A 53,769-nucleotide genomic window follows, 5' to 3' on the forward strand; every position below is an offset into this window, starting at 1 on the left:
TCGGCGTGGTGCTGATCTATGTACGCTCGAGGTTGAAAGATCCGAAGAAACCATGATCAAGCACATCGTGATGTGGAAGCTCAAGGACCCGGCCGACGCACAGCGCTTCAAGGCCGAGCTGGACAGCTGCCGCGGCATCGTGCCGGGCATGCGCGCGTTCGAGACCGCAATCCGCAGCGACGGCCTGGAGGCCAACTGCGATGTCGTGCTCAATTCCAGCTTCGACGACAAGGCTGCGCTGGACGCCTACCTCGTGCATCCGAGGCACAAAGAGGTGAGCAGCCTGCTGGGCACCTTGCGCGAATCGCGCAGCGTGCTCGACTACCAGACCCCCTGAAACGAACACCGGAGACCCCTTCGCCATGACCACCGCTCGCACCGTGCAGCAACTGTTCGACCTTCGCGGCAAGACCGCGCTCATCACCGGCGGCTCGCGCGGCCTGGGCCTGCAGATGGCCCACGCCCTGGGCGAGGCCGGCGCGCGCATCATGCTGAGCTCGCGCAAGGCAGAAGACCTGGAGCAGGCCGCGGCCGAGCTGCAGGCCGCCAACATCGACGCGCGCTGGATCGCCGCCGACTGCGCCAAGGAAGAAGACACCCGGCGCCTGGCCGACGAGACGCTGGAGCGCATGGGCGCCGTCGACATCCTGGTGAACAACGCCGGCGCCAGCTGGGGCGCCCCGGCCGAAGACCACCCGGTCCAGGCCTGGGACAAGGTGATGAACCTCAACGTGCGCGGCTACTTCATCCTGTCGCAGCAGATCGCGCGCGGCTACATGATTCCCAAGAAGTCGGGCCGCATCATCAACATCGCCTCCATCGCCGGCCTGAACGGCAACGGACCGGAGATGAAGACCATCGCCTACAACACCTCGAAGACGGCGGTGATCGGCTTCACCCACACCTTGGCAGCAGAGTGGGGCCGCTACGGCATCAACGTCAACGCCATCTGCCCGGGCTTCTTCATGACCAAGATGGCCGCCGGCCTCATCAAGTCGCTCGGCGAAGAGAAGATGGCTTCGCACGCGCCGCTGGGACGCCTGGGCGACGACGAAGACCTGAAGGGCATCGCCCTCCTGTACGCCAGCGATGCCGGCAAGCACATCACCGGCCAGTGGATGGCGGTCGACGGCGGCGTCAGCGTGGTCCTCGGCGCCTGACGATGTCCGAGGATCTCGCATTGCGGGCCTTCGCCGGCCGCATTCCCTTCGCACGCCACCTGGGCTTCGAGCTGACGAAGTTCGAGGGCGGGCAATCCGAGATGCGCTACACGGCCAAGCCGGAGCATCTCAACACCTTCGACGTGACGCACGGCGGCGCCTGCATGACGCTCTTGGACGTCACCATGGCCGCGGCTGCGCGGAGCAGGCTGCCGGAGATGGGCGTGGTCACCATCGAGATGAAGACCAGCTTCATGCATCCCTCCGTCGGTCCGCTGGTGGCCAAGGGCCGCCTGATGCATCAGACCGCCACGCTGGCCTTCACCGAGGCCACCATCTTCGACGAGCAGGGCCGTGCCTGCGCCCACTCGACCGGCACCTTCAAGTACGTGCGCAAGCGCCTTCCCGTAGGCCCGGCCAGCGCCAACGAACAGCGACCACCGTCCACCGACTGAACCCAGGAAACTTCCATGCCCGCCAACAAGCAACAACTGCTCGACAACCGCCCCGAAGGCGAAGCCGTCGCCAGCAACTTCAAGCTGGTCACCAGCCAGACCCCCGAGCTCAAGGAACACGAGGTGCTGGTGCGCCACCACTACCTGAGCCTCGATCCATACATGCGCGGGCGCATGAACGATTCCAAGAGCTATGCCCAGCCCCAGCCGCTCGGCCAGGTGATGCAGGGCGGAACGGCCGGCGAGGTGGTGGAAAGCAGGAGCCCCAAGTTTGCCGTGGGTGACAAGGTGGTGGGCTTTGGCGGCTGGCAGGAATACAGCGTGGTCGACGCTTCGCAACTGGGCGTGCTGCGCAAGGTCGACACCACCCACGTGCCGCTCTCGCACTACCTGGGCGCAGTGGGCATGCCCGGCGTCACCGCCTGGTACGGCCTGGTGAAGATCATCGCGCCCAAGGAAGGCGACACGCTGGTGATCTCGGCGGCAACCGGCGCCGTGGGCAGTGCCTTCGGCGCCCTGGCCAAGGCGCGCGGCTGCCGCGTGGTGGGCATTGCCGGCGGGCCGGACAAGTGCAAGTACGCGGTCGACGAGCTGGGCTTCGACGCCTGCATCGACTATCGCCAGCACCCGGACGCCAAGCGCATGAGCCAGGCGCTGAAGGAAGCCTGCCCCAAGGGCATCGACGGCTACTTCGAGAACGTCGGCGGCTACATCCTCGATGCCGTGCTGACCCGCGTGAATGCCTTTGCCCGCATCGCGCTGTGCGGCATGATCGCCGGCTACGACGGCCAGTCGCTGCCGCTGGCCAACCCGGCGCTGATCCTCATCAACCGCCTGAAGATCGAAGGCTTCATCGTGAGCGAGCACATGGAAGTCTGGCCCGAGGCCCTGAAGGAACTCGGCACCCTGGTGGGCACCGGCAAGCTGCGTCCGCGCGAATCGATCGCACAGGGGATCGAGTCGGCGCCCGAAGCCTTCCTGGGCCTGCTCAAGGGCAGGAACTTCGGCAAGCAGCTGGTGAAGCTGGTCTGAACACCCGCAAGAAGAGGAGAGCGCCATGGCCGACCTGATCCTGCACCACTACCCGACCTCGCCCTTTGCCGAAAAGGTGCGCCTGCTGCTGGGCTTCAAGAAGCTCGCCTGGAAGTCGGTGATCATTCCGCAGATCGCGCCCAAGCCAGATGTGGTGGCGCTCACCGGCGGCTACCGCAAGACGCCGATTCTGCAGATCGGCGCCGACATCTATTGCGACACCGCGCTGATCTGTGACGTGCTGGAACACCTGGCGCCCGCGCCCGCGCTCTATCCCGAGCAAGGCAAGGGCCTGGCGCGCACCCTGGCGCAGTGGGCCGACAGCACCCTGTTCTGGACCGCGATGGCCTACAACTTCCAGCCCAAGGGCGCGGCCGACCTGTTCGGCAACGCACCGCCCGCGCTGGGCAAGGCCTTTGCCGACGACCGCAAGGCGATGAGCGTCAACATGACGCGCCTGCGGCCGCTGGACGCCATCGCGGCCTACAAGTCCTACCTGCGCCGCATCTCCGACATGCTGGAAGGCCAGCCCTACGTGCTGGGCGAAGCGCCCACGGTGGCCGACTTCTCCCTCTACCACCCCTTGTGGTTCACCCAGGTGCGCACGCCTTCGCTGGCCGAGATCCTGACGCACACGCCGGCGGTGGTGCAGTGGATGGAGCGCATGGCCGCCATCGGCCATGGCGAGATGCAGAAGTTCGATTCGGCCAGCGCCATCCAGGTGGCCGCCGCATCGACGCCGCACAGCCTGCTGATCGACAGCACCTTCCAGGACGACCACGGCATCGCGCTGGGCACGCAGGTCAGCATCTCCGCCGAGAGCTTCGGCCCCGAGCCGACCGAAGGCGAGTTGGTGGCCGCCACCCGCACCCACTTCAGCCTGCGCCGCACCGACGAACGCGCCGGCACGGTGCATGTGCATTTCCCCCGCATCGGTTACGTACTGAAGAAAGTGGAGACACCCGCATGATTTTGGATTTCAAGGGCAAGACGGCCGTACTCACCGGCGCCGGCTCGGGCTTCGGCCTGGAATGCGCGCGCATCGGCGCGGCGCGCGGCATGAACCTGGTGCTGGCCGACGTGCAGCAGGATGCGCTCGACGCGGCCAAGGCTGAAATGGAAGCGGCCGGCGCCCAGGTGCTGGCGCGCAAGGTCGACGTGTCCGACGTCGCCCAGATGGAAGCGCTGGCGGCCGCGGTGAAGGAACGCTTCGGCGCGCCCCATTTCGTCTTCAACAACGCCGGCGTCGGCGCCGGCGGCCTGGTGTGGGAGAACACCGTGGCCGACTGGAACTGGGTGCTGGGCGTCGACCTGATGGGCGTGGTGCACGGCATCCGCCTGTTCGTGCCGATGATGCTGGAAGCCGCCGCCAAGGACCCTTCGTACCGCGGCCACGTCACCAACACCGCCAGCATGGCCGGCCTCCTGACCCCGCCCAACATGGGCATCTACAACGCCGCCAAGGCCGCGGTGGTGAGCCTCACCGAGACCCTGTACCAGGACCTGCGCCTGGTCACCGACCAGGTCGGCGCCAGCCTGTTGTGCCCGTACTTCGTGCCCACCGGCATTGCCGCCAGCGAGCGCAACCGGCCGGGCGGCCAGGGCGCTGCCGGCCAGCTCACCAAGAGCCAGCTGATCGGCAAGGCGATGAGCGAGAAGGCCGTGAGCAGCGGCAAGGTGAGCGCGGCCGACGTGGCGCAGCTGGTCTTCCACGCCATGGAGACGGACCAGTTCTACGTCTACAGCCATCCCAAGGCGCTGGGCAATGTGCGAAGCCGCATGGAAGGCATCGTGGCCGGCACCAACCCGGCCGACCCCTTCCTGGAGCGGCCGGAAATCGGCGACCAGCTGCGGGTAGCGCTGCGCGCGCACTGAGTTCCGCCGTCCGGTGCTTGCGCACCGCGCCGCCAGAATCGGTTAGGGTTCGACCTTATGCAGGAAGTCCCCGACCTCATCGCTTGCGAAGGCTGCGACGCCCTTTACAAGCGGCCCGAGCTGCGCCCGCGCGAGGTGGCGCGCTGTCCGCGCTGCGGCACCGTGCTGGAGCGCCACTGGGGGCGCATGCACGAGCGGCTGCTGCCGTTCACCGTGGCGAGCCTCATTCTTTTCGCCATCGCCAACCTGTTTCCGATCGTCGAGATCGAGGTGCAGGGCCTGCGCAGCCAGACCACGCTGGCCGGCGCGGTGCTGGCGCTGACCCGGGGCGAGATGGCCGAGGTGGCGGTGCTGGTACTGGCCACCACCATCCTTTTTCCGCTGATGCAACTGTGCATCCTGTTCTACCTGCTGTTGCCGCTCTCGGTGCGCGGCCAACGGCCGGCCGGCTTCAACATCCTGGTGCGCGCCATGCAGGTGCTGCGGCCCTGGGGAATGATCGAGGTCTTCCTTCTGGGCGTGCTGGTCGCCATCGTCAAGCTGTCGGGCATGGCCCGGGTGCTGCCTGGCGCGGCGCTGTGGGCGTTCATGGGTTTGACGGTGCTGCTGACGGCGGTGCTGGCCTTCGAGCCCAAGGCCTTCTGGCGCATCGTGTTCGACCGCGAAGCCCGCAAGGGCGTCCCTCCATGAACGGCACCGCGCCAAATGCCGGGGTCGAAACCGCCGCCTCGTGCGGCCTGCTGGGCTGCCACCATTGCGGCACGGTATGGCGCGACGCCGCGCCGGGCGAGCCCTGCGGGCGCTGCGGCACGCACCTGCACCGGCGCAAGCCCGACAGCCTGAACCGCACCTGGGCCCTGCTGATCTCGGCCGCCATCCTGTACCTGCCGGCCAACCTGCTGCCGGTGATGATCACCCGCACCATCTTCGGCGCGCAGTACGACACCATCCTGAGCGGCATCATCTACTTCTGGGTGTCGGGCGCCTGGGGACTGGCCGCCATCATCTTCATCGCCAGCTTCCTGGTGCCGCTGTTCAAGCTCGTGTCGCTGGGCCTGATGGCCGCCACCGCCGGGCGCCACAGTGCGTGGCGGCGTCAGGACCGGGCAGCGCTGTACCGAGTCATCGAGATCATCGGCCGCTGGTCGATGCTCGACGTGTTCGTGGTCTCGCTCCTGGCCGGGCTGGTGCACATCCAGGGCCTGGCCGAGATCTCCGCCGGCCTGGGCATCGCCGCCTTCGCCGGCGTGGTGGTGCTGACCATGCTGGCATCCATCAGCTTCGACCCCCGCCTGACCTGGGACGACGCACCGGTGGCCGACAATCGGCCGCCGACCATCCGCAACGACACGACGAGGCCCGGAACGACCGCATGAGCGCAGACGACGCCAACACCCCCGCCGCCCCTCCCGAGGGGGCGCTGCCCGAGCCGGCAGTGGCCCGCCGCCGCAATTGGCTGCCATCGCTGATCTGGGTGATTCCCATCGTGGCGGCCCTGGTCGGCCTGGCGCTGGTGGCCAAGATCCTGCGCGAGCGCGGCCCCGAGATCGAGATCAGCTTCCTCACCGCCGAAGGCCTGGAGGCGGGCAAGACCGCGGTCAAGTACAAGGACGTGCAGATCGGCACGGTGGAAACCATCCGCCTGGCGCGCGACCGTTCGCACGTCAGCGTGAAGGTGCAGCTCAAGAAGGAGGCCGAAGGCTTCACCGCGACCGACACCCGCTACTGGGTGGTGCGGCCGCGCCTGGACACCACCGGCTTTTCCGGCCTGAGCACCTTGCTGTCGGGCGCCTACATCGGCGCCGATGCGGGCGAATCGGAAGAGACCGAACGCGAATTCAAGGGCCTGGAGCAGCCGCCCATCATCACCCGCGGCGCGTCGGGCCGGCAGTTCGTGCTGCGCGCCAAGGACGTGGGCTCGGTCGACATCGGCTCGCCGGTGTTCTTTCGGCGCGTCAAGGTGGGGCAGGTGGCCTCTTACCAGCTTGACGGCGACGGCCGCGGCGTGACGCTGCGCGTCTTCGTCAACGCGCCCTACGACAAGTTCGTGGGCGTCAACACGCGCTTCTGGCATGCCAGCGGGATCGACCTGCAACTCAGCGCGTCGGGCGTGCAGGTGCGCACCCAGTCGCTGGCCACCATCGTGCTGGGCGGCATCGCCTTCCAGGCGCCGGACGACGAGGCCGGCCCCACGGCGGCCGAGAACACCGTCTTTGCGCTGGGCGACGACGAGGCGATCGCCATGCGCGAGCCCGATGGCGAGGCGCGCAGCGTGCTGCTGTACTTCAATCAGTCGCTGCGCGGGCTCACGCCGGGCGCGCCGGTGGACTTCCGCGGCATCGTGATCGGCGAGGTCAAGTCGATCGGCGTCGAGTTCGACCGCGAGCAGCGCGAGTTCCGCATGCCCGTGTTCGTCGAGATCTACCCCGACCGCCTGCGCCGGCGTGCCCACGAGAAGGAACAGGACAGCCGCTGGACGCCCGAGCAGCGCCTGCGCTGGCTGGTCGGCAAGGGCCTGCGGGCGCAGCTGCGCACCGGCAACCTGCTCACCGGCCAGAACTACGTGGCGCTGGACTTCTTCCCCAAGGCCGCGCCCGCGAAGGTGGAGGTCGACCAGGTGCCGATCGAGCTGCCCACCGTGCCCAACAGCCTGGACGACCTGCAGGCCCAGGTGCAGGAGATCGTGGCCAAGTTCAACAAGGTGCCCTTCGAGCAGATCGGCAAGGACGCGCGCGTCGCGCTGGTCACGCTCGACAAGACCTTGAAGAGCGCCGAGCAATTGAGCCAACGGCTCAACAACGACGTCTCGCCCGAGATCAGCGCCGCCATGAAGGACGTGCGCAAGACCCTCAACACGGCCGAACGCACCATCGCCAGCGATTCGCCGCTGCAGCAGGACATGCGCCAGACCCTGCAGGAACTCACGCGCGCGGCGGCCTCGCTGCGCATCCTGACCGACTACCTGGAACGGCATCCGGAATCGCTTTTGCGCGGCAAGCCGGATGACAAGGACAGCAAGAAATGAGGAAGAACGACAACAGGACGGGCGGCGTGCCCGCCACTTTGACGGGCTGCCTGCCCGCCACTTTGACGGGCGGCCTGCCCGCCACTTTGACGGGCGGCCTGCCCGCCACTTTCACGCTGGGCCTGCTGGTGCTGCTGCTGGCCGGCTGCTCCAGCACGCCGACGCGCTATTACACGCTGGCCGAAACCACGCCGGCAGCGGCGGCAGCGGCCGCGCCCGCGGCCGTGCCGCTGGCCATCGAGATGGCGCCGGTGGCGATGCCCGAGCGCCTTGCCCGTCCGCAACTGGTGGTGCGGCAGGCCGCATCGCCACAAAAGGACGCGCAGACCGAGCTCGAGGTGCTGGAGCAGTCGCGCTGGTCCTCGTCTTTCGAGTACGAAATGCGCGACGCGCTGGGCGCCGCCATTGCCATGCGCCTGTCGGCCTTCGATGCGACCAAGGTCGGCCGGCCGCGCGGCCTGCCGCTGTACCGCATCGCGGTGCAGCTGAACCAGTTCGACGCGCAACCGGGCAGCCGGGTCGACAGCGCCTTCGGCTGGAGCCTGCGCCGGGGCGACGAGGACGCACTGCTGACATGCCAGCTGCAGCTGAGCGAGCCATTGACCGGCGGCGTGGACGGGGTGGCGCTGGGCGCCCAGCGCATCACGGCGCGCGTGGCCGACGAGATCGCGCGCAACGTCGCGGCGCTGGCGGCCGGCCGGCCGGCGCAATGCCCGGCCCCGGTCCGAGCACCGGCCTGATCAATCCCGCTTGATCAGGGCGCCGCTTCGCCCTTGGCCCAGGGCAGGCGGCCGCCGTAGCGCTGCAGCATCTGCGCGTTGCCTTGCAGGAAGAACTCGGGCCGCACCGAAAACGCCGTGTTGCCGGCCATGTAGTCGACCGTGTAGCGATAGCTGCAGTCGAACTGGGGCGCGATCTGCTTGAGTGCGTGGCAGATCAGGCGGTCCACCGCCGGCACCCCGGGCTCGCGAAAGCGGTTGAACCACAGCGGCGCCACCTGCACCGCCAGCGGCCGCGGCAGGAAGTAGCAGTTGACGTCGATCAGAAAGTCTTCCGCGCCTAGCACGCTGGGCCAGCGCCCCAGGCTTTCGCAGTCGTCGCGGCAAATGAAGCGGTGCTCGCGGTCCACGATGTTGCGCAGCGCGTAGCTCCAGCGATTCCCCATGCGGCACACCGCGAGGCAAGTGTCGACATGCTCCGGCGCCAGCGCGTTGTCGTCGTCCAGGAAGATGAGGAATTCGCCTTCGGCGATGAAGCTGCCGGCGGCGTAGATGCGGTGGCCGTTCCAGCGGTCTTTGCCGATGGAATAGGGCAGCTGGATCAGGTCGATGCGCCGCTCTCTGCCAATCGCCTGTGCGGCGATGACGTCGCGCGCATGCACCCAGGTGTGCGGTCCGTCCGCCACCACCAGGTGCTGGATGCGGGGGTAGCGCTGCGCAGCAACCGATTCAACACAGCGCGCCAGCAGCGGGTTGCCGCCGTGCGCCGTGATCACGGTCACCAGGGGCTGGGCCTGGGGGGCTTGCGTCGGTTGCGGCGTCATGCGTCGCGCGAGTGTAGGTGAGGGCGAACAGATCCTTCGGGTCCTGCAGGCGCGGCACCAGGCCGATGCCCTGGCCCAGGCCGTGCAACTGCAGCTGCTCGTGCAAATAGCGCAGTGTCGAGAAGTCTTCCAGCGCGAAGCCCACCGAGTCGAACACGGTGAGCTGCGAGGCATGCTCGCGGCCGGGCGCCTTGCCGGCCAGCAGCTGCCAGAGCTCCACCACCGGGAAGTCGGCGGGCAATTGCTGAATCTCGCCTTCGATGCGGGTTTGCGGCTCGTACTCCACCACCACCCGGGCGGCGCGCAAGATGTCGGAATGCAGCTCGGTCTTGCCAGGGCAGTCGCCGCCCACGGCATTGATGTGCATGCCAGGCTCGATCATGCCGGGCGCGAGGATGGTGGCGCGGCGCTTGTCGGCGGTGAGCGTGCTGACGATGTCAGCGCCGCGCACCGCCTCTGCAATGGAGCCGGCCCGCGTGAGCCGCAGGGCGGGGTAGGGCGCCAGGTTTCGCATCAGCTTGTCGGTGGCGCGCGGATCCACGTCGTACAGGGCGATCTCGTCCAGCCCCAGGTGGAAGTGCAGGGCCAGGGCCTGGAACTCGGCCTGCGAACCGTTGCCGATCAGTGCCATGCGGCGCGCGCCGGGCCGCGCCAGCGCCCGCGCCGCCAGCAGCGACACGGCGCTGGTGCGCAGGGCGGTGGCCAGGGTCATCTCAGACAGCAGCAGCGGATAGCCGGTCTCCACATCCGCCAGCACGCCGAAGGCGACCACCGTCGACAGCCCGCGAGCCGGATTGCCCGGATGCCCGTTGACATACTTGAAGGCATAGCGCGAGGTATCCGCAGCCGGCATCAGCTCGATCACGCCGCCGGGCGAATGGCTGACGACGCGGGGCGACTTCTGGAACTGCGGCCAGCGCAGGAAGTCTTCCTGGATCGCATCGGCCAGTTCGCCGATGAAGCGTGCCAGGCCGACCTCGCGGATCAGGCGCGAAAGCGTGGGCAGGTCGGCAAACTGGGTCATGGCGGCTCCCCTGGCGGCGCTGTTGGAATTGCCATTTTTTGCCCCTGAGCTGCCAAAATGAAGGCTTCAACTTGACAACTTTGCCGGTGTTCTTGGCAGATCGCTGGAAACGCGTGGCAATAAGTTCAGCTCATGGACGACACCGATCGCCAACTCGTTTCCCTCTTGCGCGACAACGCCCGGCTGTCGGTGGTGGAGCTGGCGCGCAAGCTGCGGGTGGCGCGCGCCACCGTGCAGAACCGCATCGCCCGGCTGGAGCGCGAGGGCACCATCGTCGGCTACACGGTGCGCCTGCGGCCCGAAGGCGAGCAACACGGCATTCGCGCCATGATGAGCATCGCCATCGATGGCCACCACGGCGAGGCGGTGCTGCGCGCCCTGCGCGGCCATCCGCAGGTGGTGGCGCTGCACACGACCAACGGTCGCTGGGATCTGCTGGCGGAACTGCGCGCGGACACGCTGGAATCCTTCGACACCTTGCTCAATTCGGTGCGCGCGATCGAGGGCATTGCCAATACCGAGACCAGCATCCTCTTGTCGACGCACAAGATATGAGGCAGGGCCCTAATCGGCCAGCTCGATCCAGACCGGCGCATGGTCGCTCGCGCCCTCCAGAGCGCGCAAGGCGCGGTCCACGCCGGCATCGCACAGGCGCGGCTGCAAGGCGGGGCTCAGCAGCAGATGGTCGATGCGCAGCCCGGCATCGCGCGGCCAGCGATTTCGCAGGTAGCTCCAGAAGCTGTAGTGCGGCACATCGGGATGGCAGTGCCGGATGGCGTCTGTCCAGCCCTGGACCAGGAGGCGTGCATAGGCGGCGCGCACGGCGGGCTGCACCAGGGCGTTGTCGCGCCAGGAGTCCATCGAATAGATGTCGAAATCGGTCGGCACCACGTTGTAGTCGCCGGCCAAAAGCACCGGATGACCCGTGGCCAGCAGCGCCGCGGCATGCGCGTGCAGGCGCTCGAACCAGGCCAGCTTGTAGTCGTACTTGGGGCCGGGCTGCGGATTGCCGTTGGGCAGATAGAGGCAGCCCAGCACGATGCCGTTGACGGCCGCTTCCAGGTAGCGGCTTTGCCGGTCGCCCGCATCGCCCGCATCGCCCGGCAGTCCGCGCCGGGTTTCCAGCGGCGCCGCGCCCTTGGCCAGGATGGCCACGCCGTTCCAGCTTTTCTGCCCATGTACCAGCGCCTGGTAGCCGAGCTTGCGCAAGGGCGCATGCGGAAAGTCTTCGGCGCTGCACTTGAGCTCCTGCAGGCACACGGCGTCGGGCTGCGTCACTTCCAGCCAGGCGCACAGCTGCGGCAGGCGCTTTTGGACGTCGTTGACGTTGAAGGTGGCAATGCGCATGAACCTCTGGGCGTAGGCGGTTTGCAACGCCCATATTGCCTGCTGTCCCCAAAAATAACTAAAGTGCCCCTCTTACCCCCTCTTACCCCCTCTTCCCCCCGCTTGGAGGACTCACATGGCTGCACGTTCGATCGCGTCGCTCTCCCTGGGATTCGGCCTGGTCTCGATCCCGGTCCGCCTTTATTCGGCCACCGAGAGCTCGGCGACGATTCACTTCAACCTGCTCGCCAAGGATGGCGCGCGCGTCAAGCAGCAGTACATCTCCGAAAAAGACCAGTCGGTGGTGCCGCGCGCCGAGATGGTCAAGGGCTACGAGTTCGAGAAGGATCGCTACGTCATCTTCCAGCCCGAGGAGCTTAAGGCGCTGGAGAACAACGCCAGCCACCTGATCGACATCGTCTCCTTCATCCCGGTGGCCGCGGTCGACCCGATCTATTTCGACAAGGCCTACTTCCTCGCGCCCGACAAGCGCGGCGGCAAGCCCTACAACCTGCTCAAGGCCGCCATGCTGGAGAGCGGCCGCTGCGCCCTGGCGCGCTGGGCCTGGAAGGGAAAGCAGTACGTGGTGCAGGTTCGGGCCCACGCAGACGGGCTGGTGCTGCAGCAGCTGCTCTACGCCGACGAGGTGCGTTCGCTGGAGGACCTGGACATCGAACAGAGCACGCCCTCGGCGGCCGAGCTCAAGCTGGCCCTGCAGCTCATCGAGCAGATCTCCGCCGACAGCTACGAGCCCACCGAGTACGAGGACGAAGAGAAGAAGCGCATCCTGGCGGCCATCGACGCCAAGATTGCCGGCCAGGAAGTGGTGGCCATGGAACACCCCGAGGATCGCGCCGGCGGCGAGGTGATCGATCTCACCGAGATGCTGCGCGCCAGCCTGTCGCGCGCGGCCAAGGGCGGCGAGGCCAAGCGGCCGGCCGGTGCCAAGCGTGCCGCCAGCAAGACGGCGGCGCCGCGCGTGCGTGCGGCGGGTGGCGCATCGAAGAAGTAAGTGACCGACACGGCTTCGCTGGACAGCACGCATCCCTACACCCTGCGCGGCATCACGCAGATGCTGGGCCTCACGCGGCATGCCATCGGCCGGCTGGTCGAGCTGGGTTTCGTGCAGCCGGTACGCGCGCCCGGCCGCACCTTGCGCTTTTCCTTTCGCGACGTGGTGCTGCTGCGCACCGCGCACGAGCTGCGCGCCGCCGACATTCCCACGCGCCAGATCCTGCGCTCGCTGCGCCAGCTCAAGCGGGCACTGCCGCTGGACACGCCCGCCAGCGCCATCCGCATCCAGGCCGTTGGCGACCGCGTCGCGGTGCGCTGGGGCGATGTCCAGTGGGACGCGGACACCGGGCAGTTGATGATGGATTTTCGCGCGGCGAGCGCCGGTGGCGCGGTGCATGCCTTCGGCCAGTCGACGCGCGCACCGGCAAGCTCGCAGGCCGAGAACGCGCAGCTGCTGTTCGAGCAGGCCGAGGCCCTGGAGGCCAGCGACGCCGAGGCGGCGCAAGCGCTGTACCGGCGCGTCATCGAACTGGCGCCCGAGCACGAGGACGCCTATGCCAACCTGGGCTTTCTCTTGTGCGAGGCGGGCCGCTACGCGCAGGCGGCCGACCTCTATGTGCGAGCGCTGAGGCACCGTCCGCTGGCTGCGCTGCTGCACTACAACCACGGCGTCGCGCTGGAGTCGCTGGGGCGCGTGGCCGATGCCATCCATAGCTACGAGATCTGCTTGCGGCTGGCGCCGGACATGGCCGATGCACACCAGAACGCCGCGCTCTTGTACGCCAAGGCGGGCGACAAGCAGCGCGCCATCCGCCACTTCAGCGCCTATCGGCGCCTGCAGCCGCGCGGCTGAGGGGCGCGGCCGGCGTCATTGCTTCTTGCTGCCGCCCTTGCGCGGCGCGGGCGCCTTGGGCGAGGTATTGGCCTGGCGCGTCGCGCCGCCCACCTGCTTGCGTACGGCACCGCAATCGGTCGCCTCGCCGGGCCCGGTCTCGATCAGGGGAATGAGGGCCGCCAGCGGCGCCGCCACGGCCAGTGCCGCCGCGGCGCCGGCGCGGGCCGCCAGCGGGCCCTTCTTGAGCTCGAAGTTCGGATTGCTGAAAGTTCCGTAGACGCGCACCGGCGTTCGCAGCGAAAGCACGCTCGCTTCCTTCGGGCGGGGCGCGACCGTCAGCTCGAAGCGCTCGTGCTCCAGGTCGAACCAGCCGTCCCCCAGCACCTGCGTCTGCTCGGTGTCGACCACGAAGAGGGTGGTCTGGCCGCGCCCGTTCTTCACGTCGAACACGGCCCCGCCGCAATGGATGACGATGTCGCGGTCGCCGCCCACCAGCAGCGCCAGCACCTTGCCGCCGTTCAGGCCGCTGACGGCATCCAGCAGGTTGGACACGCGGCCGTTCACGATGGTGGTGGCGATGCGGCCGTTGGCCTTGGCCGCCGCATCGGCGATCGAATTGCCGACCCCCGACAGCCGCAAGGTGGCGCCGGCGCGACCGGCGCCCTTGGCGATCGGGCTGTTCTCAGGCACGAATTGCGCCAGGCGAATGCCCTGCAGGTCGATCTCCACGTCGGACTTGATGATCGGCGCGCGCGCATCCAGGGTGGCGCGCGCGGCAATGGTGCCCCCGGCAAAACCGAAGTCCACCGGATCCACCTTCATGATTGCGTTCTCGAGGTGCAGCGAGGCCTTCAGGCTTTCCAGCGGCAGTCCCTCGGGCACCTGCAGCCGGGTGGCGCGCAGCGTCACGTCGGCGTCGATCTTTTGCAGCCGGCTGCCGTCGAAGCTGCCGGACGGCAGCAGGTGGTCCGGATCGATCGTGGCCTGCTTGCCCTTGGCGGTGGGCCGGTCGCGCGTCTGTGCCTGCGTCAGCTTGGGCTTGCCGCCGCTTTCCTTGGTCTCGATGCCGATCAGCGGCCCGAGGTCGGCCAAGTCCAGGTTCTTGCTGTGGAGCTCGCCGGTCAGCAGCGGCCGCGGCGCCTTGTCGACATAGGCGCCCTTGCCGCGGACGTCGGTGGAGCCGATCCGGCCGCGCAGGTCGTCCATGGTGTAGCGATTGCCCTCGAGTACCAGGCGGCCTTCCAGCTGGTAGGGCGGCGAGGCCGGCAGCGGCAGCAGCAGGAAGGGATAGAGGTTGGCCAGGGTCTTGCCCTCGATGCGCACCTGGGTGTCGATGCCCGTGATGTTGGCGGCATCGGCGATGCTGCCTTCCAACCAGAGCCGGGTGGTGCCTGCCGCGAGCTCGCCCTTGATCGGAAAGGGCACGCCCGATTCCTGGAAGCTCAGCACCTCGCCGGTAAGCGCGGTGCCGGCGAAGCGGGCGCCCTGGAAGCTGCCGCTGAACTTGTACTGCGTTGTGTAGCTGACATTGGAGGGCTTGGCGTCGGCGTCCTTCACCTTCTCTTGGCTGGCCGGGTCGAAGGTGCTGGCTTGCACATCCAGCTCGAGCGCCTCGCCGTGGTCGATGTAGCGCAGCTGGCCCTGGTCGACCGACAAGGTGCTGATGCGCAGCTTGCTCGGCGAGGTGTCGGAAGGGTCGGACAGGATCCAGTTCTTGCGGTTGTCTGGCAGCCGCTCGAACACCAGCTCGGGCCGGGTCAGCGCCACGCGCGGCACCAGGATCTTCTCAGGCAGGTCGCGCAGCGAGACCGAGAACTCGAGCTCTTCGACCCTGGCCATGGGCTTGCCCTGCTGGGACCAGGCGGCATTGCCGAAATACACCTCGCGCAGGCGGATCGTCGGCGCGAGGCCCAGTTTCACATCCAGGTCGGCGGCACGGAACTCGCGCTGGGTCTTTTGCGAGATGTAGCGCTCGAGCGGCGGGCGCACCCAGTTCCAGTCGAACAGCAACACCAGCAGCACGATCAGCAGCAGCAATCCCGACAACACCGCCAGCAAGGGGTGGCGCTTCGGGAACCGCGCAATGCGCTGCGAAAAATGCCTGTCCATGGGGCCGACGCCGCTCTGCCGGGAGACCGCGCCAAGTACAGCATCGCAACGCGCGCCAGCTGGCTGTGTCGGCCTCGAGAACCGGCAGCTGTGGGACGGATTCGCCTGGGCGCTGCTTCAATCGTCGGACGGCGCGTGGCAGGCCACGCAAAGCAGCCCTTGCACCGGCCTCTCATCCGGAGACAATGACAACATGGACAACGACAAGGACACCCAGGCCCCGCAGCCGACGCCTGAGGACGAAGCAGCGGGCGCATCCGCGGAAAAGAACTACGCGCAGGCTTCGCGCGATGCAGCGGCCGGCGCTTTGGCTGCGGCCTCCATCCGGGACAGCGTGCGCGAAGGGCTGCGGCAAGCCAAGGAACGGGCCTATGCCCAGGACGCGGTGAATGCCAGCGGCAAGAAGATCCGGCCGCCGGGCGGCCGCTTCGGCGGCCTGCGCTGGCAGGGCGAACACTACGTCACCGATCAGCCGGTGCGTGCCGCGTTGATTGCGGCCGCTGGCGGCGCCGTCCTGACGGCGCTGTTCATCGCCTTCCTGCGCGGCGGCCGGCGCTGAAAAATCTGCGCTGAGGCGCGGCGGCCTTCAACGGTCTTCAGGAAATCTTCGATTCCTGGCGCGCGCTGTCCAGCGCGTAGATGGCTGGCTTGTCGTGCGCCACTTTCGGCGCAGGGGCAGCGGCCGATTCCTGCAGCGATTGGTGGGCCGTGCCGTAGATCTCGCGCTCGAGACGCTTGGCGCGGTCGCTGTACATGCGGGCCAGGGCAGCGTGGTGCTCAGCCGCAGCCTGGTGCTCGAGCCGGGCCATGTGCGCTTCTTCGAGCAGGGCCATGGCACGGCGAAGATGGCTGTTCCGGTTGAACTGGAATAAGTTGAACATCACACGTCCTCCTTCTGGAAGGCTCAGAAAAGGGCGTGATGCCACGCCCCCGTCCGGCACTGTTGAGGGCAACTTTCGTTTCCAGTGTAGGACGTTCGCTTGACAGTGTGTGGGCGCAGGTCAGGAAGCGCTGTTTTCGGGCCACAGCTCGTTTGGCATACCCAATTCGGCACAGATGCGCTGCAGCACGGCGCGGGTGCTGGCCAATTCCTGTTCCAGCCGCGCCACGCGTGCCTTCAAGGTCGCCACTTCGTCCAGCGTGAGGTCGGTGCCAACGGCGGGCACGGGGCCGGCAGGGTCGGCGGACAGGTCTTGTGCGGGCGCACCGCCGAGCAGATGCGTCCAGCGCTGCTCGCGCGCGCCGGGCAGGCGCGGCAGCTTCATGACCAGGGCGCCAGCCGGGCGCTCGGCCATCTCGTCCAGAAAGGCTTCCACCGATGAAATGTCGGCAAAGTTGTGCATCCGCTCGCAAGCGATGCGAAGCTCGCCACCCGTCTGCGGTCCGCGCAGCATCAGGGCGGTCAGCAGGGCGAGCGATTGCGAAGGAATCTTCAACACGCCGTCGGCGTTGTGCGCGTAGCGGTAGACGCGCCCGCCGCTGGATTCGGTCACCAGGCTGTAGCGCTTGAGGCTTTCCAAGGTGAGCTGCACCTCGGCTTCCGTCACATCCATGAGCGGCTGTCGACTGGTTTTCTGGTTGCAGCCGGCCAGCAGCGCGTTGAGGGTGAGCGGATAGCTGTCGGGCACGGTGCGCTGCTTTTCGGCAAGCACGCCCAGCACGCGGATCTCGAGCGGGGAAAGAAGGGTGGGCAGGGCAGACATGGGCGCCATTGTCGTGCGGCGCCGGCCGCGCACCGCGCTACTTGGCCGCCGGACCGGGCGCGGCGCGCAGGCGCTCGTAGCCGCTCAGCTCCATGAAGCCTTCGCCTTGCGCGCTGCCGCTCACCTTGATCGGGCCTTCCCAGTAGATGTTGGCGCTGCTGGCGCTGGCATCGAACTCGCTGTTGTCGAAGAAGGGCTGTACCCGCAGCTCGCCGCCGGGCAGCTTGAGCTTCCATTCGAGCGCATAGGCGACCTGGGTCCTGGGGCTGGTCCAGCGCCGCAGCGGCGTCAGCGCGACCTCGTCCGGCGCGAGGGGGCGTGAGTCGGCCGCGCTGCCGAGGGTGCCGGTGGTGGTGACGCTGCGTCCCTGGGCGTCGAACAGCTCGTAGACCATCACGTCCGAGCCGTCCGACAGGTGCAGTGCAAACCAGTTCCAGCCCAACCGGGTGACGTCGAAGTCGCCCCACTGGTGGTCGAACCAGACCGGCCCCTCGAGCGCCAGCGCCGGCTTGTCGCCGATACGGAGATGGCCTTGCGCCGCCATGCGCGGACGCGAGTAGTAGTAGCTGATGCCCGATTCGCCGAAGTCCAGCAGCCCCGGCGTCTGCGAGCCGGCGGCGCGGTGCGCGACCACCTGGCCGGCATCGCGCAACTTCAGATCGAGCGAGACCCCATCGAAGGACATCCGTATGGAATGGTCCGGGCCGGAGCCGGCGATCTGCCAGCCGTCCTGGCTGAAGTCGAAGCCGCTGGCCGACACGCGGGCCGGCAGGCCACCGGTGCGGCTCTGCCGGGTGTAGCGCTTGCCGCTTTGCAGATCGACCAGCGCCACGTGCATCACCGTGTGCTTTACCAGCGCGTTGGCCACGAAGACGGCCACGTGAAAGGCATAGCGGCCCCCGCCTTGCGCATTCAGGATGCCGCTGTAGTACCACCACTCCATGCCCGAGCCGTGCGCCGCGTCGTCGGCCGGCAGCTTCAAGGGGGGCAGGGCGGCAGTGCGCTCCACCGGCTCGGCGGCGGCGCGCGCGTCGGTAGGCGCCGCGGCTGCCGGACCGGGTTCGGACCAGAAGCCGAGATAGCCCAAGCCGGCGCCGGCGACTGCGACCACGGCCAGCAGCACAGCCAGATAGGTGCGCATGCCGCGCCGGTGCTTCGTTCTCATGGCGCGAGCTTAGCGTTGCGCGCCCGCCAAGACGACACCGTTCAGCCGCCAACAGCAGTTGAGGCGGCCGCGTCCTCGGCCAAAATCAGTGCCTTCCATCATTCACCTTTCGGAGAAGGCAATTGGCACCAGAAAAGAGAAGACTCATCAGCTCGGGCTCCACCTTCGAGCAGCAGATCGGCTATTCGCGCGCGGTCGTGGTGGGCGACTGGGTCTTCGTCTCGGGCACCACCGGCTTCGACTACGCGTCCATGACCATTTCCGACAGCGTGGTGGAGCAGGCCGAGCAGTGCCTGAAGAACATCGAGGCGGCGCTGAAGGAAGCCGGCGCCGGCCTGAAGGACGTGGTGCGCGTGACCTACGTGCTGCCTGACGGCGACGAGTTCGAACCTTGCTGGCCGGTGCTGCGCAAGTACTTCGGCGAGGTGCGGCCCGCGGCCATGATGATCAGCGCCGGGCTGGCCGATCCGCGCATGAAGATCGAGATCGAGGTCACGGCCCTGCGCGCTTCGTCCTGACCGGCATGGCGCGCACCACATCGCTTTCGCCCTATCTTGCCGACACGCGCCGCCTGGCCGACGTGATCGCCGCCATCCAGGTCATGGGTACCTACAAGTTCTATTGGCAGGACTTTGCCGGCTGGGCAGAACGCATTTCCGGCGACGCCCAGGTGGCCGCCTACTGGCGCAACATCTTCGAAGACCACCCGGAGTTCTTCCGGCTGGATGGCGACCGCCAGGGCGCGGCCCTGGTCTGGCGCCGCCAGTATCCCAAGCGCTTCCACGTCGACGAGGAGCGCCGCCTGTCGGTGGCCGAGTGCCTGGCGCTGACCGAAGCGGAAATGGAACGCGTCTCGCGCGAGCCCCTGTCGGCCAATGACATCCGCGCGCTGATCGACACCGCCGTCGGCCTGCATTCGCGCGCGCTCGACCAGCAGAAGGAACGCCGCTGGTGGCTGCCGCTGGTCACCGCCGTGGCGGCCTTGCTGGGCGCGGTGCTGGGCGCCTGGCTCAAGGGGCGCTGATGGACGCACCACACGGCATGGTGCTCTACGGCAGCACCGATTCCGGCCATTCCTACAAGGTTCGCTCCTTCCTGCTGCTGGCGGGCATCGCGCACGACTACCGATGGGTCGACCTGTCGCAGCCGCGGGCGCGGCGGGGCGCGGACTTCGTGGCCGCCAGCAAGTTCGGCGAGGTGCCGGTGCTGGTCGACCAAGGGCGCGCGATGTGCCAGTCCAATGCCCTGCTGATTCATCTGGCGCGCAAGTCGGGCCGCTTCGCCGGCCTTGAATCCGAGTGGCAGACGGTGCTGGAGTGGTTGTCCTGGGAGAGCAACCGCATCGGGTTTTCCGTGCCCAACCTGCGCTTCTCGCTGCGGTGGGTGAGGCAGCCGCCCGAGGTCTTGGACTATTTGCGGCGGCGCGCCGAGGCGGACCTGCAGACCCTGGACGAGTTCCTCGCGACTTCCGAGTTCCTGCTGCCGTCCGGGCCCACCGTGGCCGACATCAGTTGCTCGGCCTATCTGTTCTGGCTGGAGCAGGCCGGCTTCACGGAGGCGGCCTATCTCCATCTGCAGCGCTGGCTGCGGGCCTTGCGCGGCCTGCCGGGCTGGCGTCACCCTGATCAGGCGTTGCTGGCCAGTTCGATCGACGCCTCGCGCGCGATGTAGGGCACGTAGCGGAAATCCCGGATGCCCAGCAGGCGCTCGCCCTGCCAGCGCAGTTCGATGAAGTAGGCAAGCACGCCATCGCGCAGCACGGCCAGCACTTCGCGCCCATCGAGCCAGGCCGGCTGCGCATGGCAGTCGTGCACCTTGGCGTAGTTGGAAAAGTACTGGCCCACCGCGCCCTGGCCCGCGATGCGGTGGCGCGCCACCAGATCGAGCTTGACCTCGTCGGCCAGCAGGGCGCGCAAGGCGTCCCAGTCGCGCGCATTGAAGAGCACGGCATAGCGTTGCAGCGATGGCGAGACGGCGCGCGCCGCCGAGGCCGGCGGCAGCGGCGTCGGCTGCGCCGCCAGGGCACGCAACCGGGCCCGGCCCCGGTGCAGCGCCGCCTTGACGGCGGGCAGGCTCATCTCCAGCTCGGCCGCGATCTCCTCCAGCGAGTGCTCCAGGACGTCCTTCAGGATGACGCAGCCGCGCGGCGCCGGCGGCAATTGCAAAAAGCTGGACAGGGCGGCCTGCACCGCCTGCCGCCGGGCCAGCGCGCTGTCGGGCTGATCGGCCACGTCGCCGGCCAGCTCCAGGGCCTGGTCGAGCGGCTCGCTGCGGCGATGGGCCTCATGGCGCCAGTGGTCGATGGCGCGGTTGTGCGCGATCCGAAAAAGCCAGGGCCGCAGCGGCGGCATGGCCTGCAGATCCGACAGCTCGTAGTAGGCGCGGGCCAGGGTGTCTTGCACCACATCCTCGGCGTCGGCCACCGAGCCGGTCATGCGGGCGCAGTAGCGGTGCAGCTCGGGGCGAACGTCTTGCACCAACGCCAGAAAGCGGCGGCGCGCGTCTTCCAGCGCCGTGAACAGCGGCACTGCGCCGGTGGGTTCCTGATCAGTCGTTGTTGAAGAATCCATAGGACCCGATCTCGTGCAACTCGACCCGGGCGGGCGGTATCTCGCAGCGTTCGCGCACGCCGCTGCTGAAGGCCTTGAAGCTGGCCAGCGATGTCAGGGCCGTGTTGTCGCCGCTGCCTTCGTGCGAAACGATGTGGACGAAGCTCAGGCCATCGCCCAGCTTGAAGGTCGCGTAGCGCAGGCCGGGCGGGCGCACGCGCCGCAGTTCCTCGTACACCGCGCGGGCCAGGCGCTCGTTGTCTTCCACGCATTCAGGCTTGAGCTTGTACTGCACCATGTGCCGTGTCGTCGTCATGAACATCTCCTTGGGGGGTTGATTCATGCAAAGACGTTTAGGCGCGGCAAAAGGATGCGCGGGTGGCGCTACCGCAGCATCCAGGCCGCCATGCCGTCCAGCACCTGGTGCAGGACCTCGGCATCCTTGCGCCCGGAGCGGGCCAGCACATGGAAGGAATGGTCGGCCTCGGCGATCTCCATCAAGGTCGCCAGGGAACCCAGCTCCGCCGCAAGCGCCTGCATGCGCGGGAATTCGGCCAGCTTGTCGCGCGTGCCCTGGACGAAGAGCACGGGAATCCGAACCTCGCGCAGATGCTCGCCACGTGCGCTGGAGGGCGCGCCGTCCGGATGCAAGGGGAAGCCCAGGAACACCAGCCCCTCGACGGCCGGCAAGGGCGCCGCCGCCTGAGCCTGCGACGTCATGCGCCCGCCAAAGGACTTGCCGCCCGCGTAGAGCCGCAGCCCTTCGAAGCGCTGCGCCGCCTGGGCCACGGCAGCGCGCACCGCGGCATGCGCCACGGCCGGCGGGTCGGTGCGCTTGCTGCCGCGCTCCATGTAGGGAAACTGGTAGCGCAGGCTGGCGATGCCGCGCTGCGCCAGCCCGTCGGCCGTGGCCGCCATGAAGGAGTGCGCCATGCCGGCGCCGGCGCCATGGGCCAGCACGTAGCAGGCCTTGGCATCGGCCGGCGCTTGCACCAGGCCGGAGACAGCGGTCTCGCCATCGATCTCGATGCGGATGGGTTGCGGCGACGCAGTGGTGCTCATTGGATTGACCTTGATGCCGGGCGGGTGGCACCCTCATCCGGAGTTTCCGCTTTTTGCGCGCGGGGGTCAGAATCGGCCGCATGGACCTCAGCGAACACAGCCTGCGCGCCCTGTTCAAGCAGCTCGGCTTGTCGGACAGCGCAGCCGCGATCGACGCCTTCATCGCCGAACATCGTCCGCTTTCCGACACGGTGGCGCTGGCGGATGCGCCTTTCTGGACAGAGGCCCAGGCCCAGTTCCTGCGCGAAGAGGTCGAGGAAGACGCCGACTGGGCCGAGCTGGTGGACCAGCTGAATCTGCGCCTGCGCGCCTAGCGGCCCTGCCTAGCCCGGCGGCGAGCCCATGCCGTTGGCAATGACCATCGTGACCAGCACGTCCGAATCTTCCAGCGCAAGAAGGCCGTGCGTCACGCCTGCGCCGAGGTAGGCAAACTGCCCGGCAGAAAGCAGGCTGGTCTGGCCCGGCATCAGCAGTTCGACCTTGCCGTGCAGGCATTGGATGGTCAGCGAGCCCGGCACGCTGTGGTCCGGCACCTGCTTGCCGGCGGGCAGCACCAGGCGCATCACCTCCAGGTCGGGCGCCTTGAAGATGGCGATGGTCTTGTCGGGCGTGGTGGGCTGGCCGGGGGCCAGCAGGTCCACCACTTCTCCGGAGACAGCGTGTGCAATGGCCATGACGGGCAGTGTGGCCATGGCCGCCGCCAAAATCAAGCGGCCGCGGTGCAGGGCGCCTGTGCGGCGCGGCGGTCCAGGCCGCGGCTCGCCAAGGCGATGGCCAGGCCCGCCACGGTCAGCAGCGCCGCCGCCCAGCCCAAGGCCGGCAGGCCGGGCCCGCGGCCGATCACCACGCCGCCGACCCAGGCGCCCAGCGCATTTCCCAGGTTGAAGGCGGCGATGTTGAGGCTGGACGCCAGGTTCTGGCCGGCGCCGGAAGCCTTGTCCAGCACCCGCATCTGCAGCGGCGCCACGGTGGCAAAGCACACCACGCCCAGCAGCGCCACATACAGCATGGCGCCCATCGGCGTTGCCATCGCCAGCGGCATGGCGGCCAGCACCAGGGCCAGCGCGGCCAGGCTGCCCAGCAGGGAGGGCATCAGGGCGCGGTCGGCCAGCTTGCCGCCCAGGATGTTGCCGACCGCCAGGCCCCCGCCCATGAGCAGCAGCACCGGCGAAACGGCCGCCTCCGACAGGCCCGCCAGGCGCGTGAGCAGGGGCTGGATGTAGGTGAAGATGGCAAATACGCCGCCAAAGCCGAGCACCGTGATCGCCAGGCCCAGCAGCACCTGCGGCCGGGCCAGCACCGCCAATTCTTCGCGCAGCGGGCTGCTCGGCGCATCCTGCGCGCTGCCGCGCGGCACGAAGACCGCCAGCACGGCAAAGGCGAGCACGCCGATCAGCGCCACCGCCCAGAAGGTGGCGCGCCAGCCGAAGTGCAGACCCAGCCAGGCGCCGGCTGGCACCCCGAGCAGGGTGGCGGCGGTGAGGCCGGTGAACATGATGGCAATGGCCGATGCGCGGCGCTCGCGCGGCACCAGGCCGGTGGCGACCACCGAGCCGACGCCGAAGAAGGTGCCGTGCGCCAGCGAGGTCAGCACGCGGGCGGCCATCAGCGTCTCGTAGCTGGGGGCCAGCGCGCAGGCGATGTTGCCCAGCGTGAAGACCGCCATCAGCGCCAGCAGCACCGTCTTGCGCGGCAGCTTGCGGGTGGCGATGGTCAAGAGCGGCGCGCCGACGGCGACCCCGAGCGCATAGCCCGAGATCAAGAGGCCGGCACTGGCGATGGAGACATCGAGGTCCGCCGAGACCTGCAGCAGCAGGCCCATGATCACGAACTCGGTGGTGCCTATTCCGAAGGCACCGGCGGTGAGGGCAAGGAGAGCGATTGGCATGATGGCCCGTACTGTGAAGGCCTGGCGCCAAGATGACTAGAATGCCGCGCAGACCAGCATCTGTGAATTGAAGTCACGAATCAAATGGCGCGCAGCGACGTCAACCGCTTCGGCGAAATGGAAGCCTTCGTGCAGGTGGTGGAGCGCGGCAGCTTCTCGGCCGCCGCCGCGGTGCTGGGCATGACGCCTTCGGCCGTCAGCAAGCTCATCGCCCGGCTGGAGGCGCGGCTGGGCACGCGCCTGTTGCACCGTTCCACCCGCAAGCTGCAGCTCACGCCCGAGGGGCAGCTCTATCACGAGCGCGCCGTGCGCGTGCTGGCCGACCTGGACGAAGCCGAGCGCAGTGCCGCCTTCGACGCGCCGCCGCGCGGGCGCGTCAGCATCAACGCCAGCATTGCCGTGGGCCAGCGCCTGCTGATCCCGCTGGTGCAGCCGCTGTTGACGCTGCACCCGCAGATCCAGCTGGACATCGTGCTGACCGACCGGGTGGTGGACCTGATGGACGAGCGCGCCGACATCGCCGTCCGCTGGGGCCGGCTGCCGCCCTCCGACCTGGTGGCGCGCAAGCTGGGCGAGACCGGCCTGGCGATCCTGGCCTCGCCCGCCTACCTGGCGCAGCACGGGACCCCACGCACGCCGCAGGAGCTTTTGCTGCACAACCGGCTGGGCACGAACTACCGGCGCGCCACGCCCGACTGGCCGCTGCGGATGGACGGCCGCCAACTCGACGTTCCGATCTCTGGAAATGTGCGCGCCAGCGACGGCGAAAGCCTGCGCCAGCTGGTGCTGGCCGGCGTCGGCCTGGGCCGGCTTTCCCTCTTCCACGTACATGGCGATATCGAGCAGGGCTTGCTTGTACCCGTGCTGGAGGAGTACAACCCGCACGAGCTCGAGCCGATCCATGCCGTTTACCTTGGAAAGGGTGGACGCTTGCCGGCTCGGGTACGCGCCGTGCTCGACTTTTTGAGTGCCCATGTCGACCTTCGCGGGGCGCGGCGCAGCCCTAACCTCAAGAAGAAGTTGCCAGCAGCATGACGAACATGAACAGCCAAGGCTTCACCCTCTTCGAGACCCGATACGGCCAATGCGGCATTGCCTGGGGCGCGCGCGGCATCGTCGGGGTTCAGCTGCCTGAAAGCGATGCCGCTGCCACCCGGGCGCGCATGCGCAAGCGCTTTCCATTGCTGCGCGAACGCGTGCCGCCGCCGGACGTGCAGGCCGCCATGGCGCGCATCACCCATCTCCTGACCGGCGGCATCGACGACCTGGCCGACGTCGGCCTCGATTGGCATGGCGTGTCCGAATTCCAGCGCCGCGTGTACGAGCTGGCACGCCGCATTCCGCCGGGCGAGACCCGCACCTACGGCGACATGGCCGTGCAGCTGGGCGACAAGGGCCTGGCCCGCGCGGTGGGGCAGGCGCTGGGCCTCAACCCCTTTGCCCCGGTGGTTCCCTGCCACCGGGTGCTGGCCGCCGGCGGCAAGCCGGGCGGCTTCTCGGCGCACGGCGGCGCCCACGTCAAGCTGCGCATGCTGGCGGTGGAGGGCGCCGAGGCCGTGGCCATCAACAGCGGCAGCGCGCCGCTCTTTTCGCGCGAGGCATTGCGCCAACCCTGAGCCCTGGCTAGCACAGGCCGCACACGCGTGCCCGAGCGTGCCCATTGGCCGTTGGCGACAATCGGCTAGATGACCTCACGTCTTTTTCGTCTCGCCCTGGTGCTGGGCCTTCTCTCGGCCATCGGCCCTTTCGCCATCGACATGTACCTGCCGGCGCTGCCGGCCATCGGTGCCAGCCTGCACGCGGACATCGGCGCGGTGCAGATGAGCCTGACGGTGTTCTTCCTGGCGCTGGGCATCGGGCAGCTGCTGTACGGACCGGTGTCGGACATGGTGGGACGCAAGCCGCCGCTGTACTTCGGCCTGGCGCTGTTCGTGGCGGCCAGCATTGGCTGCGCGCTGGCGCAGAGCATCGACACGCTGGTGCTGCTGCGCTTCGTGCAGGGCCTGGGCGCGGCGGCCGGCATGGCGATTCCGCGCGCGGTGGTGCGCGACCTGCATACCGGCACGGATGCGGCGCGCCTCATGTCGCTCTTGATGCTGGTGTTCAGCGTCTCGCCGATCCTGGCGCCGCTGGTCGGCAGCGGGGTGATCGCGCTGAGCAGCTGGCGCGGCGTGTTCTGGGCGGTGGCCATCGCGGGCATCGCGGGCGCGGCGATGATGGCCTTCATGCTGCGCGAGACGCGCACGCGAGAAGAGCGGCTGGAAAGCAGCCTGGGCGGTGCGCTGCGCGCCTACGGCGTGCTGATGCGCGATCCGCACTACCTGGGGCTGGTGTTCATCGGCAGCTTCGCCATGGGCGGCTTCTTCGTCTACCTGGCCAATTCCTCCTTCGTCTTCATCGACCACTACGGCCTGACGCCCACCCAGTACAGCCTGGCCTTCGGCGTGAACGCGGCCGGCTTCATCGGCGCCTCGCAATTCACCGGCGCGCTCGGCGAGCGCTACGGCCTGGTGGCGCTGGTGCGGCGCGCGGTGCTGGCCTGCGGCATGGTGATGGTGGCGCTGATGGCCTACTACCTGGCCGGCGGCGACAACTTCTGGGTGTTGATCGTCACGTACTTCATCGCCAGTACCTTCATGGGCTTCGTGATTCCGCCCACCGGCGTGCTGGCGCTGGAAGAGCACGGCGCCATCGCCGGCACCGCTTCGGCGCTGCTGGGCACGCTGCAGATGCTCACCGGCGCACTGATGATGGGCGCCATCGCCGTCTTCACCAACGGCTCGCCGATCGCCATGGTGGCCGGCATGACGCTGGGCGCCGGCATCTCGCTGCTGCTGACGTGGCTGACCTTGGGAAGCGACCGCCTGACCGCCTACCCGGCGCGCACCTGAAATGCCGGTGCCTCCTGATGGTCTGCCCCAGCCCCAGCGCAGGCGTGCAATGACCGTCATCCTGCTGGGCATCGCGGTGGCGGTGCTCGACGGGACCATCGTCAACCTGGCGCTGCCGGGCATCGCGCAGCAGCTCAAGGCCAGCCCTTCGGCCGCCATCTGGGTGGTCAATGCCTACCAGATCGCCACCCTGGTCATGCTGCTGCCGCTGGCGGCGCTGGGCGAGCGGGTCGGCTACCGGCGCGTCTACCTGCTGGGCATGGCGCTGTTCGCGGCCGCCTCGCTGGTGGCGGCCTTCGCGGATTCGCTCGCCACGCTGATCGCGGCGAGGGCGCTGCAAGGGCTGGGCGCGGCCGGCATCATGAGCGTCAACGCCGCGCTGGTTCGGCTCACCTATCCGGCCGACCAGCTGGGCCGCGGCGTGGCCAACAACTCGCTGGTGGTGGCCACGGCCTCGGTGGCCGGGCCCTCGGTGGCGGCGGCCATCCTGTCGGTGGCTTCCTGGCCCTGGCTGTTCGCGCTCAACGTGCCGCTGGGCATCCTGGTGCTGGCGCTGGGCGTGAAGGCGCTGCCCTTCAACACGGCGAAGGCCAGCGGCGTGCGCTTCTCGCTGCTCGATGTGGGGCTCAACGTGCTGATGTTCTCGCTCTTCTTCATCGGCGCCGACGCCCTGGGCGTGCGCGGCGAAGGAGCAGGGCAGGGTGCGCCGGCCATGGCCTGGGGCCTGCTGGCGGCGGGCGTGCTGGTGGGTGTCTTCTACATCGGCCGCCAGCGCCGGCAGGCGGTGCCGCTGTTTCCGGTGGACCTGCTGCGCATTCCGGTGTTCGCCTTGTCGATGTGCACCTCGGTGATGGCTTTCTGCGCGCAGATGCTGGCCTACATCGCGCTGCCTTTTCTGCTCCTGGACATGTTCGGCCGCTCGCATGTGCAGGCGGGCCTGCTCATCACGGCCTGGCCGCTGGCCATCGTGGTGATGGCGCCGCTGGCCGGGCGGTTGATCGGCCGCTACCCGGACGGGCTGCTCGGCGGCGTGGGCCTGGGCCTGCTGGCCGCCGGCCTGCTGCTGCTGGCCCTGCTGCCGCACGATGCGTCGAACGCCGACATCGCCTGGCGCATGGCCTTGTGCGGCCTGGGCTTCGGCCTGTTCCAGTCGCCCAACAACCACACCATCGTGACGGCACCGCCGCGCGAGCGCAGCGGCGCCGCCAGCGGCATGCTGGGCACCGCACGGCTCACCGGCCAGACGCTGGGCGCGGTGGTGCTGGCGGTGCTCTTCAGCTTCTGGCCGCCGCTGGAAGGCCGCGGCCCCTTCATCGCCCTGGCGCTGGCGGCGGCCTGCGCGACATGCGCAGCGATCTTCAGTACATTGCGCCTTCGCGAGCCCGCGCTCGTCCCCGCCAGCACCCCCAAGACCTGACACCCAATGTCCCAGATCGGCAAGCCTCCCTGCGACGCCGCCGTGATCGCGCTGGGGGCCCCGGCGGCCGAGCCTTGCCCGCAGGCATCCAAGCCCTGGGTGCTGGTGGCGGCCATCATCGGATCGAGCATGGCCTTCGTCGACGGCACGGTGGTCAACGTGGCGCTGCCGGCGATCCAGCGCGAACTCGATGCCGACGCCTTCCAGGCCCAGTGGGTGGTGGAGTCCTATGCCTTGTTCCTGGCGGCGCTGCTGCTGGTGGGCGGGGCCATGGGCGACCGCTTCGGCCGGCGCCGGATCTTCGCGCTGGGCGTGGGGCTGTTTGCCGGCGCCTCGGTGGCCTGCGCGCTGGCGGCCAGCGTGCAGCAGCTGATTGCCGCACGGGCGGTGCAGGGCATCGGCGGCGCCTTGCTGGTACCGGGCAGCCTGGCGCTCATCAGCGCGAACTTCGGTGAAAAAGAGCGCGGCAAGGCGATCGGCACCTGGTCCGGCTTCAGCGGCATCACCGCCGCCGTCGGGCCGGTGATCGGCGGTTTCCTGGTCGACCACTATTCCTGGATCTGGGCCTTTCTGGTGAACGTGCCGCTGGCGCTGGTGGTGCTGGCCATCACCGCGAAACACGTGCCGGAAAGCCGTGGCGGCAATGCGGCCGCGCCGCTCGACTGGCTCGGCGCCCTGCTGGCCACCTTGTCGCTGGGCGGCGTGGTCTATGCCTTCATCGAGGCGCCGTCGCAAGGGTGGGGCGCCGGCGCCGTGCTGGCGGCGCTGGCGATCGGCATGGGCGCCGGCATCGGCTTCGTGTGGGCGCAGCTGCGGGTGCGCGCGCCCATGCTGCCGCTGTCGCTCTTTCGCAGTGGCAACTTCAGCGGGGCCAACCTGCTGACCCTGCTGCTCTACGCGGCGCTGGGCGGCGGACTCTACTTTTTCCCGCTCAACTTGATCCAGGTGCAGGGCTACACGGCCACCGCGGCCGGCGCGGCGCTGCTGCCCTTCATCCTGATCCTGTTCGCGCTCTCGCGCTGGGCCGGGCAGCTGGTGGACAAGGTGGGGGCGCGGCTGCCGCTGGTGCTGGGGCCGGCCATCGCCGGCGCCGGCTTCGCCCTGTTTGCCGTGCCGGGTACCAGCGCCAACTACTGGACCGGCTTCTTCCCGGCAGTGGTGGTGCTGGGCCTGGGCATGGCGATCACCATCGCGCCGCTGACGACCACCGTGATGAACGCGGTCGGCACCGAGGCGGCCGGCGTCGCCTCGGGCGTGAACAACGCAGTGTCGCGGGTGGCGGCGGTGCTGGCCATTGCCGTCTTTGGCCTGTTGATGGCCTGGGCCTTCGGCGCGCGGCTGGACGAGGGCCTGCGCACGCTGGCCGCGCCGCAGCAGGTGGTGGACTTCATGGCAGGGCAGCGCGCCCGCCTGGCGGAAGCAGCCTTGCCGCCGGGCATCGAAGGGGCGGCGGCCGAGGCCTTGCGCGAGCAGATCCGGGCCGCCTACGTGGCCGGCTTTCGCTGGATCATGCTGGCCAGTGCCGGCCTGGCCTTGTTGAGCGCTTTGAGCGCCTGGCTGGCCATCGGGCGCGGACAGGGCAAATAGTCCAAATTGCCTAATGTGGCTATTTTTGCCATAATGGCCGCAACTGCGAAGGAGCTGCCATGACCACCCCGCCCATCAGCATCGAGAACCTGCCGCGCCAGAACGCGTCGCAGGTCAAGAACAAGTGGGGCGACGTGGTGCGCCAGGTGCGCCAGAACGGCAGCGTGGCCATCACCAACCATTCGGCCGTCGAAATGGTGCTGCTGGACGCCGCCACCTACCAGCAACTGACCGAAAGCCTGGCCGCGCTGCAGGCGCGCGAACAGTCGGTACTTGACGAACTCTCGCAACGCTTCGACGCCCGCCTGGCCAGCCTGCACCAACCCGATGCCGGCGCGCGGCTGGGCGCCCTGTTCGACGCCAAGGGCAAGCTCGGTAGCAAGCGGCCCAAGGTCGGTGCCAGCCACTGATGCCCAAGGCTGGTGCAGCCCCGCGGCCTTTCATCTTCGTGCTGGCCGGCGTCAACGGCGCCGGCAAGAGCTCGGTCGGCGGCGCCTTGCTGGCCGAGCATGGCCTGGATTGGTACAACCCCGACAGCTATGCGCGCGAACTGGTGGCGCTGCTGGGCTTGCCCATCGGCGAGGCCAACGCCAGGGCCTGGGAACACGGCCGGGCGCAACTGGAAGCCGCCATCGCGCAGGGCCGCAACTTCGCTTTCGAGACCACCCTGGGCGCCCACACCATTCCCGACCTGCTGGCCCAGGCCGCGCGCACGCATGACGTGGTCGTGCTCTTTTGCGGGCTGGCTTCGGTGGACCTGCACATGCGGCGCGTCAAGGCGCGAGTGGCGGTGGGCGGCCACGACATCCCGCAGGCCAAGATCCGCGAGCGCTGGGACGCCTCGCGCCTGAACCTCATCCGCCTTTTGCCGGCGTTGGCGCGGCTGCAGGTTTTCGACAACAGCGCGCAGGCGGCGCTGGGCAAACCCATTCCCGACCCGGTGTTGCTGCTGGAAACGGTGCGTGGTCATGTGACCTATCCGGGCCCCAAGGACCGCGCGGCGCTCAATGCCACGCCCGACTGGGCCCGGCCGATCGTGCAGGCTGCTTTCGAACACCAGGCCGAGCTTTCCTCGCCGGCCGCCAAGACCCCTGCCGCAGCGCGTCGCAAGATGCTCCAATAGCCGTCCGCGCCGCCGCGGCGGCCGCGAGGAGAAAGGAAGACACCATGACATTCCAGGCACTCGTGATCGACAAGGACGAGAAGGCAGGCTACCGCGCCGAACTGCGCCCGCTGGGCGACACCGACTTGCCCGAGGGCGACGTGATGGTGGGCGTGCAGTACTCCACCATCAACTACAAGGACGGCCTTGCCATCACCGGCAAGGCGCCCGTGGTGCGCAAGTTTCCGCTGGTGGCGGGCATCGATTTTTCCGGCGTGGTGCAACACAGCACGCACCCCGACTGGAAGCCGGGCGACCGGGTGCTGCTCAACGGCTGGGGCGTGGGCGAGTCCCATAGCGGCGGGCTGGCACAGCTGGCCCGCGTCAAGGGCGACTGGCTGGTGCGGCTGCCCGATGACCTGAGCGCGCGCCAGGCCATGGCGATCGGCACCGCCGGCTACACCGCCATGCTGTGCGTGATGGCGCTGGACAAGCATGGCCTCACGCCCGCCGATGGCGACATCCTGGTGACCGGCGCCAATGGCGGCGTGGGCAGCATCGCCATCGCGCTCTTGAGCCGGATGGGTTTTCGGGTGGTGGCCTCGACCGGGCGGCTGGGCGAAACGGCCTTCCTGCAGCAACTGGGCGCGGCCGAAGTCATCGACCGTGCCGAGCTGGCCGCGCCCGGCAAGCCGCTGGGCAAGGAGCGCTGGGCCGGAGTGGTGGATGCGGTGGGCAGCCACACCCTGGCCAATGCCTGCGCCGGCACCCGCTACCGCGGCGCAGTCGCTGCTTGCGGGCTGGCGCAGGGGCTGGACTTTCCGGGCAGCGTCGCGCCCTTCATCCTGCGCGGCATCACCCTCTACGGCATCGACAGCGTGATGGCGCCGCAGGCCCTGCGGCGCGCGGCCTGGCAGCGCCTGGCAAGCGAGCTGGACCTGGCCAAGCTCGACGCCATCACCCACGAGATCACGCTGGGCCAGGCGGCGCAGGCCGGCCGGGACATCCTGGAAGGCCGGATCCGCGGCCGCGTGGTGGTGAACGTCGCGCGCATCTGAATCCAAAAAGTCGCGCGCTTCGTTCACGCACTTGTCATGCGCGGCGCCTAGGGTCTGTTCACACTATTTACGGGGTCGCGAAGGCATGCCAAAGCGGACAAATCAAGGCGCACGACGCCGCGTGTGCGTCGGCACACGCAAGGCGTGCAACGCGGAGTTGGCCGCTTTGGCATGCCTTCCCTCCGGGTTGGCCCGCATTGGGGCCGTCTGCGGCGTTGCCCGCGCTTGCAATGCTTCAGCATTGCTGCGCACGGGCGCCTTGCATCCAGCCCCAATGCAGGCCAACGCGATCCCCGCAAATAGTGTGAACAGGCCCTAGTCGGCCCGCGTCAATCAACCGTGATGAGGAGACGATCGTGAGCTCTGTGATGATGACCAAGAAGAAGCTGGGCCTGGCGCTGCTGGGCCTGGGACTGCTGCTGGCCGCCGCCGCCCCGGCGACCGCACGCGACGAAGAACGCGGCCGCCGCCGCGCCGACAACGCACCGCTGGTGATCGGCCACCGCGGCGGCGCCAACGGCTACCTGCCCGAGCACACGCTGGAGGCCTATGCGCTGGGGATCGAGCTGGGCGCCGACTACATCGAGCCCGACCTGGTCGCCACCAAGGACGGCCACCTGATCGCGCGCCACGAGCCCAACCTGATCGACACCACCAACGTCAAGGACCTGCAGCAGTTCGCGCCACGCCGCCGCACCGCCATGGTCGACGGCGTGCCGGTCGACGGCTTCTTCGCCAGCGACTTCACCCTGGCCGAGATCAAGCAGCTGCGTGCCGTGCAGTCCTTTCCCGAGCGCGACCAGGCCTTCAACGGCAAGTTCCAGATCCCCACCCTGGCCGAGGTGATCGAGCTGGCCAAGCGCAAGTCGCGCGAAGAGGGCCGGCGCATCGGCATCTATCCGGAAACCAAGCATCCCACCTACCACCAGCAGATCGGCCTGCCGCTGGAAGACCGGCTGCTGGCGGCGCTGACCGCGGCCGGCTGGAACCACCGCAACGCGCCAGTGTTCATCCAGTCCTTCGAGACGGCCAACCTGCGCTACCTGCGCAGCAAGACCAGCGTGCGGCTGGTGCAGCTGGTGGATGCCAACGACGTCAAGCCCGACGGCTCGATGGACCTCACGCCGCCCTTCGACAAGCCCTACGACTGGGTCATCAGCAACCGCGCCGGCACCTTTGCCGACCTGCTGACGCCCGCCGGCCTGCAGGAAGTGCGCGGCTACGCCGACGGCATCGGCCCCTGGAAGCCCTACCTGATCCCGAGCGCCTGCAAGACGGTGCAAAACGGTGCCTGCGCCGATGTGACCGGCGACGGTGCGGTCGACGAGCGCGACCGCGTGCTGCTGCCCGCCACGCCGGTGATCGCCAACGCACATCGCCTGGGCTTGCTGGTGCATCCCTACACCTTCCGCAGCGAGCAAAAGCGCCTGACCGGCAGCTTCGGCGGCAACCCGGTCAATGAATACCTGGCCTTCTACGAGGCCGGGGTCGACGGCCTGTTCAGCGACTTCGCCGACACCGCGGTGGCGGCCCGTGCGATGTTCCTGCTCAAGCACGACCCCGACTACGCGGCCTGCCTGGTCAATGCACGCAAGTGCGAGCGCAGCAACGACTGAAAGATTCGTCAGGGGCGATTGCCCCACGGGCGCCTCGGTGCTTCAATGTTGGCTCCTGCGGTGACGAAGGAGACTTCCATGGCCTACGAAGCGCGATATGTCCTGCGACCCAACCCCGGCGCCGATCTGGGAGCCGTCATCGAAGCCCTGAGGGTGGGCGCGGCGCTCTGGAAGAAGCACGGCGCGCCCGACCCGCAGCTGTGGACCGTGGCCGCGGGCGAACTGGGCAACTATGTCCTGACCGTGCGATTCGAGAATGCGACGGCCTACGCCAAGGTGACGGATCCGTTGTCAGCCGATCCCGAGTTTCACCGCTGGCAAGCGAGCAACGTCCAATCCGGCGCGTTCACGTGGGTGCGCAGCAACCTCATGCGCGAGCTCGCTCTGCCGTAGGCGCGCTGGCGCCGACAATGAGGCTCGAAGGAGTATCGAGCCACCATGCCTTGCAGTCCCGCCTCGCGCGCCCTGTTCCTCGTCGCCGCCGCCACGGCCCTGGCGATGGGTGTGTCCGCCCGTGCGCAACAGCCGAAGCCGGCGCAGGCGCAGGCGCAGGCGCAGGTGCCCAGCTTCGACTGCGCCAAGGCCAGGCCGGACAGCGTCGAACTGCTGATCTGCAAGACGCCGCTCCTGACTGCGCTGGATGCCGAGATGGCGCGCCTGTACCGGCTGGCGCGCTGGGGCGCACCGGCGCGCAATTCGCAGAAGGACTGGCTGCGCCGCCGCGATGCCTGCCACGGCGTGGCCAACGAAACCCTGTGCACGCGCGACGCCTACCTCTCGCGCATCGTCGAGCTGCGCGTGATGAGCAGGACGGCGCGCAGCGTCGAGCGCAAGAGCATCAGCCTGGGGCCGGTGGCCTACCGCTGCGAGGGGATGGAAGGGCACCTCTTCGCCACCTTCGTGAACGTGGAGCCTGCGCTGGTTCGGCTGCGCAACAAGAGCAGCGTCTGGGTGTTCGAACGCGCGCGCAGTGCCAGCGGCGCCAGGTACATCGGCCCGGCCGGCGAAGACGCGCAGCTGTTCTGGAGCAAGGGGCAAGAGGCCGTGGTGCGCCTGGGTGCGGGCAGCGCACAGACCAGCTGCAAGGAAAAAGTGAGCGGCGGCTGAGCGGCTTTCGCTACCACCTTTGCGTTAGCGCGCATGGCCAATAGCCAAGGCCAACCCCGGCGCCCAAACTTCGCCCGCATCTGAATCCCGCCGCATGCGGCAGAGAAGAGGAGTGGCAATGACCCGGTGCTCGCCGAGCCGCAAGCGGCTGCTGTTGGCCTCTTCGATGGTGCTGCTGCTCGGCAGCGTCCTCGCAGGCTGCTCGAAGAAGGACGAACCACGGCCCGGCGCCGTGCTCGACGAGGCGCGCCTGGCAGGGCGCCAGGCCGCGTCCTTTGCGCATGCCGACGAGGATTACTTCAAGGACATGGATGGCGGCGTGCAGCTCACGCCCGACGAAGTGCGCGGCCGCAACATGTGGCTGGTCTGGAGCGGCGGCAACGACCGCTTCTGGACAAAGATGACCGACTACACCTTCGGCGCCTTCGACCTCTTGAAGGTGGTGAGCTCGCACCCCAGCCAGGGCTATTCGCGCGCCAACCGTTGGGACTACTTCGGCCTGGTGAACGAGCCCTGCTTCGACAAGGCGGCGGGCCCGTCGAAGGAGCGGCGCGGCTTGTGGCTGGACGTGCGCAGCAAGGACTGCGCGCCCGATCCCTTCGAGAATGAAGCCAAGTACCCCGGCGTGGCGATCGGCTCGCGCGGCAAGCCGCTGGGCGACGGCACGACGCAGCCGCTGGGCTCGTTCTACGGCTATGGCACCGGCATCGCCGGCCTGCGGCTCTTTCCCAACCCCGACTTCGATGACAAAGCGGCCAAGGCATGGGACGCCGAGAAGTACTACACCGACCCGAGCTACTACAACCGCAAGGACCTGGTGCGGCCCTTCCGGGTGGGCATGTCCTGCGGCTTTTGCCACATCGGGCCCAGCCCGACCAAGCCGCCGGCTGACCCCGGCAACCCCAAGTTCGAGAACCTCAGTTCCTCGGTGGGCGCGCAGTACATGTGGGTGGACCGGCTCTTCATCTTCAATGCCAACAAGCCCGAGGGCCGGCGCAATTTCATGTACCAGCTGGCCCATACCTTCAGGCCGGGCTCGATGGACACCTCGCTGGTGTCCACCGATTCGATCAACAACCCGCGCACCATGAATGCGGTGTACGACTTCCCGGCGCGCATGGACCTGGCCAAGCGGCTCGGCAACGAGAAGCTGGCCGGCGGCGAGCGCGACAACAAGCAGTTTCAGGACTTCACCAACAACGGCCCGCTGCTGGACTTCTTCACCGCGCCCGACCAGGTGCGCACCCCGCATGTGCTGAAGGACGGGGCCGACTCGGTGGGCCTGCTGGGCGCGCTGAATCGCGTGTACCTCAACATCGGCCTGTTCAGCGAAGAGTGGCTGCTGCACTTCAATGCGGTGGTCGGCGGCAAGACCATCACGCCGATCAAGATCGCCGATGCGCAGAAGAACTCAAGCTACTGGCAGGCCACCGAGGCGGGCACGCCGGCCACGGCGCTGTTCTTCCTGAAGGCTGCGAAGCCCGACCGGCTGAAGGATGCGCCCGGCGGCGACAAGCATCTGCAAGCCGACAACGCCAGCCTCGACAAGGGCAAGCAGGTCTTCGCCGACACCTGCGCGCGCTGCCATTCGAGCAAGGCGCCCAAGCCGACCATCGACCTGTCGCCGGCTCGCTGCGCCGGTCCGGGCTACCTCGACTGCTTCCAGCGCTACTGGGCCTGGACCCAGACCGACGACTACAAGCAGCAGATGCGGCAGATCGTTGCAGCGGCCGACTTCCTGGAGAACAACTACCTCTCGACCGACGTGCGCATTCCCTCGACCCTGCTGCGCACCAATGTCTGCAGCCCGCTGGCCACCAACGCGCTGGGCGGCAACATCTGGAACGACTTCTCCTCCAGCAGCTACAAGTCGCTTCCCTCGGTGGGCACGGTGACGCTGGCCGACCCCTTCACCGGAGAATCCAGGCCCTACCAGATGCCGGCGGGCGGGCGCGGCTACACCCGCGTGCCCTCGCTCATCGGCCTGTGGTCCACCGGGCCTTACCTGCTCAACAACACGGTTGGCCCCTTCGACGGCAATCCTTCGGTGGATGCGCGCATGAAGGTGTTCAATGCTTCCATCGAGCAGATGCTGTGGCCCGAGAAGCGCGAGCATGATTCGGAGCTGGGCAACAAGGTCGATGGCACCATCGACCGCACCACCGAGCGCAGCGAGCTGGTGATTCCGGTGGGCTTCGTGCCCGAAGGCCTGCAGCCCCTGCAGGGCAGGCTGCACCGCTGGCTGCCGCAGCTGTTCTCCGAGGGCGGCGACGTGACCCTGGGGCCCATCCCCAAGGGCGTGCCGATCTCCCTCCTGTCGAACCTGAAGCTGCGCGCCGAGGAAGGCGACATCGCCGACAAAGCCGAGCACCTGGCCCGCATCAGTGCCCTGGCGCTGCGCCTGAAGGTCAATCTGCTCACGGCGCCCAAGGACGCCAGCGACGTCCAGTTGCGCCAGCACTTCACCGACCTGCGCGAGCCGATGCTGGCCCTGAGCAAGTGCCCGGACTTCGTGGTCAACCGCGGCCACTATTTCGGCACCGCGCAGTTCAATCGGCAGGACGGCCTGTCGGCCGACGAGAAGGCCTTCGGCAAAGAGCCGGAGCTGAGCGACGCCGACAAGCGCGCCCTGATCGCTTTCCTCAAGACCTTCTGAAACGCCGCTTTCACCCATAAGAACCGGCCCTCATGGCAGACGTGGAAACGGCGCTGGACTGGGACTACGTGATCGTGGGTTCCGGCGCCGGCGGCGGCGTGCTGGCCGCACGGTTGGCCGAGGAGGGCATGCGCGTGTTCCTGATCGAGGCCGGCAGCGACCCACAGCAAGCCGAGCGCATGCCCGACGACTACGAGGTGCCGGCCTTCCATGCCTTCGCCTGCGAGAACCCGGCGCTGGCCTGGAACTTCCACGTGCGCCACTACGGGGACGAGGCGCGCCAGGCGCGCGACCCCAAGTACCGGCCGGGGCAGGGCGTGCTGTATCCGCGTGCCGGCGCCCTGGGCGGCTGCACGGTGCACAACGCGATGATCTTCATGCCGCCGCACGATGGTGACTGGGACGAGATCGCACGCCTGACTGGCGACGTCTCCTGGCGCGCCCAGAACATGCGCCGCTATGCCCAGCGCATCGAGGACTGCGGCCACCGGCCGCTGTGGCGGCTGCTGCGCCACATCGGGCTCGACCCGACGGGGCATGGCTGGAGCGGCTGGCTGCGCACCGAAAAGTCGATGCCGCTGTCGGTGCTGCGCGATGACGGCCTGGTGCGCCTGTTGATCGGCAGCGCTGGCAGCTTCACCCGCAAGCTGCCGACGCCGCTCTTGAGCGCCTGGCGCTGGGTGCGCGGCGGCCTGGGCGACCCGAACGCGCGGCGCCTGCGCGGCGGCAGCTTCGAGGGCCTGTGCTACACGCCTTTGTCGACATCGCAGCACCGGCGCGCCGGCGTGCGCGAACGCCTGCGGGAAGTGGCCCGGCGCCACCCGGAGCGGCTGCACATCGAGCTCGATGCGCTGGCCACCCGCGTGCTGTTCGACGCCCATGGCGCGGCCAGTGGTGTCGAGTACCGCAAGGGCGCCCAGCTCTACCGTGCCCATGCCGCGCCGAACGGAGCGCCCGGCGAGCGCCGCGAGGTGCATGCGCAGCGCGAGGTGATCCTGTGCGGCGGCGCCTTCAACACGCCGCAACTGCTGATGCTCTCGGGCATCGGCCCGGTGCGCGAGCTGATGGCGCACGGCATCGAGACACGGGTCGACCTGCCCGGCGTGGGCCGCAACCTGCAGGACCGCTACGAAGTCGCGCTGACGCACCGCATGCGCCGGCCCTGGGAGGTGCTGCAGGGCGCCCGCTGGTCGCGCGGCGATGCGCTGTGGCAGCGCTGGCAGGATTTGCGCGGCGGCATGTACGGCTCGAACGGCGCCACCCTCGGCGTGGTCAGCCGATCCAGCCAGGCCGCCACAGCCGAGCCCGATCTGTTCTGCATGGCGCTGCTGGCCCAATTCGAAGGCTACTTTCCCGGCTTTTCCAAGTTGATCAGCGGCCACGACGACCGCCTCAGCTGGGCCATCCTGAAAGGCCGCACGCGCAACCGCGCCGGCACGGTGCGCCTGCGCTCGGCCGACCCGCTGGACATGCCGCTCATCAACTTCCATCACTTCGAGGAAGGCAGCCCGGGCAGCGAGGAGGACCTGCGCGCGCTGGTGGAAGCGATCCGGTCCGTGCGCGGCCTGACCGGCCCCTTGATCGAGAGCGGCTGGATTGAAGAGGAACTGCAGCCTGGTGCCGCAGTGCAGGGCGATGAGGCACTGGCCCAGTTCGTGCGCGACACCGCCTGGGGCCACCATGCCTCCTGCACCTGCCCGATCGGCCCGCGCGAGGAGGGCGGGGTGCTCGACAGCACTTTGTCGGTGCACGGCGTGGCGCGGCTTCGGGTCGTGGACGCCTCGGCCTTCCCGCACATTCCGGGCTTCTTCGTGGCGGCGGCCATCTTCATGCTGGCCGAGAAGGCAGCGGACATGGTGCTGGCCGCGGCGCGGGGCGTTCCGGCGTCGTCGCCCTAGCCTTTAGGCCAATGCCTCGCGCACGCCATTCGCCTTTAGGCAAATTGACGCTCCTTTGGGGCTGATCGACACTTTTTTCCGCGGCACTTTGCCGCCCAAGGAGATGCCCCCATGGCCTACGACGTGCAGCAGCTTCTGGCGATGACGCAGGAGCAACTCGACGATCTGTTCAAGGCCAGCCCGGCCGGCGACATTCCCGACGGCGAAGCCAAGGGCACGGCCATCGTGGCGCCGGGCACCGTCTATTCGGAGCACATTGCGACCATCGTCAATGTGTTCGGCTGGCAGGGGAAGGTGTTCGACGCGGAGAAGGGCCTCTTGAAGAACAAGGTGCTGTTCTTCGGCCTGCAGGCCATCGTGGCGCGGGTCTACAAGGGCGAGAGCTGGCTGGACGGCAAGGAATGCATCGTGCTGGACTATTCCGACACCTCGCTGATCGCCAAGTGGATCCGCGACGAGATCCGGCTGATCAGTCCCAAGCTCTACCTGGGCAAGGTGTACTGGGGCAAGGACCGGCTGATCGACTTCTGCCTCGAGTTCTGAATCCAGCGCGGGCGATGCGGTGACCCCCCAATCGCCCTTCACGGTGGTGGCGCAGGTGGCGCAAGGCCGCGAAGCCTCGCTGCGCCAGATGCTCGAGCGCATGAACCGCCAGAGCGGCATGGCCGACCCGGAGAATGCATTGCTGCCTTTCGCCTTGTTCGAGCGCCTGCATTTCGCGCGCTTTGCACTGCTGCCCGATACGACCATGGCCGACCTGGAAGCCTTCGGCTTGCCGCGGCCGGCGGTGCCGCCGCTGTACCTGGCCTTCGTCGGCGAATGCGATGGGCCGGCGCGGGAGCAGCTGGAGGAGTTTGCGCAGAAGGCGGGCTCGGGCCTGCGGCGCATCTTCGCGCACTGCGCGGGCTTCGACGGCGGCAGCACGGCGCGCCTGGTGGCATGGATGAAGGCGCACGACCTGCCGGTGGGCGCGAACTACGTGAACCGCATCGGCCGCACGGTGCGGCAGGTGCATGAAGAAAGCGCGCTGCAAAAGCTCCTGTCGGAAAGCGCACCGCGCGGCGTCGCGCTCGATCCGCGGGCGGTTCGGCGCCAGTTGCTGGCGCACGTGAAGGCCGAGCGCGCGGCAGGACGGCTGACCCTGACGCCGCCCGAGTCCACGCCATCGGACTGGCGGCTCCGCAACGGCCTGCACCTGATCGGCGTGCCGCTGCTTGCGCTCCTGTTGCTGCCGATCTGGATCGTGCTGCTGCCTGTCGGCATCGTCCTCTTGCGCCGCCAGGAGAAGCGCGACCCCGCGTTCCATCCACGTCCGGATGCTGCAGACGTGCAGGCCATGCAGCGCCTGGAGGATCACGACCTGTCCAACAGCTTCACCGCCCTGGGGCCGGTCAAGCCCGGCTGGCTGCGCCGCGCGCTGGTGCGGCTGGTGCTGCTGGCAATCGACTACGCCTGCCGACACGTGTTCGGCAAGGGCCACCTGGCACGCATCCAGACCATTCACTTCGCCCGCTGGGTGTTCATGGACGACCGCCGGCGCGTGCTCTTTTGCAGCAACTACGACGGCAGCCACGAGAGCTACATGGACGACTTCGTCAACAAGGCGGCCTGGGGCCTGAACCTGGTGTTCTCCAACGGCTTCGGCTGGCCGCGAACCGACTGGTTGATCAAGGGCGGGGCGCGCCACGAGTTGCCTTTCAAGCACTACCAGCGGCGGCACCAACTGCCCACCCAGGTCTGGTACAAGGCCTACCCCGGCCTAACCTTGAGCGACCTTGAGCGCAACCGCCGCATCCGCGAAGGCGTCGAGGCCGGCGAGATGAACGAGCAGCAGGCCCTGGCCTGGCTGAGGCTCCTATGAGCAGCGCGAACGCCGCGTCCAAGGTCGACCACGACGACATCCAGGGCCTGGTGCGCTTCGGCTACCGCAAGCTGACGCAGGCGAGCTTCCTGCTCTTGCGCGTGCGCGATGTCGCCGCCGCCCGCGCCTGGCTCGCCCGATGCCCGGTGAGCAGCGCGCGCGAGCAGTCGCCGCCGCCGCGCACCGCCTTGCAGGTGGCGATGAGCTACCCGGGCCTGCGCGCGCTGGGGCTGGCCGAGGGCATCGTGCAGGGCTTCTCGCGCGAGTTCATTGCCGGCATGAGCAGCGACGACAGCCGTGCGCGCCGCCTGGGCGACCTGGGCGCCAACGACCCGGCCCGCTGGCAATGGGGCGGTATGCCGCAAGAGGTGCCGCATGTGTTGCTGATGCTTTACGCCTTGCCGGGCGAGCTCGACGCCTGGCAGCAGCAGACCCTGGACCAATGCGCGGCCGGCTTCGAGCGGATGGCCGTGCTGTCGACCGCCGACATGGACGGCGTCGAGCCCTTCGGCTTCGTCGACGGCATCTCGCAACCCAGCCTGGACTGGGCGCGCCGGCGCCCGGTACGTGATGCGGAACAGCTGGACTACAGCAACCTGTCCTGCCTGGGCGAGTACCTGCTGGGTTACCCCAACGAATACGGGGAGTACACCGATCGGCCCTTGCTTGCGGACGAACTCGACCCGGAAGGCCTGCTGCCGCGCGCAGAAGAAAGCCCCGAGCGGGTCGACCTGGGGCGCAATGGCAGCTACCTGGTGCTGCGCCAGCTGCGCCAGGACGTGGCCGGCTTCTGGCGCTTCGTGCATGCGGCCGCCGGCGGCGACGCCACGCAGCGTGAGCAGCTGGCCGCCGCCATGGTGGGGCGCACCCGGGACGGCGAACCCCTGGTCGGCCGCCAGGGCGAGGCGATCGAAGGCGAGGACGACGCCCTCAACAGCTTCAGCTACCGCGGCGATCGGCGCGGCGAGCGCTGCCCAATCGGCGCCCACATCCGGCGCAGCAATCCGCGCAATGCCGATCTGCCACCGGGCGGCCGCGGCCTGCTTTCGCGCCTGATCCGCACCCTGGGCTTCGACGCCGACGCATTGGCGCAGGACCACGTGTCCTCGACCCGCTTTCACCGGCTGCTGCGGCGCGGCCGCGAATACGGCGTGGGGCTGTCGGTCGATGCCGCCCTGGCCGGCACGGCGCCACCAGGGGAAGAGGAGGGCACCGGCCTGCACTTCATCTGCCTGGGCGCAAGCATTGCGCGACAGTTCGAATTCGTGCAGGGCGCATGGATCGCCGGCACCCGCTTTGCCGGCCTGCATGGCGAGAGCGATCCGCTGCTGGGCCATCGGCTACCGGGCCTGGACCAGGAGCCGACGGACGGCTTTTCCATGCCGACCGACAGCGGCTGCGACGCACGCCTGGCTGGCTTGCCGCAGTTCGTCACCGTGGTGGGCGGTGCCTACTTCTTCCTGCCCGGCATCCGCGCCCTGCGCTACATCGCGAAGGAGCCATAACCCATGAACAATGACAGCGAGATCGTGCGCAGCAACAGCAACTCCAATGCGAGCCGGCCCACGCCACGCGCCAACACCGGCTCCACGCTGCTGGACGTCATCAGCGACGCCGGGCTGGCGCTGCTGCGGGCGCAGCGGCGCATCGACCCCTTCCTGCGGCCGGCCTTCGATGCCTTGCTGCGCGACAGGCTGGCCGAGTGGACCACCGCGCTCATCAACCGCGGGCGCAAGGACGAGGGCCTCGCGATCGCGCAAGAAAGGCTGCTGGAAGACGAGGAGGCCTGGACCGATTCCATCGTGCAGAGCTTCACCCGGCAGATGAGCGATTTGTGGAAGCCCGGCGGCTACGAGCGCGGCGGCAACACCAAGACCCAGGGCATCGTGCGCGGCGAATTCATCGTGCACGACGGCCTGCCCGAACCCATGCGCCGGGGCATCTACGCGAAGCCGCAGGCCTTCAAGTGCTGGGTGCGCTTTTCCGGCCCGGGGCCCTACATCACGCCCGACATCGACGACGTGGGCTTCATGAGCATCAGCATCAAGCTGATGGGCGTGCCCGGCCCGAAGCTTTTGGACGAGGAACAGCACACGCTGGACATGTTCGGCGTTTCCACCCCCACCTTCGTCACGCCCGATGCCAAGGCCAATGCACAGCTGCAGAAGTGGAGCGTGAAGAACGCGCAGATCTTCTACTTCCTCGATTGGCGCGATTCGCATGTGCTGGACCTTGTCATGCAGTCGCTCTTCATCAAGACCCAGAGCAGCCCCTTCGAGGCGCCGTACTTCAGCTGCGTGCCCTACCTGATGGGCGAAGGGCAGGCCATGCAGTATTCGGTGTGGCCCACCTCGAAGCGACGCACGCCGATTCCGCGCCTGCCGCTGCGCCCGCCCGACGACTACCTGCGCCAGGCGATGGTGGACACGCTGGCCGAGGGCGATGTCGAGCTGCAGGTACGCGTGCAGATGCAGACCGACTCGCATCTGATGCCGATCGAGAACGCGGCCGTGCTGTGGCCGGAGAAGTTGTCGCCGCGCATCCCGGTCGCCACCTTGCGCATTCCCAGGCAGACGTTCGATTCGCCGGCACAGATGGAATTTGCCAAGCGGCTGTCCTACAACCCCTGGCACACGATTGCCGAGCACCGGCCGCTGGGCAACCAGAGCCGGGCGCGCAAGCGCATGTACTGGGAGCTGTCGCAGCTGCGGCACCGCATGAACGCGGTGCCGCACTACGAGCCGAATGGGGACGAGACCTTCGACTGAGGAAAAGAACGGACGTCAGATGAGCCGCCGGATCGCCTTCTTGCGCCAAACCAGCCGGTAGTACGCCGCCTGCAGCGCCAGCATGGCAGCGAAGGCCACCGGGTAGGAAATCCACACGCCGTTGAGTCCGATCTGCCGGCTCATCAACCAGGCGGTGGGCAGCTCGATCAGCAGGATGCAGAAGATCGAGATGGCGGTGGGCACGAGCACCGAGCCGCTGGCGCGCATGATCCCCGACAGCGCCGCAGCCATGCCGAACAGCACGCAGCTCCACAGCATGATGTGCAAGAGCGTCTGCGCGACTTCGATCACCGGCTCGCTGGTGATGAACAGGCCCATCAGCTGGCGCGACAGCAGATAGCCCAGGAGCACCAGCGCACCGGTCAGCACCACGTTCATCTGCAGCGCGGTGCGGGTGATGGCGCCCAGCCGGTCGACACGCCCGGCCCCGATGGCCTGTGCGCCGAGGATGGAGGCGGTGATGGCGATCGAGATGGCGGGGAACTGCACGTACGCCACCACCTGGTTCACCGCGCCATACGCTGCCGTGGCGGCCGAGCCGTAGCCGTTGACGAAGGAGAGCAGGGCCAGCTCGGCCAGCGCCACCACGATCATCTGCACGCCGGTGGGCACGCCCACCTTCAGCACGCCCTTGAGCAGCTGGGGCTTGATGCGCAGGTGCCGCATGAAGTCGGCGTCCGGCGCCAGCGGGCTCTTGCTGCGCCGCAAATGAAAAGCCAGCCACAGGGTGGCGATGCTGAAGCCCACCACCGTGGCCCAGGCGCCGCTGGTCACACCCATCTGTGGCAGGCCGAACCAGCCGCGGATCAGTGCCGGCGTGACGATGAGGCCGGTCAGCGTGGAAATCACCAGTGTGTACAGCGGTGTCACCGTGTCGCCCACGCCGCGCAGCATCGCGGTGGACAAGAGGAACACGAAGAGGCCCGGCATCGCGATCAGGATGATGCGGGCATAGCGCGTGGCGTCCGGCAGGATGTCCGGCGGCGTGCCCAGGAGCAGCAGCATCGGCTGCGTGAAGGCGCCACCGAAGACGGCCACGGCCAGCGCGAACAGCACGCCCACCGTCAAGGTGGTGCCGGCCACGGCGCGCGCCTTCTCGCGCTCGCGCGCGCCCCAGGCCTGGCCGATCAGCACCGAAGCGCCGGCGCCCAGGCCAATGGTGAAGGCGATGAAGAAGAACATCACCGGAAAGAAGCCGGACACCGCGGCCAGCGCATCCACGCCGATCATCTGGCCGATGTAGATGTTGTTGATGGTGCCGGACATCGACTGCAGGATGTTCGACAGCAGCATGGGCGCGAGAAAGGCCAGGAAGGTCTTCCACAAAGGCCGGATTTCGGGGCTGATGGTGGCAGGGTGGTGGGGCGGCTGCTGCTCCGAGGGCGCAGCGCCTGGCACCGGCGCTGTCTGCGCGCCGGAGGCCGGGGTCGAGTTCGTCATGAAGGATTCCAGGCAGCGGCCGAGAGCTGCTGCAGATAGGTCTTGAGGTCTTCCGGCCAGGGGTCGATGAGCAATTGAAATTGCTTGCCGTCGCCGGCAAACAGGGCGCGTGCCGCCTCCTCGAAGCCGGGCAGGTCGCCCGCCATCTCGGTCATCACGCGATAGGTGGCTTCACGCGCGGCGCGCAGCGCATCGCGCTCGCGATGCACGTGCCGCGCCTCGTCCACCAGCCGCCGCAACGCCACCGAGGCGCCGCCGGGCTGGCGATTGAGCCATTCCCAATGGCGTGGCAGCAAGGTGACTTCACGCGCCACCACGCCAAGGCGCGGGCGCCCGACGGCGCGCGGCGGCGGCGTGGCCGGCGCTGTCGGGGCAGGGGATGGCTCGTCTGCGGCTTGCGGGCGCAGGTCCAGGTCCAGCCGCGTGCCGGTGGCGTCGTCGAACACGCGCACCAGAACATCGGGCGGCGGTGCCGTGGCACGCAGCCCCGCGATCACCTCGGCGGCAGGGCCGCTGGCAATGCGCTGAAAGCCGGCGAAGGCGCTCACGTGCTGGGGCGAAGAGTCGGGTGTTGCGGGGGCATCGGATGGTGTTTCTGATGGCATGGCTTCCTCCAGAAGTGCGTTCATTCTACCCGGATTAAATAAAGATGTGCAGTGAATTCGGGTTTCTACTCGCACTAATTTTTCGACCGCCCGTTCCTAAAAACGATGCTTTGCGCGAACGGCTGCAACTTCTAAATTTCGTTCGCGCTTCAAGACGACAACACACCGATTCCACGTGATTTCTCGCAACTGCAAAGACAACCAGGAAACCGTCATGACCCACTCTTGCGATCCCGCCCGCCGCGCCATCCTGAAAGCCTCGCTCGTGGCCACCGGCCTCACGGCGGGCGGCCTTCTTTCGGTCGAAGCGCTGGCCCAGGGCAAGGCCCGCGTCAACATGCAGCTGGGCTGGATTCCCAGTGTCAATCAGGCCGGCGAGATTGTGGCCAAACGCCTGGGCTTCTACGAGCAGGAAGGCATCGACTTCGCGGTGCAGCCCGGCGGTCCCAACATCGATGGCGTGGCCATCGTCGCCTCGGGGCGCTACGAGGTGGGGCAGGTGTCCTCCAGCCCCTCGGTGATGCTGGCGGTGTCGCAGGGCCTGCCGATCAAGTGCTTTGCCGTCGGTGCGCAAAAGCACCCCTTCACCTTCTTCTCGCTGGCCAAGAACCCGGTGAGAAAACCCGCTGACCTGGTGGGCAAGAAGGTCGGCATTCCTTCCACCGCGGCCATCCTGCTGCGCGCCCTCCTGGCCAAGAACAAGATCGCCGAGAAGGACGTGACGGTGGTTACCGTCGGCTCCGACATGGCGCCGCTGCTCACCGGCCAGGTCGACGTGGTCACCGGCTGGCTCACCAGCACCACCGCGCTCAAGGCATTGGGCCCGGACCGCGTGGACATGACCTTGTGGGATGCCGGCGTCCAGCTCTACGGCCTGCCTTACTACGCATCCATCAAGACGCTGGAATCGCAGCCCAAGATGGTCGAGGCCTTCCTGCGCGCCACCTCGCGCGGCTGGCAGCATGCGCGCGCCAACCGCGACCAGGCGGCGGAACTGCTGGTCAAGGAGTATCCCAACCTCAAGCGCGAGGACGAGCGCGTGGCGCTGGACGTGATGCTCGACTACGCCCTGGGCGGCCTGGCGCAGACCCAGGGCTGGGGGACGATGGACCCGGCGGTCTGGCAATCGCAGATTTCCACCTATTCGGAGCTGGGCCAGTTCACCGCGCGCACGCCCAAGCTGGAAGACGTGATGACCCTGGACGCGCTCAAGGCCACGGCAGGCGCGCGCATCAACAAGGCCTGACGCCATGTCCGCGACACCTGCGATCGCCTGCCGCGACATCGGCATGCGCTTCTTCACCGAGCGACGCGACGTCACGGCCATCAAGAGCCTGGACCTCGAAGTGCCGCAAGGTGAGTTCCTGACCTTGCTGGGGCCCTCGGGCTGTGGCAAGTCCACCTTGCTGCGCGTGGTCGCCGATCTGCTGTCGCCCAGCCGCGGCAGCATCGACGTGCTGGGCGCCACGCCGCAGGCGGCACGCATGAAGCGCGACATCGGCTTCGTGTTCCAGGACGCGGCCCTGCTGCCCTGGCGCACCGCGCTGCAGAACGTGGAGCTGCCGCTGCAGGTGGGCGGCGGCGCCAGCCGCAAGGGCCGCCGCTCGCCGCAGGAACTCCTGGAACTGGTGGGCCTGAAGGACCGCGCCAACGCCTGGCCGCACGAGATGTCGGGCGGCCAGCGCCAGCGGGTCTCGATCGCCCGCGCGCTGGCCAGCGACCCCAAGATCCTCTTGATGGACGAGCCCTTCGGCGCGCTGGACGAGATCACGCGCGACCGGCTCAACGAGGAGATCCGCCGCGTCTGGAAGGAGACCGGCGTGACCATCCTCTTTGTCACCCACAGCATCCACGAGGCGGCCTACCTGGGCCAGCGGGTGCTGATGCTGGCGGCCAATCCGGGGCGCGTGCGCGAGATCGTGCCGGTCAACCTGCCGGAAGACCGCACGCTGGACATCCGCGAAACGCCCGAGTTCGTGCAGCTCACCGCCCATCTGCGGCGCGTGCTCGAAACCTGCTGAGGGAGACACAACACATGACCACGAGTTCACTGGACACGGCGCTGCCGGTGCTGAATACGGCATCCAGCGATCCGGAATACCTGGCCTGGGCAGCCGCGCGGCGCCGCAAGCTCTGGCGCCGACGCATCCTGCCGGCCCTGGGAATCGCCGGCCTCATCGCCCTGTGGTGGGCGGTGATCGTCATCTTCAACGTCAAGCCTTTCATCGCGCCCACGCCCTGGGCCGTGGTGGAGACGCTCTACGCCAAGCGGGCGGTGCTGCTGGACAACCTGCTGCCCACCGCGATGGAGGCGGCCGGCGGCTTTCTGCTGGGCAATCTGGCGGCGATCGCGATCGCCACGCTGTTCGTGCACAACAAGGCGCTGCAGGACATCTTCTTTCCGGTGGTGCTGATGTTCAACGCCATTCCGCTGGTGGCCAAGGCCCCGGTGCTGGTGCTGATCATGGGCAACGGCATGGAGCCCAAGATCACGATTGCGGCGCTGGTGTGCTTCTTTCCCACGCTGGTGAACATGGTGCGCGGGCTGGAGTCGGTGAACCCGCAGGCGATGGAACTGATGCGGGTGCTGTCGGCCAGCAAGTGGGAGATCTTCTTCCGCCTGCGCCTGCTCAATTCGCTGCCCTATCTGTTCTCTGCGCTGCGCATCGCGGCTTCGATGAGCGTGATCGGCGCGGTGGTGGGCGAATGGGTGGGTGCCACGGTGGGCATCGGCGCCATGATCCTGCAGGCCACCTTCAACTTCGATTCGCCGCTGCTCTATGCCGCGATCGTGATGAGCGCCACCTTGTCGGGCCTGTTCTTCCTTCTCGTGACTCTGGCCGAGCGCTGGGTCATCCGCTGGCAGCCCGAAAGCAGCCATTGAACACCCGGAGTGGCGCCCGGCGTGCCGCTCCCATCCTTCATTTCACTAGGAGTTTTCTATGAGCCGAATTGGCGACTGGATGCATGAGAGCGCGCACGAAATCCGTGTCGCAGCCGAGTCGGACGTCGTGGTGGTTGGTGGCGGCCCCGCCGGCCAGGCGGCCGCGCTGGCTGCCGCCCGCAATGGCGCCAGCGTGACCCTGCTGGAGCGCTACAACCACCTGGGCGGCCTGGCTTCCGGCGGCATGGTGCTGGTGCTGGACGACATGTGGGATAGCCACCTGCAGGAGATCTCGGTGCGCGGCATCTGCATGGAGATGATCGAGCGCATGGCCGCGCGCGGCCTGGCCGAATATCCCAGGCAGAAGGACTGGGGCACCTTGCCCGAGTCGGTGCGCCGCTGGAAGCGCTGGGGCACCTTCGACTTTCACAGCAAGGAGAAGCCGCACCCGATCTGCTTTGCCGCCGCCTTCGACCCGGACGCCTTCAAGCGCGCCTCGCTCGAGATGGTGCAGCAGGCCGGCATCGATTTGCGCCTGCATTCCTGGTTCTCGCGCACGCTGGTGGAGGATGGCCAGGTCAAGGGCGTGGTCTGCGAGACCAAGAGCGGGCGCGAAGCCATCCTGGGCAAGGTCGTGATCGACGCCACCGGCGACCTGGACGTTGCGGCTTCGGCCGGCGCGCCGCACATCAGCGGGGCCTACATCGTCACCACCGTGTTCCGCCTGGGCGGCGTCGATACGGATGAAGCCGAGCGCTTCGAGCACGAGGAGCCGGCCGCGTTCCTGGCGATCGACCGCGAGGTCAAGCACCTCCTGGGCGGCGCCTGGGATTCGTGGTGGCTCAAGACGCCGCTGCCCGGCGTGGTGTGGTGCAACTGCCCGCACATGGCGGGCCTGGACGGGCTCAAGGTGGCCGACCTGACGCGCGCCGAAGTGCAAGGCCGCGCCACCATCCACAAGGTGATCGAGTTCATCCGCGGCAAGCTGCCGGGCTTTGCCGGCTGCTATCTCATCGACATGGCGCCGCAGACCGGCATCCGCCAGACGCGCCTGCTGGAAGGCGAGTACGTGATGAGCAAGGAAGACGTGGCCCAGCGCACCCGCTTCGAGGACAGCGTGGCCCGTGGCCGCGACTACTACTACCCCTATCGCACCCTGGTTCCGCGCAGCGTCGAGAACCTGCTGGTGGCGGGACGCCACTACTCGTCGACCTCGGCCGCGCAGAAGATCTCGCGCGAAATCCCGCCTTGCATGGCGATGGGGGAGGCTGCCGGCACCGCTGCGGCACTGGCGCTGAACGCCGGCGTGGCGGTGCGCCATGTCGATGTCGCGAAACTGCAGCGCACCCTGCGCGCCCAGGGCGCGGACCCGGGTGACCAGAAGGGACCCAATGCCGATGTGCCAGCCTTGGCACGTTCCTTCGCGGAGGCTGCATGAGCATTCAAAGTAGCCAACTGCCGCTCGACGGCATCCGCGTGATCGACTTCACCCAGGTCATGATGGGCCCGGTCTGCACCCAGATGCTGGCCGACCATGGCGCCGACGTGATCAAGATCGAGCGCAAGGGGGCGGGCGATCTGAGCCGCTCCACCTTCGCGCCGGTCGCCGGGCACGACAACCCGATCTTCTGCAGCCTGAACCGCAACAAGCGCAGCGTCGAGATCGACTTGCGCGACGCGGCCCAGATGGACTTGGTGAAGGCCCTGATCGCCGACGCCGACGTGGTCACCAACAACTTCCGCGCCGGTGTCATGGAGCGCCTCGGCCTCGGCTACGAAGATTGCAAGAAGCTCAACCCGCGCATCATCTACGCGGTGGGCACGGGCTTTGGTGAAACCGGGCCCTATGCCCACAAGGGCGGGCAGGACGTGCTGGCCCAGGCCCTCACCGGCGTGATGGCGCGCCGCGCCGACGAGTCGGTGCCGGTCTCGATCTACCCGACGGCGCTGGCCGACTACACCGCCGGCATGCACATGGTGCAGGGCATCCTGATGGCGCTTCTGCAGCGCGAGCGCAGCGGCGAGGGCCAGAAGATCTCGGTGTCGCTCTACAACTCCATGCTGGCCATGCAGATGCAGGAAGCCGCCATGGTCATGATGGAAGACTCCGAGGTGAACTGGGCCGCCATGCCGCTGTCGGGCGTCTTTCATACGCAGAACGGCGCCCTGGTGCTGGTGGGCGCCTTCAAGACGCACCCCCTGCGCGACATCTGCACCGCGCTGCAGATCGAGGACCTGTCGCAGGACGCGCGCTTTGCCGACCTGCAAGCCCAGTTCAAGCACAAGGCCGAGCTGCACGCGATCTTGCGCGAACGCTTTGCCAGCAACACCCGCGAATACTGGCTGGCCCGGCTGGAAGAACAGGACCTCCTGTCGGCCCCGGTGCGCGACATGCGCGAAGCCCTGGTCGATCCGCAAACCCTGCACAACGAGATGATCCTGGAGGGCGCGACGCCGTCGCAGCGGCCGCTCAAGTTCATCGCCAGCCCGATCCGCATGTCGGCCGCCAGGGCCGGCCTGCGGCGCGCACCGCCGCGCCTGGGCGAGCACACCGAAGAGGTGCTGGCCGAGGCCCGCGCCCTGTGGGAGATGGCATCGTGAGCGTTCTGTACGAAGTCAAGGACCATGTGGCCACGGTCACCATCGACCGGCCCGAGGTGCTGAACGCGGTCGACCTGCCGACCGAGACGCAGTTGATCCGCATCTGGGAAGACATCGAGCAGCGCGACGACGTGCGGGTGGTGGTGCTGACAGGGGCCGGCGAGCGCTCCTTCTGCGCCGGTGCCGACCTGAAGAACACCACCAACCTGAAGGGCGTCGAGTACTGGGCTGCCAGCCGGCCCGGCGGCTTCGGCGGCATTGCGCTGCGCGAGACGCTCAACGTGCCGGTGATCGCCAAGGTCAACGGCTTTGCCCTGGGCGGCGGCTTCGAGATGGTGCTGGGCTGCGACCTGGTGGTGGCTTGCGAGGAAGCCAGCTTCGGCCTGCCCGAGCCGCTGGTGGGCCGCCTGCCGTTGGACGGCGGCATGCTGCTCTTGCAGCGGCAGATTCCGTACCGCCAGGCGATGGGCATGATGCTCACCGGCCAGCGGGTGAAGGCGCGGCAAGCGCTGGAGATGGGCCTGGTCAACGAGGTGGTGCCGCGGGTCGAGCTGGATGGCGCCGCGCAACGCTGGGTGCAGCAGCTGCTGGCCTGCGCGCCGCTGTCCCTGCGCGCCATCAAGCAGGTGGTGCGCCAGACCGGCCAACTGTCGCCCACCCAAGCCCACGGCATGCGCCTGCCGGCGCTGGTGGCGGCGCTGCAATCGGAAGATTCCAACGAGGGCGTGCTGGCCTTCCAGCAGAAACGCAAGCCGCAGTGGCAGGGCCGTTGAAGGGCAGGAGCGCGCGCCATGGCCCATGTGATCACCACCGCCTGCATCGACGTCAAGGACGGCGCCTGCGTGCCGGTCTGCCCGGTCGATTGCATCTACGAAGGCGGCCGTACTCTGTACATTCACCCCGATGAATGCATCGATTGCGGCGTTTGCGTGTCGGCCTGCCCGACACAAGCCATTTTTGAAGAGTCCCGGCTGCCATCCGAGCTCGCGCATTTCACCGCCATCAACCGGGAGTTCTTCGGCGTCGAAGTCAGCGGCCTGGACTCGCCGGGCGGCGCCGATGGCAAGCGCGTGGCCTGTGACCATCCCGCCATCGCGCGGATCATTCCGATCGCGGTCCGCGCCGCCGCCTAGCCGCTGGGGCCAGGGGAGGGCCGGCTGATGCACGCCAGCGTCCTCAAGTATTTCATCGAGGTGGCGGCCTGCGGCTCGGTGCGCAAGGCGTCCGAGCGGCTCTACGTGGCGGCCAGTGCCGTCAACCGGCAGATCCACAAGCTGGAGGACGAGCTGGGCGTGGAGCTGTTCGATCGCATGCCCAACGGCCTGCGTCTGAACCCGGCCGGTGAGCGCCTGCTCAAGCACGCACAGGAAACCCTGCACCAGTTCCAGGTGATGCGCACCGAGCTGGATGCGCTCAAGGGCGAGCGCACCGGCCACGTGAAAGTCGCGGCCATGGATTCCTTCTTCGAGGAGCTGCTGCCCTCGGCGGTCGAGGAATTCCTGCAGCTCTTTCCCGCCGTCACCTACACCATCACTTCGACGCAACCGATGGAGGTGGCGCAAATGGTGATGTCGGGCCAGGCGGACGTGGGCCTGTGCTTTGTCGGCCGGCTGCCGGGTGGCGTGCGGGCCATGAATCTGGCCCACCTGCCGATCGGGATCGTGATGCCGCCCGGGCACCCGCTGGCCAAGTTCGACGTGCTCTCGCTGAAGGATTGCGCGCAGTTTCCTTTTCTTCGCTCGAGCTCGCACCCGGTCATCAGCGCCTCGTCCTCACCCGAGTTCGCGGATTTCTGGGACAACATGGAGCCCGCCGCCACCTGCAATTCCACGCCGCTGCTCAAGCGCCTGATCATGGGCGGCAAGGGCATTTCCTGCTTCTCCAAGATCGCCTTCATCGAGGAACTCAAGCGCGGCGAGCTGCTGTGGCGGCCCTTCGAGCTGCCCGCCCTCAACGAACTCCAGGTGGGCATCGTGGTGCCGACGCAGCGGGTGCTGCCGCATGTCACGCAGAACTTCGTCGGGCGCATGGCGCGCAGGCTGTCGCAGCTCGAGTCCGTGGCTGCCGCGCTGTGACGTCGACGGCCTCGGCGGCCGCCGTCGCCTACCCGCACCCTGTGGCAAACTTGCCCGCTTTATCTCCGAAAGGCGCTTCCGCTCACGGGTGGCAGGTGCCAATGCCTCGCTTCAGACATGCAGAAAATCCTTCGCCAGATCGCCGCCGAAATCAAGGTTGGTGAGCACCAGGTGAAAGCGGCCGTCGACCTGCTCGACGGCGGCGCCACAGTCCCCTTCATCGCCCGTTACCGCAAGGAAGCCACCGACGGCCTGGACGACGTGCAACTGCGCGAGCTCGAAGCGCGCCTGTCGTACCTGCGCGAACTGGAAGATCGGCGCGCCGCGGTGCTCAAAAGCATCGACGAGCAGGGCAAGCTCACGCCCGAGTTGCGCGCCGCCGTCGAGGCCGCGCCGACCAAGCAGGAGCTGGAAGAC

59 protein-coding genes (2 of these 59 only partly in view) are annotated in these 53,769 nt (G+C 68.2%); 45 read left to right on the forward strand and 14 right to left on the reverse strand.

What is annotated here, in order from left to right; all coding sequences use genetic code 11:
- The 11 genes in view from ACIPRI_RS13495 to ACIPRI_RS13545 are tightly spaced (at most 57 nt apart) and all read left to right on the forward strand, a layout consistent with a single transcriptional unit that may run on beyond the window.
- Nucleotides 1-56, forward strand: partial view of a hypothetical protein gene (locus tag ACIPRI_RS13495; protein WP_446621960.1) — the 3' portion only. It extends 160 nt beyond the left edge of the window; 56 of the gene's 216 nt are visible here — the last part of the coding sequence; its start codon lies beyond the left edge, outside the window; the stop codon is at nt 54-56.
- Nucleotides 53-337, forward strand: coding sequence for a Dabb family protein (locus ACIPRI_RS13500; RefSeq protein WP_446621961.1), 285 nt, complete (start codon nt 53-55; stop codon nt 335-337). The genes ACIPRI_RS13495 and ACIPRI_RS13500 overlap by 4 nt, the downstream gene beginning before the upstream one ends.
- A 25-nt stretch (nt 338-362) precedes the next feature.
- Complete coding sequence (locus tag ACIPRI_RS13505; RefSeq protein WP_446621962.1) at nt 363-1,160, forward strand: SDR family oxidoreductase; 798 nt, start codon at nt 363-365, stop codon at nt 1,158-1,160.
- A 2-nt stretch (nt 1,161-1,162) separates the two neighbouring features.
- Nucleotides 1,163-1,615, forward strand: a complete 453-nt coding sequence (locus ACIPRI_RS13510) for a PaaI family thioesterase (RefSeq protein WP_446621963.1) — start codon at nt 1,163-1,165, stop codon at nt 1,613-1,615.
- Between the two features lie 15 nt (nt 1,616-1,630).
- Entirely contained in the window at nt 1,631-2,647 is a 1,017-nt protein-coding gene (locus ACIPRI_RS13515; RefSeq protein ID WP_446621964.1) for an NADP-dependent oxidoreductase, read from the forward strand.
- Between the two features lie 25 nt (nt 2,648-2,672).
- Nucleotides 2,673-3,617 carry a glutathione S-transferase family protein gene (locus tag ACIPRI_RS13520; protein ID WP_446621965.1) on the forward strand — a complete coding sequence of 315 codons (945 nt, stop codon included), beginning with the start codon at nt 2,673-2,675 and terminating at the stop codon, nt 3,615-3,617.
- Nucleotides 3,614-4,522, forward strand: coding sequence for an SDR family oxidoreductase (locus ACIPRI_RS13525; protein ID WP_446621966.1), 909 nt, complete (start codon nt 3,614-3,616; stop codon nt 4,520-4,522). Before ACIPRI_RS13520 ends, ACIPRI_RS13525 begins: the two co-directional genes overlap by 4 nt.
- 57 nt (nt 4,523-4,579) lie before the next feature.
- Complete coding sequence (locus ACIPRI_RS13530) at nt 4,580-5,212, forward strand: paraquat-inducible protein A (protein ID WP_446621967.1); 633 nt, start codon at nt 4,580-4,582, stop codon at nt 5,210-5,212.
- Nucleotides 5,209-5,898 carry a paraquat-inducible protein A gene (locus tag ACIPRI_RS13535; RefSeq protein WP_446621968.1) on the forward strand — a complete coding sequence of 230 codons (690 nt, stop codon included), beginning with the start codon at nt 5,209-5,211 and terminating at the stop codon, nt 5,896-5,898. Before ACIPRI_RS13530 ends, ACIPRI_RS13535 begins: the two co-directional genes overlap by 4 nt.
- Entirely contained in the window at nt 5,895-7,547 is a 1,653-nt protein-coding gene (locus ACIPRI_RS13540; RefSeq protein ID WP_446621969.1) for a PqiB family protein, read from the forward strand. The genes ACIPRI_RS13535 and ACIPRI_RS13540 overlap by 4 nt, the downstream gene beginning before the upstream one ends.
- Entirely contained in the window at nt 7,544-8,287 is a 744-nt protein-coding gene (locus ACIPRI_RS13545; RefSeq protein ID WP_446621970.1) for a PqiC family protein, read from the forward strand. Before ACIPRI_RS13540 ends, ACIPRI_RS13545 begins: the two co-directional genes overlap by 4 nt.
- Before the next feature lie 14 nt (nt 8,288-8,301).
- Here ACIPRI_RS13545 and ACIPRI_RS13550 read toward each other — a convergent pair whose 3' ends face one another.
- Both ACIPRI_RS13550 and ACIPRI_RS13555 read right to left on the reverse strand, forming a co-directional pair.
- Nucleotides 8,302-9,048: a glycosyltransferase family A protein gene (locus tag ACIPRI_RS13550; RefSeq protein ID WP_446621971.1), complete on the reverse strand. Its 747-nt coding sequence runs from the start codon at nt 9,046-9,048 to the stop codon at nt 8,302-8,304.
- Nucleotides 8,996-10,114, reverse strand: a complete 1,119-nt coding sequence (locus tag ACIPRI_RS13555; protein ID WP_446621972.1) for an ornithine cyclodeaminase — start codon at nt 10,112-10,114, stop codon at nt 8,996-8,998. Before ACIPRI_RS13555 ends, ACIPRI_RS13550 begins: the two co-directional genes overlap by 53 nt.
- Before the next feature lie 132 nt (nt 10,115-10,246).
- Here ACIPRI_RS13555 and ACIPRI_RS13560 point away from each other — a divergent pair, with 132 nt between their 5' ends.
- Complete coding sequence (locus ACIPRI_RS13560; protein WP_446621973.1) at nt 10,247-10,669, forward strand: Lrp/AsnC family transcriptional regulator; 423 nt, start codon at nt 10,247-10,249, stop codon at nt 10,667-10,669.
- A gap of 9 nt (nt 10,670-10,678) precedes the next feature.
- Here the strand turns inward: ACIPRI_RS13560 and ACIPRI_RS13565 are convergent, their stop codons facing one another.
- Nucleotides 10,679-11,461: an exodeoxyribonuclease III gene (locus ACIPRI_RS13565; RefSeq protein ID WP_446621974.1), complete on the reverse strand. Its 783-nt coding sequence runs from the start codon at nt 11,459-11,461 to the stop codon at nt 10,679-10,681.
- 115 nt (nt 11,462-11,576) lie between these two features.
- On the opposite strand from ACIPRI_RS13565, the gene ku reads away from it, so the two are divergent.
- Entirely contained in the window at nt 11,577-12,452 is an 876-nt protein-coding gene (gene ku, locus ACIPRI_RS13570; protein WP_446621975.1) for a non-homologous end joining protein Ku, read from the forward strand.
- Nucleotides 12,453-13,307, forward strand: a complete 855-nt coding sequence (locus ACIPRI_RS13575) for a tetratricopeptide repeat protein (protein ID WP_446621976.1) — start codon at nt 12,453-12,455, stop codon at nt 13,305-13,307. It begins immediately after the preceding gene.
- 15 nt (nt 13,308-13,322) lie between these two features.
- Here the strand turns inward: ACIPRI_RS13575 and ACIPRI_RS13580 are convergent, their stop codons facing one another.
- The gene (locus ACIPRI_RS13580; protein ID WP_446621977.1) at nt 13,323-15,398 is read right to left on the reverse strand and encodes an AsmA family protein; all 2,076 of its coding nucleotides are present in this window, start codon (nt 15,396-15,398) and stop codon (nt 13,323-13,325) included.
- A 193-nt stretch (nt 15,399-15,591) separates the two neighbouring features.
- Between ACIPRI_RS13580 and ACIPRI_RS13585 the strand changes: the two genes are divergently transcribed.
- A complete protein-coding gene (locus tag ACIPRI_RS13585; RefSeq protein ID WP_446621978.1) occupies nt 15,592-15,957 on the forward strand; it encodes a hypothetical protein in 366 nt (121 codons plus the stop codon).
- A gap of 37 nt (nt 15,958-15,994) precedes the next feature.
- Here ACIPRI_RS13585 and ACIPRI_RS13590 read toward each other — a convergent pair whose 3' ends face one another.
- The 3 genes from ACIPRI_RS13590 to ACIPRI_RS13600 form a co-directional block, all read right to left on the reverse strand.
- Nucleotides 15,995-16,279, reverse strand: a complete 285-nt coding sequence (locus tag ACIPRI_RS13590; RefSeq protein ID WP_446621979.1) for a hypothetical protein — start codon at nt 16,277-16,279, stop codon at nt 15,995-15,997.
- A 120-nt stretch (nt 16,280-16,399) separates the two neighbouring features.
- A complete protein-coding gene (locus ACIPRI_RS13595) occupies nt 16,400-17,101 on the reverse strand; it encodes a YceH family protein (protein ID WP_446621980.1) in 702 nt (233 codons plus the stop codon).
- A 37-nt stretch (nt 17,102-17,138) separates the two neighbouring features.
- Nucleotides 17,139-18,266 (reverse strand): lipocalin family protein, encoded by a 1,128-nt coding sequence (locus tag ACIPRI_RS13600; RefSeq protein WP_446621981.1) that lies wholly within the window; start codon nt 18,264-18,266, stop codon nt 17,139-17,141.
- 122 nt (nt 18,267-18,388) lie between these two features.
- On the opposite strand from ACIPRI_RS13600, the gene ACIPRI_RS13605 reads away from it, so the two are divergent.
- Genes ACIPRI_RS13605 through ACIPRI_RS13615 form a run of 3 tightly spaced genes read left to right on the forward strand, consistent with a single transcriptional unit; the run spans nt 18,389 to nt 19,937 of the window.
- Nucleotides 18,389-18,784, forward strand: coding sequence for a RidA family protein (locus tag ACIPRI_RS13605; RefSeq protein ID WP_446621982.1), 396 nt, complete (start codon nt 18,389-18,391; stop codon nt 18,782-18,784).
- 5 nt (nt 18,785-18,789) lie between these two features.
- Nucleotides 18,790-19,290, forward strand: a complete 501-nt coding sequence (locus tag ACIPRI_RS13610; RefSeq protein ID WP_446621983.1) for a hypothetical protein — start codon at nt 18,790-18,792, stop codon at nt 19,288-19,290.
- Nucleotides 19,290-19,937 (forward strand): glutathione S-transferase family protein, encoded by a 648-nt coding sequence (locus ACIPRI_RS13615; protein ID WP_446621984.1) that lies wholly within the window; start codon nt 19,290-19,292, stop codon nt 19,935-19,937. Before ACIPRI_RS13610 ends, ACIPRI_RS13615 begins: the two co-directional genes overlap by 1 nt.
- Here the strand turns inward: ACIPRI_RS13615 and ACIPRI_RS13620 are convergent.
- The 3 genes from ACIPRI_RS13620 to ACIPRI_RS13630 all read right to left on the reverse strand — a co-directional run bounded on the left by ACIPRI_RS13620 (nt 19,892) and on the right by ACIPRI_RS13630 (nt 21,877).
- Nucleotides 19,892-20,836, reverse strand: coding sequence for an RNA polymerase sigma factor (locus tag ACIPRI_RS13620; RefSeq protein WP_446621985.1), 945 nt, complete (start codon nt 20,834-20,836; stop codon nt 19,892-19,894). The two genes, ACIPRI_RS13615 and ACIPRI_RS13620, sit on opposite strands and share 46 nt — an antisense overlap.
- Entirely contained in the window at nt 20,814-21,131 is a 318-nt protein-coding gene (locus ACIPRI_RS13625; protein WP_446621986.1) for a hypothetical protein, read from the reverse strand. Before ACIPRI_RS13625 ends, ACIPRI_RS13620 begins: the two co-directional genes overlap by 23 nt.
- 68 nt (nt 21,132-21,199) lie before the next feature.
- A complete protein-coding gene (locus ACIPRI_RS13630) occupies nt 21,200-21,877 on the reverse strand; it encodes an alpha/beta hydrolase family protein (protein ID WP_446621987.1) in 678 nt (225 codons plus the stop codon).
- 80 nt (nt 21,878-21,957) lie between these two features.
- On the opposite strand from ACIPRI_RS13630, the gene ACIPRI_RS13635 reads away from it, so the two are divergent.
- Entirely contained in the window at nt 21,958-22,191 is a 234-nt protein-coding gene (locus tag ACIPRI_RS13635) for a DUF2789 domain-containing protein (protein WP_446621988.1), read from the forward strand.
- Nucleotides 22,192-22,200: 9 nt separating this feature from the next.
- Here the strand turns inward: ACIPRI_RS13635 and ACIPRI_RS13640 are convergent, their stop codons facing one another.
- Both ACIPRI_RS13640 and ACIPRI_RS13645 read right to left on the reverse strand, forming a co-directional pair.
- Complete coding sequence (locus ACIPRI_RS13640) at nt 22,201-22,569, reverse strand: cupin domain-containing protein (RefSeq protein ID WP_446621989.1); 369 nt, start codon at nt 22,567-22,569, stop codon at nt 22,201-22,203.
- 14 nt (nt 22,570-22,583) lie between these two features.
- A complete protein-coding gene (locus tag ACIPRI_RS13645; protein ID WP_446621990.1) occupies nt 22,584-23,765 on the reverse strand; it encodes an MFS transporter in 1,182 nt (393 codons plus the stop codon).
- 84 nt (nt 23,766-23,849) lie between these two features.
- On the opposite strand from ACIPRI_RS13645, the gene ACIPRI_RS13650 reads away from it, so the two are divergent.
- The 17 genes from ACIPRI_RS13650 to ACIPRI_RS13730 all read left to right on the forward strand — a co-directional run bounded on the left by ACIPRI_RS13650 (nt 23,850) and on the right by ACIPRI_RS13730 (nt 43,726).
- Nucleotides 23,850-24,800, forward strand: a complete 951-nt coding sequence (locus tag ACIPRI_RS13650) for a LysR family transcriptional regulator (RefSeq protein WP_446621991.1) — start codon at nt 23,850-23,852, stop codon at nt 24,798-24,800.
- A 5-nt stretch (nt 24,801-24,805) separates the two neighbouring features.
- On the forward strand, nt 24,806-25,381 hold the full coding sequence (locus ACIPRI_RS13655; protein ID WP_446622103.1) for a methylated-DNA--[protein]-cysteine S-methyltransferase: 576 nt from the start codon (nt 24,806-24,808) through the stop codon (nt 25,379-25,381).
- 69 nt (nt 25,382-25,450) lie between these two features.
- On the forward strand, nt 25,451-26,656 hold the full coding sequence (locus tag ACIPRI_RS13660) for a multidrug effflux MFS transporter (RefSeq protein ID WP_446621992.1): 1,206 nt from the start codon (nt 25,451-25,453) through the stop codon (nt 26,654-26,656).
- 1 nt (nt 26,657) lies between these two features.
- Nucleotides 26,658-28,073 carry an MFS transporter gene (locus ACIPRI_RS13665; protein ID WP_446621993.1) on the forward strand — a complete coding sequence of 472 codons (1,416 nt, stop codon included), beginning with the start codon at nt 26,658-26,660 and terminating at the stop codon, nt 28,071-28,073.
- Between the two features lie 6 nt (nt 28,074-28,079).
- Nucleotides 28,080-29,660 (forward strand): MFS transporter, encoded by a 1,581-nt coding sequence (locus tag ACIPRI_RS13670; protein WP_446621994.1) that lies wholly within the window; start codon nt 28,080-28,082, stop codon nt 29,658-29,660.
- Between the two features lie 59 nt (nt 29,661-29,719).
- Nucleotides 29,720-30,070 carry a type II toxin-antitoxin system prevent-host-death family antitoxin gene (locus ACIPRI_RS13675; RefSeq protein ID WP_446621995.1) on the forward strand — a complete coding sequence of 117 codons (351 nt, stop codon included), beginning with the start codon at nt 29,720-29,722 and terminating at the stop codon, nt 30,068-30,070.
- Nucleotides 30,070-30,783, forward strand: a complete 714-nt coding sequence (locus ACIPRI_RS13680) for an AAA family ATPase (protein WP_446621996.1) — start codon at nt 30,070-30,072, stop codon at nt 30,781-30,783. Before ACIPRI_RS13675 ends, ACIPRI_RS13680 begins: the two co-directional genes overlap by 1 nt.
- Before the next feature lie 44 nt (nt 30,784-30,827).
- Entirely contained in the window at nt 30,828-31,820 is a 993-nt protein-coding gene (acuI, locus tag ACIPRI_RS13685) for an acrylyl-CoA reductase (NADPH) (protein ID WP_446621997.1), read from the forward strand.
- 371 nt (nt 31,821-32,191) lie between these two features.
- The gene (locus tag ACIPRI_RS13690; RefSeq protein WP_446622104.1) at nt 32,192-33,436 is read left to right on the forward strand and encodes a glycerophosphodiester phosphodiesterase; all 1,245 of its coding nucleotides are present in this window, start codon (nt 32,192-32,194) and stop codon (nt 33,434-33,436) included.
- A 78-nt stretch (nt 33,437-33,514) separates the two neighbouring features.
- Nucleotides 33,515-33,829: a hypothetical protein gene (locus ACIPRI_RS13695; RefSeq protein WP_446621998.1), complete on the forward strand. Its 315-nt coding sequence runs from the start codon at nt 33,515-33,517 to the stop codon at nt 33,827-33,829.
- 45 nt (nt 33,830-33,874) lie between these two features.
- Nucleotides 33,875-34,543 carry an MliC family protein gene (locus tag ACIPRI_RS13700; RefSeq protein WP_446621999.1) on the forward strand — a complete coding sequence of 223 codons (669 nt, stop codon included), beginning with the start codon at nt 33,875-33,877 and terminating at the stop codon, nt 34,541-34,543.
- A gap of 118 nt (nt 34,544-34,661) precedes the next feature.
- The gene (locus ACIPRI_RS13705) at nt 34,662-37,199 is read left to right on the forward strand and encodes a hypothetical protein (RefSeq protein WP_446622000.1); all 2,538 of its coding nucleotides are present in this window, start codon (nt 34,662-34,664) and stop codon (nt 37,197-37,199) included.
- Between the two features lie 32 nt (nt 37,200-37,231).
- Nucleotides 37,232-39,097: a GMC family oxidoreductase gene (locus tag ACIPRI_RS13710; protein ID WP_446622001.1), complete on the forward strand. Its 1,866-nt coding sequence runs from the start codon at nt 37,232-37,234 to the stop codon at nt 39,095-39,097.
- 111 nt (nt 39,098-39,208) lie between these two features.
- Nucleotides 39,209-39,640: a hypothetical protein gene (locus ACIPRI_RS13715; RefSeq protein WP_446622002.1), complete on the forward strand. Its 432-nt coding sequence runs from the start codon at nt 39,209-39,211 to the stop codon at nt 39,638-39,640.
- Nucleotides 39,641-39,659: 19 nt separating this feature from the next.
- Nucleotides 39,660-40,958: a hypothetical protein gene (locus ACIPRI_RS13720; RefSeq protein WP_446622003.1), complete on the forward strand. Its 1,299-nt coding sequence runs from the start codon at nt 39,660-39,662 to the stop codon at nt 40,956-40,958.
- Nucleotides 40,955-42,463 (forward strand): Dyp-type peroxidase, encoded by a 1,509-nt coding sequence (locus ACIPRI_RS13725; protein ID WP_446622004.1) that lies wholly within the window; start codon nt 40,955-40,957, stop codon nt 42,461-42,463. The genes ACIPRI_RS13720 and ACIPRI_RS13725 overlap by 4 nt, the downstream gene beginning before the upstream one ends.
- Before the next feature lie 3 nt (nt 42,464-42,466).
- On the forward strand, nt 42,467-43,726 hold the full coding sequence (locus ACIPRI_RS13730) for a catalase family protein (protein WP_446622005.1): 1,260 nt from the start codon (nt 42,467-42,469) through the stop codon (nt 43,724-43,726).
- 15 nt (nt 43,727-43,741) lie between these two features.
- Here ACIPRI_RS13730 and ACIPRI_RS13735 read toward each other — a convergent pair whose 3' ends face one another.
- Both ACIPRI_RS13735 and ACIPRI_RS13740 read right to left on the reverse strand, forming a co-directional pair.
- Nucleotides 43,742-45,040 (reverse strand): MATE family efflux transporter, encoded by a 1,299-nt coding sequence (locus ACIPRI_RS13735; RefSeq protein WP_446622105.1) that lies wholly within the window; start codon nt 45,038-45,040, stop codon nt 43,742-43,744.
- Nucleotides 45,041-45,183: 143 nt separating this feature from the next.
- Nucleotides 45,184-45,792, reverse strand: a complete 609-nt coding sequence (locus ACIPRI_RS13740; protein WP_446622006.1) for a DUF2239 family protein — start codon at nt 45,790-45,792, stop codon at nt 45,184-45,186.
- Between the two features lie 214 nt (nt 45,793-46,006).
- Between ACIPRI_RS13740 and ACIPRI_RS13745 the strand changes: the two genes are divergently transcribed.
- From ACIPRI_RS13745 to ACIPRI_RS13785, 9 genes are all read left to right on the forward strand, one after another.
- A complete protein-coding gene (locus ACIPRI_RS13745) occupies nt 46,007-47,038 on the forward strand; it encodes an ABC transporter substrate-binding protein (protein WP_446622007.1) in 1,032 nt (343 codons plus the stop codon).
- Nucleotides 47,039-47,042: 4 nt separating this feature from the next.
- Nucleotides 47,043-47,813 carry an ABC transporter ATP-binding protein gene (locus ACIPRI_RS13750; RefSeq protein WP_446622008.1) on the forward strand — a complete coding sequence of 257 codons (771 nt, stop codon included), beginning with the start codon at nt 47,043-47,045 and terminating at the stop codon, nt 47,811-47,813.
- Between the two features lie 14 nt (nt 47,814-47,827).
- Nucleotides 47,828-48,676, forward strand: coding sequence for an ABC transporter permease (locus ACIPRI_RS13755; protein ID WP_446622009.1), 849 nt, complete (start codon nt 47,828-47,830; stop codon nt 48,674-48,676).
- 58 nt (nt 48,677-48,734) lie between these two features.
- Nucleotides 48,735-50,114, forward strand: coding sequence for an FAD-dependent oxidoreductase (locus ACIPRI_RS13760; RefSeq protein ID WP_446622010.1), 1,380 nt, complete (start codon nt 48,735-48,737; stop codon nt 50,112-50,114).
- On the forward strand, nt 50,111-51,277 hold the full coding sequence (locus tag ACIPRI_RS13765) for a CaiB/BaiF CoA transferase family protein (protein ID WP_446622011.1): 1,167 nt from the start codon (nt 50,111-50,113) through the stop codon (nt 51,275-51,277). Before ACIPRI_RS13760 ends, ACIPRI_RS13765 begins: the two co-directional genes overlap by 4 nt.
- A complete protein-coding gene (locus ACIPRI_RS13770; protein ID WP_446622012.1) occupies nt 51,274-52,050 on the forward strand; it encodes an enoyl-CoA hydratase-related protein in 777 nt (258 codons plus the stop codon). Before ACIPRI_RS13765 ends, ACIPRI_RS13770 begins: the two co-directional genes overlap by 4 nt.
- Before the next feature lie 18 nt (nt 52,051-52,068).
- Nucleotides 52,069-52,410: a ferredoxin gene (gene fdxA, locus ACIPRI_RS13775; protein WP_446622013.1), complete on the forward strand. Its 342-nt coding sequence runs from the start codon at nt 52,069-52,071 to the stop codon at nt 52,408-52,410.
- A gap of 27 nt (nt 52,411-52,437) precedes the next feature.
- The gene (locus ACIPRI_RS13780) at nt 52,438-53,352 is read left to right on the forward strand and encodes a LysR family transcriptional regulator (protein WP_446622014.1); all 915 of its coding nucleotides are present in this window, start codon (nt 52,438-52,440) and stop codon (nt 53,350-53,352) included.
- 117 nt (nt 53,353-53,469) lie between these two features.
- A protein-coding gene (locus tag ACIPRI_RS13785; RefSeq protein WP_446622015.1) for a Tex family protein crosses the window boundary here: on the forward strand, nt 53,470-53,769 show its beginning. The gene runs 2,100 nt beyond the window's last position; only the first 300 of its 2,400 coding nucleotides appear in the window; its start codon is at nt 53,470-53,472; the stop codon falls past the right edge of the window.

It is taken from the genome of Variovorax sp. LARHSF232, assembly GCF_052871435.1.

Bases quoted from the DNA above. Each gene is read 5' to 3' on its own strand.
- ACIPRI_RS13500 (WP_446621961.1), top strand. From the start codon at position 53: ATGATCAAGCACATCGTGATGTGGAAGCTCAAGGACCCGGCCGACGCA.
- ACIPRI_RS13505 (WP_446621962.1), top strand. From the start codon at position 363: ATGACCACCGCTCGCACCGTGCAGCAACTGTTCGACCTTCGCGGCAAG.
- ACIPRI_RS13510 (WP_446621963.1), top strand. From the start codon at position 1,163: ATGTCCGAGGATCTCGCATTGCGGGCCTTCGCCGGCCGCATTCCCTTC.
- ACIPRI_RS13515 (WP_446621964.1), top strand. From the start codon at position 1,631: ATGCCCGCCAACAAGCAACAACTGCTCGACAACCGCCCCGAAGGCGAA.
- ACIPRI_RS13520 (WP_446621965.1), top strand. From the start codon at position 2,673: ATGGCCGACCTGATCCTGCACCACTACCCGACCTCGCCCTTTGCCGAA.
- ACIPRI_RS13525 (WP_446621966.1), top strand. From the start codon at position 3,614: ATGATTTTGGATTTCAAGGGCAAGACGGCCGTACTCACCGGCGCCGGC.
- ACIPRI_RS13530 (WP_446621967.1), top strand. From the start codon at position 4,580: ATGCAGGAAGTCCCCGACCTCATCGCTTGCGAAGGCTGCGACGCCCTT.
- ACIPRI_RS13535 (WP_446621968.1), top strand. From the start codon at position 5,209: ATGAACGGCACCGCGCCAAATGCCGGGGTCGAAACCGCCGCCTCGTGC.
- ACIPRI_RS13540 (WP_446621969.1), top strand. From the start codon at position 5,895: ATGAGCGCAGACGACGCCAACACCCCCGCCGCCCCTCCCGAGGGGGCG.
- ACIPRI_RS13545 (WP_446621970.1), top strand. From the start codon at position 7,544: ATGAGGAAGAACGACAACAGGACGGGCGGCGTGCCCGCCACTTTGACG.
- ACIPRI_RS13555 (WP_446621972.1), bottom strand. From the start codon at position 10,114: ATGACCCAGTTTGCCGACCTGCCCACGCTTTCGCGCCTGATCCGCGAG.
- ACIPRI_RS13560 (WP_446621973.1), top strand. From the start codon at position 10,247: ATGGACGACACCGATCGCCAACTCGTTTCCCTCTTGCGCGACAACGCC.
- ACIPRI_RS13565 (WP_446621974.1), bottom strand. From the start codon at position 11,461: ATGCGCATTGCCACCTTCAACGTCAACGACGTCCAAAAGCGCCTGCCG.
- ku (WP_446621975.1), top strand. From the start codon at position 11,577: ATGGCTGCACGTTCGATCGCGTCGCTCTCCCTGGGATTCGGCCTGGTC.
- ACIPRI_RS13580 (WP_446621977.1), bottom strand. From the start codon at position 15,398: ATGGACAGGCATTTTTCGCAGCGCATTGCGCGGTTCCCGAAGCGCCAC.
- ACIPRI_RS13585 (WP_446621978.1), top strand. From the start codon at position 15,592: ATGGACAACGACAAGGACACCCAGGCCCCGCAGCCGACGCCTGAGGAC.
- ACIPRI_RS13590 (WP_446621979.1), bottom strand. From the start codon at position 16,279: ATGTTCAACTTATTCCAGTTCAACCGGAACAGCCATCTTCGCCGTGCC.
- ACIPRI_RS13595 (WP_446621980.1), bottom strand. From the start codon at position 17,101: ATGTCTGCCCTGCCCACCCTTCTTTCCCCGCTCGAGATCCGCGTGCTG.
- ACIPRI_RS13600 (WP_446621981.1), bottom strand. From the start codon at position 18,266: ATGAGAACGAAGCACCGGCGCGGCATGCGCACCTATCTGGCTGTGCTG.
- ACIPRI_RS13610 (WP_446621983.1), top strand. From the start codon at position 18,790: ATGGCGCGCACCACATCGCTTTCGCCCTATCTTGCCGACACGCGCCGC.
- ACIPRI_RS13615 (WP_446621984.1), top strand. From the start codon at position 19,290: ATGGACGCACCACACGGCATGGTGCTCTACGGCAGCACCGATTCCGGC.
- ACIPRI_RS13620 (WP_446621985.1), bottom strand. From the start codon at position 20,836: ATGGATTCTTCAACAACGACTGATCAGGAACCCACCGGCGCAGTGCCG.
- ACIPRI_RS13625 (WP_446621986.1), bottom strand. From the start codon at position 21,131: ATGACGACGACACGGCACATGGTGCAGTACAAGCTCAAGCCTGAATGC.
- ACIPRI_RS13630 (WP_446621987.1), bottom strand. From the start codon at position 21,877: ATGAGCACCACTGCGTCGCCGCAACCCATCCGCATCGAGATCGATGGC.
- ACIPRI_RS13635 (WP_446621988.1), top strand. From the start codon at position 21,958: ATGGACCTCAGCGAACACAGCCTGCGCGCCCTGTTCAAGCAGCTCGGC.
- ACIPRI_RS13640 (WP_446621989.1), bottom strand. From the start codon at position 22,569: ATGGCCACACTGCCCGTCATGGCCATTGCACACGCTGTCTCCGGAGAA.
- ACIPRI_RS13645 (WP_446621990.1), bottom strand. From the start codon at position 23,765: ATGCCAATCGCTCTCCTTGCCCTCACCGCCGGTGCCTTCGGAATAGGC.
- ACIPRI_RS13650 (WP_446621991.1), top strand. From the start codon at position 23,850: ATGGCGCGCAGCGACGTCAACCGCTTCGGCGAAATGGAAGCCTTCGTG.
- ACIPRI_RS13655 (WP_446622103.1), top strand. From the start codon at position 24,806: ATGAACAGCCAAGGCTTCACCCTCTTCGAGACCCGATACGGCCAATGC.
- ACIPRI_RS13660 (WP_446621992.1), top strand. From the start codon at position 25,451: ATGACCTCACGTCTTTTTCGTCTCGCCCTGGTGCTGGGCCTTCTCTCG.
- ACIPRI_RS13665 (WP_446621993.1), top strand. From the start codon at position 26,658: ATGCCGGTGCCTCCTGATGGTCTGCCCCAGCCCCAGCGCAGGCGTGCA.
- ACIPRI_RS13670 (WP_446621994.1), top strand. From the start codon at position 28,080: ATGTCCCAGATCGGCAAGCCTCCCTGCGACGCCGCCGTGATCGCGCTG.
- ACIPRI_RS13675 (WP_446621995.1), top strand. From the start codon at position 29,720: ATGACCACCCCGCCCATCAGCATCGAGAACCTGCCGCGCCAGAACGCG.
- ACIPRI_RS13680 (WP_446621996.1), top strand. From the start codon at position 30,070: ATGCCCAAGGCTGGTGCAGCCCCGCGGCCTTTCATCTTCGTGCTGGCC.
- acuI (WP_446621997.1), top strand. From the start codon at position 30,828: ATGACATTCCAGGCACTCGTGATCGACAAGGACGAGAAGGCAGGCTAC.
- ACIPRI_RS13690 (WP_446622104.1), top strand. From the start codon at position 32,192: ATGACCAAGAAGAAGCTGGGCCTGGCGCTGCTGGGCCTGGGACTGCTG.
- ACIPRI_RS13695 (WP_446621998.1), top strand. From the start codon at position 33,515: ATGGCCTACGAAGCGCGATATGTCCTGCGACCCAACCCCGGCGCCGAT.
- ACIPRI_RS13700 (WP_446621999.1), top strand. From the start codon at position 33,875: ATGCCTTGCAGTCCCGCCTCGCGCGCCCTGTTCCTCGTCGCCGCCGCC.
- ACIPRI_RS13705 (WP_446622000.1), top strand. From the start codon at position 34,662: ATGACCCGGTGCTCGCCGAGCCGCAAGCGGCTGCTGTTGGCCTCTTCG.
- ACIPRI_RS13710 (WP_446622001.1), top strand. From the start codon at position 37,232: ATGGCAGACGTGGAAACGGCGCTGGACTGGGACTACGTGATCGTGGGT.
- ACIPRI_RS13715 (WP_446622002.1), top strand. From the start codon at position 39,209: ATGGCCTACGACGTGCAGCAGCTTCTGGCGATGACGCAGGAGCAACTC.
- ACIPRI_RS13725 (WP_446622004.1), top strand. From the start codon at position 40,955: ATGAGCAGCGCGAACGCCGCGTCCAAGGTCGACCACGACGACATCCAG.
- ACIPRI_RS13730 (WP_446622005.1), top strand. From the start codon at position 42,467: ATGAACAATGACAGCGAGATCGTGCGCAGCAACAGCAACTCCAATGCG.
- ACIPRI_RS13735 (WP_446622105.1), bottom strand. From the start codon at position 45,040: ATGCTGCTGTCGAACATCCTGCAGTCGATGTCCGGCACCATCAACAAC.
- ACIPRI_RS13740 (WP_446622006.1), bottom strand. From the start codon at position 45,792: ATGCCATCAGAAACACCATCCGATGCCCCCGCAACACCCGACTCTTCG.
- ACIPRI_RS13745 (WP_446622007.1), top strand. From the start codon at position 46,007: ATGACCCACTCTTGCGATCCCGCCCGCCGCGCCATCCTGAAAGCCTCG.
- ACIPRI_RS13750 (WP_446622008.1), top strand. From the start codon at position 47,043: ATGTCCGCGACACCTGCGATCGCCTGCCGCGACATCGGCATGCGCTTC.
- ACIPRI_RS13755 (WP_446622009.1), top strand. From the start codon at position 47,828: ATGACCACGAGTTCACTGGACACGGCGCTGCCGGTGCTGAATACGGCA.
- ACIPRI_RS13760 (WP_446622010.1), top strand. From the start codon at position 48,735: ATGAGCCGAATTGGCGACTGGATGCATGAGAGCGCGCACGAAATCCGT.
- ACIPRI_RS13765 (WP_446622011.1), top strand. From the start codon at position 50,111: ATGAGCATTCAAAGTAGCCAACTGCCGCTCGACGGCATCCGCGTGATC.
- fdxA (WP_446622013.1), top strand. From the start codon at position 52,069: ATGGCCCATGTGATCACCACCGCCTGCATCGACGTCAAGGACGGCGCC.
- ACIPRI_RS13780 (WP_446622014.1), top strand. From the start codon at position 52,438: ATGCACGCCAGCGTCCTCAAGTATTTCATCGAGGTGGCGGCCTGCGGC.